The following is a 57398-nucleotide window of genomic DNA, read 5'->3' as shown; positions in this document are numbered from 1 at the left end:
GTGTCGATCGTGTCCGTCGGTGACGAGCTGGTGGACATCGACCGCACCCCGTCGGTGGGGCAGGTGTACGACGTCAACTCCTACGCGCTCGCGGCGGCGGCGCGGGACGCCGGGGCCGAGGTGAGCAGGGTCGGCATCGTGCCGACCGACCCGAAGCGGCTCCGTGAGACCGTCGAGGGCAGGCTGCTGATGTCCGAGGTCGTCGTGGTCGCCGGTGGTGCGGGCGGCTCGATCGGGGACGAGGTGCAGGCCGCGCTGTCCGAGCTCGGCCGCATCGACATGACCCGCGTGGCCATGCATCCCGGGTCCGTGCAGGGCTTCGGCAGGCTGGGCCCGGACTCCGTGCCGACGTTCCTCATCCCCGGCAACCCGATGAGCGCGCTCGTGGTGTTCGAGGTGCTCGTCCGGCCGCTGATCCGGGCGGCGCGGGGCACCCGCAACCCGCACCGCAGGATGGTCGACGCGCGGCTGCTGTCGCCGGTCACGTCCACGGAGGGCCGCCGCGGCTTCCTGCGCGGCCAGCTGCTGCGGGACGAGAGCAACGGGGAGTACCTGGTGCAGCCGCTCGGCACGTCGGGTGCGCACCTGCTGGCCTCGCTCGCCGAGGCGAACTGCCTGATCAACATCGAAGAGGGGCTCACCGAGGTGGCGGCAGGCGAGCAGGTCAAGGTGACGTTCCTGGCCCAGCGCGCGTAGCGGGCGATGTCCACACCCGTCTACGGCACGCCGTACGGCGCCGAGTCCCGGCATCCGGGCTGGCCTGCCAAGCCGGGACCGCTCCTGGTGACGGCCGGTGCGGTGGCGCTGCGGCCGGTGCGGCTGCGGGACGGCGGCGAGTGGAGCCGGATCCGGCTGCGGGACCGCGAGTACCTCGAGAAGTGGGAGCCCACGGCCGCCGGGCCGTGGACCGATCGCAACGCCGGGTGGGCGTGGCCCGCGCAGTGGGCGTCGTTGCGGAGCCTCGCCCGGCGGGGCCAGTGCCTGCCGTTCGCGATCACGGTCGACGGCGCGTTCGCCGGTCAGATCACGATCGGCAACGTGATCCGGGCCTCGCTGCGTTCGGCGTGGGTCGGCTACTGGGTGTCCTCCGAGCTCGCGGGCAAGGGTGTGGCCACGGCGGCGGTGGCGCTGGTCACCGACCACGCGTTCGGCGCGGCCGGCCTGCACCGGCTGGAGGCGACCGTCCGGCCGGAGAACACGGCGAGTCTGCGGGTCCTGGCGAAGGCGGGCTACCGGCAGGAGGGGCTGTTCCGCCGCTACCTCGACGTCGCCGGGGCCTGGCGGGACCACTACTGCTTCGCCATCACCGCCGAGGAGACCGGCGAGGGTCTCGCGGACCGGCTCGTCGCCGCCGGGCGCGCCACACGCCCCTGACCAGCGTCAACCATTTGCGCGGTATTCACCGGATCCGGTGACCACTTTCCCGGCTCCGCCCGGCGTGCCTCCCGTTCTTCTGTTACTCCTGTGACTAGCGTGACGATGGTCAGAGTGGAGAGCGGGAGTGCGGTGGCCACTGCGAGCACTGTGAACACCCCACTTGGTTTCCAGCGGAGCAGGGTCGCGCGGTTCCACTAGGACACGGCAATGGGTCGGGGGAGGTGACGGGAGATGCCAAGCTCGCTGATCATCGTCGCGCTTGCGGCGGCATGGCTTGTCGTTCTCGTGCCCATGATCGCGCGCAAGCGCCAGGAGATCGCGCAGACCAACGACTCCGCGCTGGCGGCGAGAGTCGTGCGGAGCGGGGGACCACACCACGAGTGGCGGAAGGAGTTCGCCATGTCCGGCAGTTCGAACAGTGGCGGCGAAGTGCCCGCCGACGACGAGGACCTGGTCGACGACGACAGCTACGACTACGACGACTACGACGAGGATCTGGACGCCGAGGACGAACCGGCACCCGAGCCCACGCGACCCGTGGCCGACGAGAACTCCGGCCGCGGTGGCCGCCGCTACCGGCCGGGCCGAGGCGGTTTCGACCCCGAGGCCGCGGAGATCGCGGCCAGGGCCAAGTACGCGCACCGCCAGCGTGTGGTGCTCGGGTTGCTGCTGGTCGCGCTGGTCACCGGCGTGCTGGCCGGGTTCCTGTGGCCGATGGTGTGGTGGGCGCACGGCGCCGTCGATTTGCTGCTCGTCGGCTACCTCGCGTACCTGCGCAGGCAGGTCCGCATCGAGGAGGAGATCCGGCAGCGCAGGCTCGCCAGGTACAACGCCTCGGTGCGCCGGGTCCGCGCGTCGGAGCAGGCGCTGGACGACGTCGAGGTGGTCGCGCGCGAGCCCCGCGAGGTCGCCGGTGCCGAGCGCAGGCCGGTGCCCACGTCCCGCATGCGCCGCCAGGCGGTGGTCGTCGACCTGGACGACGAGGACCCCGCGTTCCACGAGCTCGCGGAGCCGGGCCCGCCTCCGTACCGGCGGGCGGCCGGGGAGTAGGACCCCCTTGCTCGGTGGGCATGGCAGCGTTGCTATGCTCATCGAGCACCATCAAGGGGCTGTAGCGCAGTTGGTAGCGCGTCTCGTTCGCATCGAGAAGGTCAGGGGTTCGATTCCCCTCAGCTCCACCGAGCCAGTTGGTTCATACGCCCAGAAGAGTCGTCTCTCTGGGCGTTGTTTTCGTCTCTGGCCCCGCCGGACGCGTCGAGAGCAGAGACGTCGACGGAGGGCACCGGCCTGTCCGAGCGGACGCATCCCTGTGCGGGTTTAGGCCGCGTATCCCGGTGGAAATCCGATCGGCGCGGTCGCCGTGCGCGCGCGGCGCGATGTAGGACGCCTGTTGGGAGACCACATTTCATCATGACCGGATCAACTGCTTCGGCGGCACAGTCGTCGAAACCTCGCCGTGGTGGCGACTTCGGGGAGCTGTCCCGCCGGGTCAGGGGCGCGGGGTTGCTGCGTCGACGATACGGCTATTACGCGGCGCGGATTACGGTCAACGTGGTGCTGCTCGCCGGCGGCGGCTTCGTGTTCGTGCTACTGGGCGACTCGTGGTGGCAGTTGCTCACCGCGGTGCTGCTTGCGGGGGTGTTCACGCAGTTCGCGTTCATCGGGCACGACGCGGGGCATCGGCAGATCTTCGGTTCCCGGCGCGGCAACGACCTCGTCGGATACGCGCACGGTGTGGTCACCGGGATCAGCTACAAGTGGTGGGTCGGCAAGCACAACCTGCATCACGCCAACCCGAACCACGAGGACGAAGACCCCGATATCGAGATTCCCGCGCTCGCGTTCAGCGTTGAGCAGGCCCGGACCAAACGCGGCCTGCTGCGGTGGGTGGTGAAGTACCAGGCGTTCCTGTTCTTCCCGTTGCTGCTGGCCGAAGCGGTGATGCTGCGCATCGCGAGCGTCCAGGCCGTGCTGCGCCGCGAGGTCAAGGCCACCTGGTTGGAAGCAACCCTGCTGGCCGCACACATGGTGGGCTATCTGGGTGTGGTGTTCCTCGTGCTGTCCCCGCTCAAGGCGATTGTGTTCATCGTGGTGCACCAGGGATTGATGGGTGTGTACCTGGGGTGCTCGTTTGCCCCCAACCACAAGGGCATGCCCATTCTGGGCAAGGACGAGCGCCTGGACTACCTGCGCAAGCAGGTGCTCACTTCCCGGAACATCCTCGGCGGCCGATGGGTGGACGGCTTGCTGGGCGGGTTGAACTACCAGATCGAGCACCACTTGTTCCCCAGCATGCCGCGTCCCAATCTGCGCCGCGCCCAGCCGCTCGTGCGGGAGTTCTGCTCGCGACGGGGCATCTCCTACAGCCACTGCGGGCTAGTGGCCTCCTATGCCCAAGTCCTGCGCCACCTGCACGCCGTCGGTGCACCGCTACGCCGTCCCCGCCGCCCGGTACCGGCACCGGGCTGATCCGCGCGTGCACCGCACGGGACCACCGTCTGGTGTCCCCGGGTCCGCCCACGGTTTGGTTGGCACCTGACGTGTGAGGCTTCGGCCTCGCTGGAAGGGTGTCATCGTGCCAAAGCCCTTACCCGCTGGGCGTTCCGTGGCTGACGTGGTCGCCGTGGCGCGGCGTGGCGAGGCTCCGTTGAAGCAGATCGCCGCTCATCGAGATCTCAGCGACCTGTCTGTCCAACTGGCTCAAAGCCGCCGATGTCGAGGATGGCAAGCGCGCTGGTGTGACTCGTGAGCAAATCCGCCGAGCTGCGTGAACCGCGCAAGCGCCAACCGGCTTCTGGAGCAGGAGAACGGGTGCCGCGCAAGCGGCAGCCTATCCGATCGCGGCCCTTACTCCGATCAGGGTGCCCGTCGCGGTGGCGTGCAGGGTGCTGGGACCTCCCGGCAGACTCGCAGGCCTACTACCCGTGGCGTGCTGATCCGGTTTCGCCGCGGGACCGGTTCAATCGCCGCACGGTGTGTCCGTTCATTCCGTGGCCTGGCGACCGGTTGACCCTTCCCGTTCGCTGTGACGCGGCTCCTCAGCGGCATCGGTTGCAGAGTTCCGGCAGGCACCGGGGGCGTGCTGTTCTCGCCCGGTGTCCTCAGGCCGGCGACGGCGACCGCTGCCCGGCCACCGAGCGGGCGGCATCCGTGGGCGGACTTTGCGTGTAGGGGGCGGCCTCGTCGAGATCAGCCGAACGGAGCCGAAAGACTTGCAGGGTCAGCCCGAAGTACTTGCTGGTTTCGCCGACCCAGTGCATACCGTTGCGACGAACAGCGGCGGCGGCGCGGGTGTTGCCCGGCCGGACGACGGCGAACAGTTCGTCGACGTCGTGGCGAAAGGCCCAGCCAGCCAGTGCTTGGGTGGTTTCGCTGGCGTATCCGTGTCCCCAGCTGTCGGGATGGAGCTGCCAGCCGAGTTCGAGATCTTCGTTGCCGGGCGGGAGGGCCAGCAGCGTCGCCCCGCCGATGACCTGGTTGTCGCCGCGGCGCTGAATAGCCCAGCGTCCGGCTGGCGGCATCGCTCGGCTGCTTTCGGCGATCCATTGCTGCAGCAGCAGGCGCATGGCAGCCAGATCAGGCACCTGGTCCATCGCCGGGCTGAGCCAGCGCGCCACTGCGGCGTTGCCGAACACGGCCAGTGCCGCGGGCGCGTCCGAGATATGCCAGCCCCGCAAGACCAGCCGCGGGGTGACGAGGGGAGGCCGGAGTTCGGCCTGGTGGGGCTGCAGGCCGATGAGTGCGTTCACCGGACTCGTCCGCCGTCGACTTCCCATCGCTGGGTGGCGGTGTCCGAGAACTCCGCGCCGGCGACACGACTCGGCGAGAGAAGCATGTCGGTGCTATCGGCGTTGTCGCGCCGCGCGGCCCTCATGAGGGCCTCGTGCGCGGCTGCCTTGGGCATGTCGGGCGGCAAGGTGAGCAGGGTCAGGCGTTGCCGGCCCTGACCGGTCACCGTCACAGCGTGGGGAGGTTGCGAACGAAACCCCTCCAGCCGGACAGCACGGCCCCCGATCACGAGGCGGCGGGGAACGGACGTCCACGTGGTCAGGTGGTAGGTCACCCGTTCGATGGTTCCCGGCCGGGTCGCGAGCACCTCCAGCAGCGCTGGCAGTTCAGCGGCCAGGTCCCGGGACCGGGGCCACCAGGCGCCGTCGACGTGGCCGCTGACCGACCCCGCCGGTTTCAGGCGTAGGCGCGGTGTGTGGTGTGACGGCTCGGCGGCTGCCGGGGGTGTGATGAGTGTGCTCGGGCTCGACATGATGTCGATGCTCCCGTCTCCGGTCGTGAACACGACCGGGGAGTTTCGTCGAGAACGACGCGAGTTCGGTCACTCGCGTACGAGATGCTCCCGACAATCTCCATTCTACACCGATTCCGGCCAGCCCCGACCGCTCGACGTTTGGACCGGAAACGGCAGGGTAGCCCAGGGTAAAGCCGCGAGGGAATGCCTGGGAGGTCCAGCGGTCCCCAGGAATCGGGATTCGTCAGGGCTAGGAATCGACCCCGCGGAGGTCTCGAGGCGGGTCCGCATCTCGGAATCAGTCGGCCGATCATCAATCGAAGGAGCTCACAAGATGACCACTCCGACCACGCAGAACGCGTCCGCGAGCCCGTCGTCGGGCGGCAGCCAGGACTCGACGAGCCGGGACTCGGCCAGCCAGTTGGTCACCGAACAGGGGGCGACCACCATCGCTGACGCGGTCGTGCAGAAGATCGCGGGTCTGGCGGCCAGCGAGATTTCCGGTGTGTATGCACTCGGCGGCGGCACGGCGCGGGCCTTCGGTGCTCTTCGGGAGCGTATCCCGGGAGCTTCGGCCAGTGCCGGGCAAGGTGTGTCGGTGGAGGTCGGGGAGCGGCAGACGGCCGTGGATCTCGAGCTGGTCGTGGAGTACGGCGTCTCGATCGTCGATCTCGCCCGCGCGGCCCGGCGCAACGTGATCGCCGCGATCGAGCGCATGACCGGGCTGGAGGTCGTCGAGGTCAACATCGCCGTCAACGACATGCATCTCCCCGACGAGGAGACCGACACCGAGCGCGAACAGACGACCAGGTTGCAGTGACTTCCGATCTCGATGCCGACCTGATCGCTGCCGCGGTTCGGGCGGTGCCGGAGGTGAGCGGCCTGGACAGCGGACGGTTCGGCGACATCGCGACGTATCTGCCCGGGCGTCGGGTGGTGGGGGTGCGCATCCGGCCGGAGGAGATCGCCATCGGCGTGATCAGCCGGTATCCGGCCAGTGTCGCCGAGGTCGCCTCCGCGGTCCGGGCGGCGATCGGAAGGGGCGACCGTCCCGTGCGGGTGGCCGTCATGGACATGGTGCTGCCGGCAACGGCGCCGGCGGCGCTCGGCCGACTGGCAGTTAAGGAAGAACACTCATGAACTTCACGGTTCTCGGGCTTTTGTCCGGCATCGCTCTGGGTCTTGCGGGCGCGTTCGGCGGTTTCACCGCGTTTCTCATCGTCCTTGTCCTCGGTGCTGTCGGCCTGCTGGCCGGCCTGCTGGCCGACGGCAAGCTCGACCTGTCCCAGCTCACCGGCCGCGGCCGTCGTTGATCATGTCGACCGTGGGCACGCGGGCGGAGGCCGACCGCGACGAGCAGGAGATGAGCGAACGTGGCCGCACTGTCGTCGCGGGTCGCGCGGTCGAGCGATTGGCCGCGTACGCGGTGACCGAGATCGAGAGTGTCGGCGGTTCGGCTCGCCGGCTGCTCGGTGTCACCATCGGCGCCGAGGACCAGGACCGTGCTGCGGGAGTACAGGCCCGGGTGGACGGTGCCACCGCCGATTTGGACGTTCGGCTGTCGATCGCGTATCCGAATCCGGTCGCCGTCACGTGTGAACGGGTCCGGGTTCATCTGATACAGCGGGTTGCCGAACTGGCGGGGCTGACCGTGTCGCGGGTCGACATCACCGTGACCGCCCTGCACGCTCCGGCCACCGGGGGGAGGCTCCAGTGATCCGCCGCCCGCGCCGCAGCCTTCCCGCGATTCTGAGCGCGCTAGCGCTCCTCGCGGCAGCCGTGCTGGTCGCGACCTCTGCGATTCAGATGCTCGCCGGACAGCGGCCGTTCATCAGCTACGACGCGGTGGCGGAAACGCTGAACAGAGCGAGGTGGGACGACTGGGGTGTCGCGGTCGCCGGTGGTGTGGCCGCGGCGCTCGGGCTGGTGTTGCTGCTGTCGGCGGCCCTGCCGGGCTCGGCGACCGTCGTTCCGCTCGACGACGACCGTGATGGTCTCGATTCCGGCGCGTCACGCCGGGGTTTGCGCACCACTCTGCGTGCGGCGGCGGCCGAGGTCGACGGCGTGCGCAGCGCCAGGCTCGCCGTGCGCCGCGACGTCGTGACGGCGACGGTGCGCACTGACCGCGTGCGCGGCGAGGGACTGCGCGACGCGGTGCACGCGGCACTCGAGCGACGCCTCGAGGAGATCTCACTGGCGGCCCGCCCGGCGCTGCAAGTCCGGGTGCGCAGCACGCGGAGCCGAGCATGAGCGCCTCAAACCCGCCGGGTCGGCTCAATCGTGGCGTACTCGCACTGCTCGGGCTGATGCTGGTCGCTGCCGGCGGGCTCACCCTTGCCACCCACTTCGGATGGCGGGGCTTGTTCGACCCGGCCAGCACGATCGTCCCCGGTACGGGGCGGCCCCCGACCTGGGTTCTCTACATCATCACCGTGGTCGCGACCCTGCTCGGACTCCTGTGCCTCCGGTGGCTCGCCGCGCAATTGGTCCGTAGGCCTCGAAGGCGCATCTGGCGCCTGGAAAGTGACCCGGATCGGGGTCGAACCGAGCTCGCCACCACCACCGCGGTCGAGCCTTTCGCCGACGAGATCGAAAAGTACCCCGGGGTGCGGGCCGCCGACGCCTCCCTGACCGGGGCACAAAACGACGCCACCCTCACGGTTGTCATCCACGCCGACCAGCAGGCATCCCTCGCCGCCATCAGACATCGGCTGAGCACCCAGGCGTTGCCCCGGCTGCGTCAGGCGCTCGGTCTGCGGGCACTACCCACCCAGGTCGAGTTCCGCTTCACCGGCAAAACGACGACGACTGTTCGATGACTCCGCGGAAGGGCGCCGAGGCGTCCGCACGAAATCGGTGGAAGTACGTTTCGTCCGCCATGCTGCGCCACCGAACGCGCACTGCGCCCGCCGTCTCCTCCGCTACATCCAACTGTGCCCGCGCCGAGGCCTTCCGCGGCGACCTCGCCGGTCAATGGCTGCCGCCTGGAGTGCCCGGTCAGCAGGTCCCGGCGTCGGCTTGCCGGCACGACGCGGCGGTGACCTTGCCACCGAGGTGGTATGCCTCGGTGATCGGGAGCACCGAGGCATCGGGGTGGTCGGCCAGCCACGGGCGGGCGACGTGCGCACTGGCGAAGAAGTGCACGTGGTCGCAGAAGGCGGTGCGGACCGAGGTGAGGTCGTCCGGGGTGACCAGCGAGACCACCGCGGTGGGCGGGTCGATGCCGGTGACCCTGGTGCCGTCGACGGTGAGGTGGACAGGAGTGCCGGTGGCCTGGCAGGGCGAGGTTACCCGGGCAGGGCATCCGAGCAGTCCGGGATAGACCAGGGTGTCCATGGCGCACCAGGTGTGGAGCACTCGCCCGTCGATCTCGAAGCGGTGCGGGGTCGGCCGCAGGGTGAGTCCCGCGCCGACGATCCGGCCCTGGTCGTCGTATTCGATGTCCGGCGTACCCGCCAGAGCGCGGCTGACCTCCCCGGCCGGGCGGCCGAGGGCGGCGGTCAGATCCCCGATGATGACCGGTGCGCCGCGGGAGAGGAGCCGCAGCAGGGTGAGCCCGCGCCATCCCCCGGCCGTGTCGGTTTCGGGGCGGAACAAGGAGTCCAGTGTGGACGCGATCTGTTCGCGTTCGGTTGTCCTGATGGCGGCCTTTCCGCGGTGTTCTGGTTTCACGCGGCGCAGCAGGAGAGTTTGGTGACGTCGCGGGTGAAGGTCTGCGCGGCGAGTTTGAGGGCTTCGGCCATGGTCAGGTAGGGGCACCACAGCTCGCCCATCTCGTACACGGTCATCTGGTTGTGCAGCGCGTAGACGGCGGTGGCGATCACCTCGCCCGCGCCGTCGGCCAGCACGTGCGCGCCGAGCAGGTGCCCGGTACCGCGTTCGGCGACCAGTTTGACCAGGCCGCGGGTGTCGCGGTTGACCAGGGCGCGCGGAACGTGTTCCAGCGGCAGCACCCGGCATTCGCAGTCGTAGCCCCGTGCCCTGGCCTCGGCGTCGGTGAGCCCGGCCGCGGCGACCTGCGGGCCGGTGAACGTCACCCGTGGCAGGTGGTGGTAGTCCAGCGTGCGGCCGGCCTGGTGGAAGGCGTTGTCGACCACGACCGCGCCGTGCGCGCCGGCGACGTAGACGAACTGCGGGTGCCCGGTCACGTCCCCGGCGGCCCAGATCCGCGGGTTCGCGGTGCGCAGGTGCTCGTCGGTGACGATCCGGCCGCGCTCGCCGGTGGTCACCCCGACCCTGTCCAGCCCGAGCCCGCCGGTCACGGGCCTGCGGCCGGTGGCCATCAGCAGCTCGTTCGCCCGCAGCTCACGGGTGTGCCCGTCCGTGTCGCGCAGCCCGGCGACCACCTGCCCGTGTTCGCGGCGCACTCGGGTGAGGACCGTGCCGGTGTGCACGCCGATCCCCGCCTCGGTGAAGACCTCGGCCAGCGCGCCGGAGATCTCGGGTTCCTCCGCCGGGGCCAGCCGCTCCTCCTTCTCCACGATCTCGGCCCGCGTCCCCAGCCGGGCGAACAACTGCGCCTGTTCCAGCCCGATGTAGTTGCCGCCGACGACCAGCAGCGACTCCGGCAGCGCCGCGAGTTCCATGGCGGTGGTGGAGGTCAGGTGCTCCACCTCGGCCAGTCCGTCCACCGGGGGCGTCCACGGAGCCGATCCGGTCGCGACGAGGTAGTGCTCCGCCTCGATCCGGCGCGCGCCGCCCTCGGCGAGGGCCACCTCCAGGGCCGGGCCGCTGGTGAACCGGGCGTGGCCGGCGATGATCTCCCAGCCGTACTCGGCGGCCAGACCGGTGTACTTGTCCTGCCGCATCCCGGTCACCAGGTCGGCCTTGCCCTCGACCAGCCGGGCCACGGCGACCTCGTCGGCGCTGGCGCGGATGCCGGGAAACCGGTCGGCCGAGAGCGCGACGTGCCGGGCCTCGGCGGCGGCCAGCAGCGCCTTCGACGGCACACAGCCGGTGTTCACGCAGGTGCCGCCGACGGTGCCGCGCTCGATCATCACGACCGAGCGGTCCGCCCGCCGGGCGGCGATCGCCGCGGCGAAGGCGGCGCCCCCGGAGCCGATGATCGCCAGATCGAAAGCCATCCCCTCACCCTTTCCCGCGTGGGGCGTGCTCGGCCACTCGTATTCGCCTACCCGGATGTATTCTCGGCGCGATCGTATCCGCATGGGCGAATACGTGCTGGGTGATGGGGAGGTGGCCCTGATGGACGAGGTGGCGACGGTGGCGAGGTTCTTCCGCGCTCTGGGGGATTCGAGCCGGCTGCGGCTGCTGGAGTTCCTGCTCGACGGCGAGCACAGCGTCAGCGACTGCGTGGGCCAGATCGGGCTGTCCCAGGGTCGCGTGTCGACGCACCTGGCGTGTCTGGCCGACTGCGGCTACATCCAGGCCCGCCGGGAGGGCCGCTGGTGCTACTACCGGGTGGCCGACCCTCGGGTGGCCGAGCTGGTGACGCTGGCCCGCGCGCTGGCCGCCTGCGAGCGCATCGACGCCCCGCGGACCGCGTCGAGACGGAGCTGAGCGGTGCCCTGGTCGCGGCTACGTCCGCGTTCACGACGTGTCAGCCTGCGGCCAGATACTTCGCCAGGAGGGCATCGACGGCATCGTCACCGGTGGGTGGCGTGTGCTGGGTGGGCGCACCGGCCGCGAGCAGGACCTCGACTGTCCCGGGGTAGTCGCCTTCCTCGGCGCGGTTGTTCCGCAGGCCCCACAACGCACAGTCCAACGGCGTGGGACCGTCCTCGTCGAAGGCGCAGTCGTGCAGGTCCGCACCGCGGTCGACCAGCAGCCGCACCGCCCCGGTGCGCCCGTGCATGGCGGCCTGGTCCAGCGGGGTGAAGTCGCTCCAGCCACGTGTGTCGACCGGCATGCCGCTGTCCAGCAGGGCACGCACCACATCGGTGCGCCCGAGTAGCGCGAACTGGCCCAGAATCCAGCCGTAGTCGTCCCGGTCGGGAGCGCCCAGCACGGGCGGCGGCGCCTGCGGCAGCCGCACCGACTCGCCGCGAGCGATGGCCAGCACGGCGGCGTCGACCGGATCGAGTTCGGCGGTCGCGCCACGGGAGGCCAGCAACTCGTACGCGGCGAGATGCCCGCACCGCGCCGCCAGCGCCAGCGGGCGCCGGCCGACGTCCCAGCGATCCCACGGCCGGTTCACATCGGCTCCCGCATCCAGCAGCATCGTGATGATCCGCGGCCCGCGACCACGGGCGATCGCATGGTGCAGGCCGCTGTCGGCGCTCGCGCCGTGGTCGAGGAACCAGCGCAGCCCGCCGGCGTCCTCGAAGTCCAGCTTGTGCGCCACCAGACGCTCGAAGCCGGGCTCGTACAGCAGGTCCAGAAACTCGGTGTCCGGCTGCTCGCAGGCGTGGTAGAAGGCGTCCTCGTCCCTGGTCGCACCCCGCTCGACCAGCAGCCGGACCAGCGCGAGGTCACCGCGCTCGACCGCGGCGAACAACGCGGACATCCTGCCCTCGCCACACCGTTCCGCCGTGTGGCTGTCCGGGTCGGCCCCGGCGTCCAGCAGCAGGCGCGCGCACTCGCGCACGTCCGCCGCCGAGCCGATCGACCGGCGCAGCAACACCAGCAGCGGGGCCAGCCCGTCGACCTCCGTGGTCGCTGCCGCCGGATCGGCGTGCAGCAGCCCGGACAGCGCGGAGGCATCGGCGAGCACGAGTGTCCGTTCGATGCCGACGAGCCTGCCGGCCTGCACATGGCGGACGAGCTTCGGCCAGTCGGCGAAGCCATACTCGCGGGCGATCTCGTGCTGTGCTCGGCTCAACCCGATCGCCCGGTCTCGCTTGCGCTTCTTGGCTCGCTTGCGCAGGTACTCCAGCGACGCGCGCACTGGCAGTTCAGGCACGGCGAACCCCTATCCGCCCGCGTCCGCGTCCTCGGGCCGAGGTCCGTCGATCGATCCGCGAAACCCGTGCCGGTGGGATGGTCCCTATCCCGCGGACCGGACGCGTCCGGCGACGCGCGCCGCGATCCTACCGCGCGCCACCTCGGTGAGGCATCGGCTCGTCAAGCCTCGGCCAATCTCGGGCCGGTGTGCGGTGGCGCCGCGGGCAGGTGCACCGTGACCCGGAGCCCCCCGGCAGCGCGGGGGTCGAGGGCCAGAGTTCCGTCGTGTGCCCGGACGATGCTCTGGACGAGCGCCAGACCGAGGCCGACGCCCGCGTGGTCGGTGCGGACGCGTTCGGTGCCGCGCTGGAACGGCTCGGCGAGCGTGGCGACCAGGTGTGGCGCGAGCTGCTCGCCGGTGTTCTCGACGGTGAGCGCCACCGCCTCGGGGTGGACGGTGGTCGTGACCCACACGGTGCCCCGCTCGGGCAGGTTGTGGACTATCGCGTTGTGCAGGAGGTTCGTGGTCAGCTGCAGCAGCAGCGCAGGTGAGCCGAGGGCGGGGGCCAGGTCGCCGGAGACCTCGATGGTGACACCGCGTTGCTCCGCGAGTGGGAGGAGCGTCTCGGTGGCTTCTTCCGCGATGAGGGACAGGTCGACGTGTTCCCGGGTGAAGGACCGCTGGTCGGCGCGACTGAGCGAGAGCAGCGCCTCGGTGAGGTTCATCGCCCGGGTGTTGACCGTGTGCAGGCGGTCGAGGAGCTTGCCGGTGTCGTGGTCGCGGTCGGTGCGGGCCACCTCGAGCAGGGTGTGCGTGATGGCCAGCGGGGTGCGCAGTTCGTGGGAGGCGTTGGCCGCGAACCGCTGTTGCTCGGCGACGTGCGCTTCCAGCCGGGCGAGCATGGTGTCGAAGGCGTCGGCGAGCTCGCGGAACTCGTCCCTGGGGCCCGGTAGCCGGATCCGGTGGGAGAGTGATCCGCTCGCGGCCCAGCGGGTGGCGTCCGTGATGCGGGTCAGCGGGGCGAGCATGCGCCCGGCCAGAAGCCACCCTCCCACGAGACCGAAAACCAGCAGGCACACCAACGCCGCGCCCGCCTTCGGGACGAAGGCGCGTTGCAGGTCAGACCGGTTGGGAATGAACGGCGCGCCGGGACCCTGATCCCGGGCACGACCGGTGGCGACGAGCACGCCGTCGGGCACGTAACGCAGCAGGAACACCCAGACGACCGCGAGCAGCAGGGCACCGGCGAGCAGGAGGAACCCGGCGTAGCTGAGGGTGAGTTTCAGGCGAACGCTCAACCCGGGCTCCCTATCCACGGTCCCCTCCCGCACGTCCGGTGCCGGGGTTTATCCGGTAGCCGACGCCAGGCACGGTCGCGATGATCCACGGCTCTCCGAGCCGCTTGCGCAGCGCCGAGACCGTGATGCGCACCGCGTTGGTGAAGGGGTCGGCGTTCTCGTCCCACGCGCGCTCCAGGAGTTCCTCGGCGCTGACGACACCGCCCTCGGCGGCGACGAGAACCTCGAGCACGGCGAACTGCTTCCGGGTGAGCGCGACGTAGCGGCCGTCGCGATAGACCTCACGGCGGAACGGATCCAGGCGCAGGCCCGCGATCTCCCGCACGGGCGGTCTGTTGTGGGCACGCCTGCGGTCCAGTGCCCTGAGCCGGAGCACGAGCTCCCGCAGCTCGAACGGTTTCGTGAGGTAGTCGTCGGCGCCGAGTCCGAACCCGGATGCCTTGTCGTCGAGCCGGTCGGCGGCGGTGAGCATGAGGATCGGCATACCGCTGCCCGAGGCCACGATGTGCTCGGCGATCTCGTCCCCGGAGGGACCCGGGATGTCGCGGTCGAGGACGGCGATGTCGTAGGCGTTGACGCTGAGCATCTCCAGCGCCGTGTCACCGTCACCGGCGATGTCGGCCGCGATCGCCTCCAGGCGCAGGCCATCGCGAACGGCTTCCGCCAAGTAGGGTTCGTCTTCGACGATCAACACGCGCATACGCGCCATATGCTACGAGCAGGGGCATATCGCCGGCATATCGAAAACCACATACGTGCCGGCAACATCGCGCCGCCTTCACTCGGGGCATGCCCTACCGCGAACCAGCACGGACAGCGGTCCGCCGTATCCGGCCGACCGTCCTCACCGTCCTCGTCGCGGCCGGCGCGACGCTCACCGGCGTCCTCGTCTACCAGTCGCTGGCGTACTCGTCGTCGTCCCCGGCCGCATCGCCAGATCACATCCGTCACCACCCCCGCGTACCCGGTGCGGCGGACGGTGCCGTGCCCGACGGCGTGACGGTCTTCGACGACGAGTTCCCTGCCGTGGCCCGCCTCGACCCGTACCTGCTCGGCGCCCTGCGCGAAGCGGCGACCGACGCCGCGGCCGACGGGGTCGCGTTCGTCGTCAACAGTGGCTGGCGAACACCCGCCTACCAGGAACAACTGCTCCGGGAGGCGGTCTCGAAGTACGGCTCCGAAGAGGAGGCAGCCCGGTGGGTGGCCACCGCGGAGACGTCCGCTCACGTGTCGGGGGACGCGGTCGACATCGGGCACTCCGCCGCCAGGGCGTGGCTTTCCGAGCACGGCGCCGCGTACGGGCTGTGCCAGATCTACCGCAACGAGCCCTGGCACTACGAGCTGCGCCCCGAGGCCATCGAGGACGGTTGTCCGCCCCGCTACGACGACCCGACGCAGGATCCGCGGATGTGGCGGTGACCAGCGCGCTCGGCATCTCCCGGCCAGGGCGCGCCAGCTTCCCGCCGCCGACCCTGCACACGATCCCTCGAGCGATCGGCGAGAACGTCGCGATCGCGCGCGCACGGACGCGTTCGCGGATCATGGCGGTGGTCAAAGCGGACGGTTACGGGCACGGTGCCGTCACGGTCGCGCGGGCCGCGATCGCCGCCGGAGCGGGGTGGCTCGGCACGACGGACCTGGCCGAGGCCTTGCGACTGCGTGCGGCCGGGATCACCGCACCGATCCTGACCTGGCTGAACCCCTCCGGTGTGGACGCCGAGGCCGCTGCGATCGGCAGGACCGACATCGCGGTCGGATCGGTCGGCGAGCTGGAAGCGCTGCTGGCACAGACCTCGCCCACGGCTCTGCGAGTTCACCTGCACCTGGACACCGGTATGGCCCGCGAAGGCTGCCCGGCACCGGAGTGGGAAGCGCTCCTCACCGGCGCCCGGCGGGGACAGCGGCGGGGAAGGATCCGCGTGGTGGGCCTCATGGGACACCTGCCGCTGGCCGACCTGGCCGATCCCGAGGCGAACGCAGCCGCGGTGGCACGCCTGCGGCACGCCGGTGACGCGGTCGCCGCGGCGGGGTTCGGCATCCCGCTGATCCACCTGGCCGCGACCTCCGCGACGTTGACCGACCCGTCCACCCACTTCGGAATTGTCCGCTTCGGAGCCGGGCTCGTCGGCATCGATCCCTCGGGGGTCACCGACCTGCACGGTGCGGCCCGGTTGACCGCGCCGGTGGTGCACAGCGCCGCCGTCGAGGCGGGGACGCCGGTCGGCTATGGCGGTACCTACGTCACGGACACGGCCACCCACCTCAGCGTGCTGCCTCTCGGGTACGCCGACGGGATCCCGCGAGAGATCGCCCCCGGCGCCTCGGTGGAGATCCACGGACGACGCCATCCGGTGGCCGGGCGGGTGTCGATGGACCAGATCGTGGTCGACACCGGCACCGACCACGTTCCGCGCGGCACGACCGCGACCGTGTTCGGCCCGCGGGACGGGATCACTCCGACCATTCAGGACTGGGCCCGGTGGGCCGGGACCATTCCGCACACCATCGTCACCGGCATCGGGCCACGAGTGGAAAGGACAATCGCGTGACGCGACGTATCTTGGTCATCGGGGGCGGGCAGAACGCCGAGCACGAGGTCTCCGTGGCGACCGCCCGAGCCGTCGCGGGCGCGCTGCGCTCCCGCGGGTTCGAGGTCAGCGACATCGTCATCGGCCGCGACGGGCGGTGGAGACACGGGGCGGAAACGCTCGGGACAAGCGCCGCCGCCTCGCTGGCCGCGGCGTTGCCGCTCCTGGAGCGAACGGACGTGGTCTTCCCCGCGGTCCACGGTCCCCTCGGGGAGGACGGGACACTCGCCGCCCTGTGCGCCCTCGCCCGGAAACCCGTGGTCGGATCCGGCCTGCGCGCCGGCGCGGTCGGCATGGACAAGTGGGTGACCAAGCTCGTCGCCGAAGCCATCGGGATACGCGTCGCCCCGGGACGTCTGGTGCGGGCGGCCGACAGCGCGGGCATCGAGTTCGAGACCGATGTCGTCGTGAAACCGGTCGCCGCCGGGTCCAGTTACGGCGTCACCCTCGCCCGGGACGCCCGCCAACTGGACGAGGCGCTGCGCACGGCGTCGCGCTACGACGATCAGATTCTGCTCGAGCACGTCGTGCACGGCCGGGAGATCGACGTCGCCGTCCTGCGGGAGGCGGACGGCAGCCGCTGGGCGGCACCCCCGCTGGAGATCCACACCAGCGGCCTGTTCGACACGGCCACGAAGTACGACGGAACCGCCCGGTTCACGGTGCCCGCCGACCTCGGCGGTGCCGACCATGCCGCGATCACGCGGGCGGCGCTGGCCATGTTCGACGCCCTCGGCTGCGCCGGGGTCGCCCGCATGGACTTCTTCCTCACCGACGACGGCCCCGTGCTCAACGAGGTCAACACGATGCCCGGAATGACAGCCGAGTCCCAGGTGCCACGGATGTTCGCGGCGGTGGGTGTTCCCTACGAGGAACTCGTCGCCCGGCTGGTCGGCGCCGCGAGGTCACCGACGACAGCCACGGACGACGGTGAGTGACCACGTCACGCCCCCGTGTCCGCGGCCGTGTCAGGGCCGTGACAGCGGGGTGTCAGGCCGGGCGGCGACGGTGGTCGCATGACAAGTTCTGCGATCGCGGTCTCCGGGCTGCGGAAGACGTTCGGGGACAAGACGGTGCTCGACGGCATCGATCTGGATGTCCCCTCGGGCACGGTGTTCTCGCTGCTCGGCCCGAACGGGGCGGGCAAGACGACGACGGTGAACGTGCTGACCACGTTGATGAAGGCCGACGCCGGGACGGTGCGGGTCGCCGGGCACGACGTCGAGAACGAGGCCAGGGCGGTGCGCGCGGCCATCGGGGTCACCGGCCAGTTCGCCGCGGTGGACGAACTGCTGACCGGGCGGGAGAACCTGCAGCTGATGGTGGACCTGAACCGGCGCCCCTCCGGCGACGGCCAGCGGGTCGTCACCGACCTGCTGGAACGGTTCGACCTGATGGAGTCGGCGCAGAAGCCCGCGTCGACCTACTCCGGCGGTATGCGCCGCAAGCTCGACCTGGCGATGACGCTCGTCGGCGACCCGCGGATCATCTTCCTGGACGAGCCGACGACCGGGCTGGACCCGCGCAGCCGCCGCACGATGTGGTCGATCATCCGCGATCTGGTGGCCGACGGCGTGACCATCTTCCTCACCACCCAGTACCTTGAGGAAGCCGACCAGCTCGCCGACCGCATCGCGGTACTCGACCAGGGCCGCCTGGTCGCCCAGGGCACGTCGGACGAACTCAAGCGCCAGGTGCCCGGCACACATGTCCGGCTGCGGTTCACCACCGTCGCCGAACTCGACGCGGCCGCGCGGGTCCTGCCCGACTCCACCCGGGACGAGGAGGCACTGGCCCTGCGGGTGCCGAGCGACGCGGGCACGACCTCACTGCGGGCGCTGCTGGACCGGCTCGACGAGTACTCGATCAGCGCCGAGGAGCTCTCCGTCCACACCCCCGACCTCGATGACGTTTTCCTCGCCCTGACGGGCCACACCACGGAGGTTGCCGCGAAATGAAGTCCCACTCGATGGTGATGTTGCGCCGCAACTTCAAACACATCGCGCGCAACCCGACCACGGTGTTCAACGCGGTCCTGATGCCGGTCGTGATGATGTTCATGTTCGTGTACGTGTTCGGCGACGCGTTCAGCGTCGGCGCCGACTACGTCGACTACGCGACACCGGGGCTGATGCTGCTGGCTGTCGCTTATGGAGTGGGATCCGTGGCGGTCTCGGTGAACTCCGACATGACCAAGGGAATCATCAACCGGTTCAAGGTCATGGACGTCTCTCGCGGCGCGGTGCTGACCGGTCACGTCATCGCCAGTGTGCTGACCAACCTGGTCGCCATCGCGGCGCTCGTCGGGGTGGCCTTCCTGCTGGGCTTCGGCCCTTCAGCGGGTTTCCTCGACTGGCTCGGCGTGCTCGGTGTGGTCGTACTGCTCGGTTTCGCGCTCGGCTGGCTCACCGTCGCGCTGGGACTGGCGGCCAAGTCTCCCGAGACGGCGGGGATCGCCTCCGTGCCGCTGGTCATGCTGCCGTTCTTCAGCAGCGCGATCGTTCCGGCGGAGGCGATGGGTCCCGGTATCCGGGAGTTCGCGGAGTACCAGCCCTTCACACCGATCATCGAGACCCTGCGGGGCTTCCTGGGCGGCGCGCCGGAGGGCATCGACGTGATCGTCGCCGCCGGCTGGTGCGTCGGGATGGCCCTGGCCGGCTATCTGTGGGCGCGCTCCACGTTCAGCAAGCGAGCGTGACCTCGGCCAGCTCCCGCCAGCTCGCCCGCGCACCCTCCCGCGTCGCCTCGGTGAACCGTGTTTCACCGAGGCGACGCCGCGCGGCCTGCTCGATCCGGGCCACATCCGGGTGGGAACGATCGGGCAGGCCGCGCAGGCGGGTGCTCGCCGCGAGCAGCCGGGCGGCCTGCTCGTACTTCCGTGCGCGCAACGCCAGGTCCGCGATCCCGACGAGTACCTGGGCGATGTCGTGCGCGCGGCCCGTCTCGGACGCCGTCCGGAAGGCCGCGAGGCGGTGGTCCCTGGCCTCACCGAAATCCTCGGCGAGATAACCGAGCAGGTCGTGTCCCATCGCCCGGATGTAGGCCCGGTCGGCGTCCTCGCCCATCATCGCCATCGCGATGTCGAGCTGCCGCTGAGCCTGCCCGGCGTCACCGCGCCAGCGTGCGAGTTCCGCCTTCGCCATCGCCAGCTCGGCCAGCGCCTCCGGCCAGGCGACCCGGTCCGCGGCCCGCTGCGCCTGTCCCATGGCGGTCGCGCTGGCGTCCGCGTCCCCCAGCAGCCAGTACAGCTGGGCCTGCCGTGAGCGCATCCGGACGACGTCCTCGACGGCACCCACCTCGGTGACCACCGCGACCGCCTGTTCGTAGTATTCGCACGCACCGGCGAACTCGCCCCGCACGGCGACGCGTTCCGCCAGCTCGGTGAGGGCGAAGGAGGTTCCCCACCGTTCGCCGAGGGCGCGGAACTCGGTGAGCGCGGTCTCGAGATGGGCGTCCGCCTCCCGGCTGCCGTCGCCGAGCATGTTCCGCATCTTGCCGAGCTGCAACCGGGCCAGCGCGCGCACCCAGGGGTCCTCGTCGGCCAGCAGTGGTTCGAAGGCCGCCACGTACTCGTCCTGCCCGTGCAGCAGGCGTTCCAGTGCGGCGGTCAGCCGCACGGCCGGGTGGCTGACCCGCACCCGCCTGCCGAGCTCGTATGCCCTGCGGATCCACTCCTCGGCGCGGAACTGGTCGCGCGACCGCCCTGAGGTCAGGAACCCCGTGACGAAGGCGTACACCACGGCCTGGACCTCCTCGGGCACGTCGCCGGGCATGGCGGCCGCCGCCATGATGAGTTCGTTGCCCTCGGCCTTGTGCCCGCCGAGCCACCAGTACCAGCCGGCGGCCGCGGCGAGCCGCATCGCCCCGTGTGCCTCGCCCGCCGCGAGGGCACCACGCATCGCGGCGGCGATGTTGTCGTGCTCGGCCTGGAGCGTGGCGAGCCATTCCCGCTGCTCGGCGCGGCGCAGGTGCGGCTCCGCGGTTTCGGCCAGCTCGGTGAAGTACGCCAGGTGCGCCCGGCGCGCCAGGTCCGATTCGCCCGCCTCCGCGAGACGCTGCTCGGCGTACTCCTTGATCGTGCCGAGCATCCGGTAACGCGGGGCCCCTTCGCCGTCGGTGACCACCAGCGACTTCTCGGTCAGCGCGGTCAGCAGTTCGAGCACCTGGTCGGCTTCCACGCCTGTGCTCCTCCCGCCCCCCGTGCCCGCGCAGACCCGCTCGGCGGCTTCCAGGCTCGCGCCACCGGAGAACACCGACAGCCTGCGCAGCACCACCCGCTCGGCGTCGGTGAGCAGTTCCCAGCTCCAGTCGATCACCGCGCGCAGCGTCCGGTGCCGCGGCAGGGCGGTCCGGCTTCCGCCGGTCAGCAGCCGGAAGCGGTCGTCGAGCCGGTTGGCGAGCTGGTCGAGGGACATGGTGCGCAACCTCGCCGCGGCGAGCTCGATGGCCAGCGGCATCCCGTCCAGCGCGCGGCAGACGCGGGCCATGGTCGACAACGTGCCGGCGTCGGCCGGGAGGTCCTTGCGCACCGCGCCTGCCCGGTCCCGCAGCAGCTGGACCGCCGCGGAGGCCTCGATCTTGCCGGGGTCGGCGTCCTCCGCGGGCAGGACCAGCGGCGCGACCGGCCACAGCGCCTCCCCGGTGATGCCGAGGGGTTCCCTGCTCGTCGCGAGGATCCGCAGCCGCCGGCACTCTCCGAGCACCCGGTGGGTGAAGGTCGCCGCGGACTCGATCACGTGCTCGCAGTTGTCCAGGACCAGCAGCGCCTCCCGCTCGCGGAGCGCGGCGACGACCCGCTCCGTCGGCTCCGCGTCGGGCGCGTCGGCGAGCAGGGCGTCCCGGAGACCGAGCGCGGCGAGGGCCGCCTGCGCCACGTCGGCCTCGGCGCCGATGGCCGCGAGCTCGACCAGCCAGACCCCGTCCGGCAGGTCGCCGAGCAGCGTGCGCGCGGTCTCCGTGGCCAGCCTGGTCTTGCCCGAGCCGCCCGGCCCGATCAGGGTGGTGAGCCGGTGTTCGGTGACGAGCTCGCGGACCGCGGCGACGTCGGCGTCCTTGCCGACGAAGCTGCTCAGCTCGGCGCGGAGGTTGGTCTTCCGGTCGTCCTCCCGCCGTCCCAGCTCGCCCCGCAGCAGCGCGACGTGCAACGCGGACAGCTCCGGTGCGGGGTCGGCGCCCAGCGTCTCGGCCAGCGCCTCCCTCGTGCGCTCGTACACGAGCAGCGCCTCGGTGTCGCGGCCGGTGGCCACGAGGGCACGCATCAGCGCGGCGACGAGCCGTTCCCGCAACGGGTGGGCGGCCACCACGTCGGTCAGTTCCGCGACCAGGTCCGCACCGTGGCCAAGGGCGATCTCCGCGTCGAACCGATCCTCCAGTGCGGTCAGACGCAGCCGGTCGAGCCGGGTGACCGCCGCGTCGAAGGCCGCGCTGTCCTGCAGACCGACGTCCTGCATGGCCGCGCCGCGCCACAGGCGGAGGGCCTCGCGCAGCAGCCGGACCCGCCGCGGGCCCTCCTCGTCGCGGGCCTGGCCGACGAGGCGTTCGAACCGCACGGCGTCGACGGCGTCGGGTTCCACCCGCAGCCGGTAGCCGTCCGGCTGTCCTTCGACCGAGCCTTCCGGGAGCGCCTTCCGCAGCCGGGAAACCAGCCGTTGCAGCGCGTTCGCCGCGTCGGACGGCGGGTGCTCGCCCCAGATCCAGTCGACGAGCGTCGCCTTCGGGATCGCGCGGTCTGGTTCCAGCGCGAGCGCGACCAGCAGCGCGCGCAACCGGGCGCCCGGCACGTCGGCGAGGCCGCCGTCGTCCCCGCGGACCTCGAACGGTCCCAGCACCCCGATCTGCACCTGGGTGATTTTGCCACGGCGATCATGACGTGGGCCGCGGCAGCGGCGGCGGGAACACCGGCGTGGTCCTTCGCGCCGGCGGTTCGGGCGCTCCGGACCGGCTCAGCTCAGGTGGGGGCCGCGTTCCCATTCCCTGGGTGCCCGCCGGGCGAGTGCTTCGTCCCGCCCGGCGAAGTCCGCCATGTTCAGCACGGCGGTGTTGTGGAAGGCGAGGATCTCCCCGCCCCGGACGAGCTTCGTCTGGACGGCCTCGACCGTACCGGCCCGTGGTCCTTCGGGGACGGACAGCCGTGATCCGGTGTGGGCGAGCAGGAGGTCGTCGGCGATCGGTCGGCTGTCCAGCAGCCAGTACTCCAGCCTGCTGCCGCGGTAGATCGTGTCGAAGATCTTCTGGTGTTCCTCGGCGATGACCGCACGGCCACGCTGAACGCGCCCGAGTGCGTCGACGAAGGTGGCGTCCTCCGCGAAGCTCGCCGCCCATGCGGCACCGTCTCCCGCGTTCCAGGCGCGGGCCATCGCGGCGATGATGTCCTCGACCGGCATGGATCCTCCACTCGCTAGACTCAGAACTTAGAACAACTATCCATTCACTAGAACAATGTACTAGTACGGAGGGTGGATGTCATCGGACCTTCCCGGCCTCGTCCGGCTTCGCGATCAGCGGGAGGCGCTGACGCGCCGCACGATCCTCACCGCGGCGCGGGAACTGTTCGCCCAACGCGGCTACGCGCGCACCCCGGTCCGGCTCATCGCCGAGCACGCCGGGGTCGCGCCCCAGACGATCTACGCGCACTACGGCTCCAAGGCGGGCGTCCTCACTGGGCTGGTCGATCTGCTCGACGACGAGGCGGGTATGCCCGAGCTCGTCGCGGCCGCCGACCGGATGACCGACCCGGCCGAACTGCTCGGGCTGCTGGCCACCGCCAGCCGCCAGGTCAGGCAACGCTGTGGGGACATCGTCGCGATCATGCGCTCGGGCGCCGCCGTCGACCCTGACATCGCCGCCACGCAGGCGGAGGCGCAACGGCGCAACCGGCTCGGCGTGGAGATGGTCGTCTCCCGTGTCCGGGACTCGGGTACCGACGTCGTCGAGCGCGCCGTGGACATCGCCGTCGCCCTGATGAGCCTGGGGGTGCACGACTGCCTCGTCGTCGAAGCCGGATGGTCGTACGACGAGTACGAGAGCTGGCTGAAACGTACCCTGGTCGACACGCTGCTCGACGGCGGGCGGTGAGCCCTGGTCCAGGCGACCGGTGCCTGGTTGTCACCTTCGCGTTCCCGGCGGTGTCTCCATGCCGACAGCAACACCGGACAGGGAGGGCATCATGGCGCCACGCGTTCCGAAGACGGAGATCACCGGGTTCACCGGGAGCATGGTCAAGCGGTTCAGCCGCAAGATGCTGGGCGAGGTGCCGGAACCCCTCGGGGTGCTCTGGCACCACCGCAGGGTCCTCATGGACACGATGCGGCTCGGGGGCAAGGCGAACAAGTGGGACGCCGCCGACAAGAGCCTCAAGTCGTTCGCGCACATGGCCGTCGCGGCTCAGGTCGGCTGCGGCTTCTGCCTCGACCTCGGTTACTTCCAGGCACAGAACGAGAACCTCGACCTGGCCAAGGCGAGCCAGGTGCCGCGCTGGCGGGAGTCGGACGTGTTCACCCCGCTGGAGCGGGACGTGCTGGAGTACGCCGAGGCCATGACGAACACGCCGCCGACCGTCACCGACGAGCTGTCCGCGCGGCTGCTCGACCGGCTCGGCCCGGCGGCGATGGTCGAACTGACCGCGTTCATCGCGCTGTCCAACTTCATGACCAGGAACAACACGGCACTCGGAATCGAGTCGCAGGGCTTCTCGTCGGCGTGTGCGGTGCCGCTGGCCGGGACGGGAGCGGCTACTCCTTGACGCCGACTCCGCCCGCGATGCACTGCTCGACCTGGTTCAGCGGGCGGATCTTGGGGCCGTCCGGCCACCACAGGTCGCACAGCGCGACGCCGGGCTCGATCATCCGCAGGTCCCCGAACAGCGCTTCGATCTGCGCGCGGGTGCGGAACCGGCCGCTGCCCATCGGGCTGTGGATGAACAGCTCCTCCATCCGGCGCGCCAGCGGGCTCAGCTCGGCGGTCTCCGGGTCGAAGAAGTGGCTGAGCACGACCGCCGAGCCGGGTGCGAACGCCTCGATGTAGCGGCGCATGAGGTCGGGAGCGTCGTCGTCGAGGTAGTGGTGCCAGGTCCCGACGTGCAGCAGCGCGACCGGGCGGTCGAAGTCGATGTGCTTGCGCACCCCCTCGTGGCCGAGGACATCCTCGGGTACGAAGATGTCCGCGTCCACGAGGTGGGTGCGCTCGTTCTCCTCGAGCAGCGCCCGCCCGTGGGCGAGGACGACGGGGTCGTTGTCGACGTAGACCACCGTGGCCTCGTCGTTGAGCCGTTGCACGACCTGGTGCGTGTTCTCCGCCGTCGGCAGCCCGGAGCCGCAGTCGATGAACTGGTCGATCCGCAGCTGGTCCACCACGAACCGGGCCGCCCTGATCAGGAACTGGCGGTTCGACCACGCCAGGTCCTTCACCTCGGGTGCCGCTCGCGCCACCTGGGCCAGCACTTCCCGGTCGATCGCGTAGTTGTCCGTGCCGCCCAGCGCGGCGTCGTAGACCCGGGCGATGCTCGCGCGGGTGGTGTCGATCCCCACCGGATCCGAACTGGGCGCTCCTGACGCGCGACGTGTCGACGGCATCGAGTCCCTCACTGTGCGGCTGGTTACAGGCGTCAACGCACAGTAGTACCTCGGGGACCGTGCGCTCCAGGTGGCCTCCTCGGCTGTTCCCGTTCCGCGACCTGCGCCGGTGTCATCGCCGCGGGTCCGGCACGGCCCTGAGGGCGAGGAAGCCGGTCGGCTCCCGGCACAGCCGCTGGTAGTCCTCGCGGTGGAGGTCCGCCGCCTCCGGCCTCGGCCGGGGCTCCAGCAGGCGTTCGAGGAGGAAGCCCGCCGCCCGCAGCTCCTCGCACGTGCGCTCCAGGGGAGCCAGCCAGTACCGGAGCCGCCAGCCCTTGCTCCACACCTCCTCGATGACCCGCACGTCGAAGTAGCTGCCACCGTGCCGCAGCCAGTCGCCGGTCGGGTGCGGACGGGAGAGGACGAGCGCTCCGCCCGGCCGCAGCACCCGCCGCAGCTCCCGCAGCGCCGAGACCCGGTCGTCGACGTACTCCAGCGCGAGCGCGAACACCACCAGATCCACCGAGTCGTCGGGCAGCCAGCCGAGCGGGTCGGCGAGATCGTGTACGCGGAACTCGCCGGAAGGGACGCGCTGCCGGCACAGTTCGACCATGCGCGGGCTGTGGTCGAACCCGGTCACGCGCGCGCCCCGCGCCACCAGCTCCTCGGCGTAGAGCCCCGGACCGCAGGCCGCGTCCAGCACGGTGCGGCCCGCGACGTCCCCGAGCAGGTCCAGGCACGCGGGCCGGTCGTAGTGCGCGTTGAACAGACCGTCCCGCGCGTGTTCCAGGAACTCGTCGGCGAACGCGTCATACTGGGGATCCGGACCCACACCGTCGGCCACGGTCCGAGTCTGCCGTGTTCGCGGGCGGTTCGCCGTAGGCTGGGCTCATGTGCCGCAACATCACCGTGCTCCGTGGCCTCGAACCCCCGGCGACCGCCGAGGAGGTCGAGGCCGCCGCCCGGCAGTATGTCCGCAAGGTCAGCGGGGTGCAGACCCTGTCCGACGCCACGAGGGAGCCGTTCGAGGCCGCCGTCGCCGAGATCACCGCGATCACGGCGCGCCTGCTGGACGAGCTGCCCGCACGGCGTCAGCCACCGGTCACCGTGCCACCGCTGCGCCGTCCCGAGGTCCGCGCCCGGCTGGGCAGGGAGTCCTAGCACCGGCCCTCGGCCTGGATGGTGACGGTCCGCATCCAGGTCAGGCCTCGCGGAGACGGCGTGCGACGTCCTCCGGCAGCACGTCGGTGACGAACGCGTTCATCCCCGACTCCGAGCCGGCGAGGTACTTGAGCTTGTCCGCCGCCCTGCGCACGGAGAACAGCTGCAGGTGCAGGTAGCCGAGGCGGTCCTCGTCCCGCACCGGACCCTGGTGCCAGGCGGCGATGTACGGCAGCGGCGTGGGGTACAGCCGGTCGAACCGCCGCAGCACGTCCAGGTAGAGCGCGGCGAAGTCGTCCCGTTCCGCGTCCGTCAGTTCCGGGATCGTCCGCACCCGCCGCAGCGGGTAGAGGTGCACCTCCACCGGCCAGCGGGCCGCCGCCGGGACGAACGCCACCCAGTGCGCGGTCTCGGCCAGCAGCCGCACGCCCGCGGAACGTTCGGCCCCGATCACGTCGGTGTGCAGGTCGCGGCCGGTCCGCTCGCGGTAGCGATGCGCCACCTCCCACATCCGCCGGGTGCGCGGGGTGACGAACGGGTACGCGTAGATCTGCCCGTGCGGGTGCGTCAGCGTCACGCCGATCTCCGGTCCCCGGTTCTCGAAGCAGAAGACCTGCTCGACACCATCCAGAGCGGACAGTTCCTCGGTGCGGTCCGCCCAGGCGTCCACGACGAGCCTCGCCTGCTCGGCCGACAGGTCGGCGAACCGTGCGTGGTGGTCGCTCGTGAAGCACACGACCTCGCACCTGCCGACACCGGCGCGCACCGGCACGAGCGGATGGCGCAGGTCGCCCTCCGGTTGCCGCGCACCCATCGACAGGCTCGGCAACCGGTTCTCGAAGATCGCGACGGAGTAGCCGGGCGCGGGGATCTCCGTATGCCTTCCGTTCGACGAAGGGCACAGTGGACAGTCCTGTTCGGGTGGTAGATGCGTCCGGTCCTGCCGGTGCGCGGCCATCATCACCCACTCGTCGAGCAGTGGGTCGAGCCGGAGCTGCGACGAGGTGTGCACCGCGGGCAGCTGCCGCGGATCGTGCAGGTCGGGCACGCTCTCGTCGTCCGGGGTGAAGTAGAGCAGCTCGCGGCCGTCGGCCAGCGTCGTCGTCGTCCGTTTCACCGTCACCGTTCCTCGTGCGCAGCGTGGGGCGGAGGTGTCGCATTCAACCATGTTGGAACAAAAACCAACAGACACGCATCCGTGCACGCCAACCAGCACAGTTGCTCCGTTCGGCGGATCAAGTCGCGATCGGTGCGCGAAGCGTTTCGATGGGTTGCGTGCGGATCGCTGCCGGTTGGCCAGTCTCACTGTTCAGACATGGGTGACTTTGGGTGTAAGTGTTGACATAGTCGAACAGGCTGTGTGAAATGCTTCACGCCGGTGTTGCCTCCGTGTGAACCACGGGCCCCTCCGGTGCTGTGCCGCCAGCGAACGCTGGCGCGGTCCCCCCGAGAAGGGTGTTCGACTGTGCTGTCTCTTGCACCACTGACTCGACGACGCGGAAGCGGTGCCCGTCCGGCCGTCCTGACGGCGGCGCTGTCCGCGCTGCTCGCCGCCGCGCTCGCCACCCCGGTGGCCGCCCAGACCTCCGGTGACGGCTGGGAGATGGGCGACCCGAGGCTGGTCACGCCGTGGACGGACGACGTGTCGCAGACCAACGCGTTGCCGGAGTACCCAAGACCCCAGCTGACCAGGAAGGAATGGCGGAACCTCAACGGCGTCTGGGAGTTCGCCGGAGCGTCCGCGGGGGAGGCCCCGCCGTTCGGCGAGACGCTCGCCGAACGCATCCTCGTGCCGTATCCCACGGAGTCCGCCCTGTCCGGGATCCAGCGGCACGAGGACCACATGTGGTACCGCCGCACCGTCGAGGTGCCACCCGACTGGCGAGTCGGCAAGGCCAACCGTCTCGAACTGCATTTCGGTGCCGTCGACTACGCGGCCGTGGTGTACGTCAACGGCCAGGAGGTCGCCAGGCACAAGGGCGGTTACGGTGCCTTCTCGGCCGACGTCACCGATGCGCTCAACCCCTCCGGCCCCCAGGAGATCGTCGTCGGGGTCGAGGACCGCACCGACGCCACCTGGCAGCCGGTCGGCAAGCAGCGTCGCGTGCCGGACCGGGGCATCTTCTACGAAGGTGCCTCCGGTATCTGGCAGACCGTCTGGATGGAACCCGTTCCCACCGGGCACGTCGACAGCCTCGACATGGTGCCCGACATCGACACCTCCACGTTGCGCCTGACCGTGAACACCCAGGGCGACGTCGCGGGGACGAGGGTCGAGGCCACCGTCAGGGACGGCAGGCGGATCGTCAGCCGCACCACGGGGGCTCCGGGGCAGCCGATCGACCTGCCGGTGCCCGGTGCCAAGCTGTGGTCGCCGGACTCGCCCTTCCTCTACGACCTCGACGTGGTGCTCAAGTCGCACCACCGGCCGGTGGACCGCGTCTCGTCCTACTTCGGCATGCGGGAGATCGGTACGGCCGAAGGAGCCGACGGCCGCAAGCGGATCACTCTCAACGGCGAGGTGCTGTTCCTGATGTCCACTCTGGACCAGGGCTACTGGCCGGACGGCATCTACACCGCGCCGACCGACGAGGCGCTGCGGTTCGACCTCGAGCAGCACAAGGAACTCGGCTTCAACACCGTGCGCAAGCACATCAAGACCGAACCGGACCGCTGGTACTACCACGCCGACCGGCTCGGCCTGCTGGTCTGGCAGGACATGCCGTCGATGCGGACCGGCGGCAGGCCGCCGGAGCCCGCCCAGCGGCAGTTCGAGGCCGAGCTGCACGAGCTGGTGGCGGAGAAGAAGAACTGGACCTCGATCATCGGCTGGGTGCCGTTCAACGAGGGCTGGGGCGAATGGTCCCGGGAGGCGACCGGCCGCATCGCCGAGGAGATCAAGGAGCAGGACCCGTCACGGCTGGTCAACGCGCACAGCGGGGTCAACTGCTGTGACTCGCTCGGTGACTCCGGCAAGGGCGACGTGATCGACTGGCACGCCTACCCGGGCCCCGCCGAGCCGATGCCGGACGGCGCCCGCGTGTCCATCGACGGCGAGCACGGCGGCTACGGCCTCGAGGTCGACGGCCACATGTGGTTCGGCGAGGGACACGCCTACCGGATGCTGCCCGACCAGGAGAGCCTCACCGCCGCCTACGTCGACAACCAGCGGCAGGTGCTGTCCGCGGCGAGACGGTGCGCGATCAGCGGCGCCATCTACACCCAGATCACCGACGTCGAGCACGAGGTCAACGGCTTCTTCACCTACGACCGGCAGGTGAAGAAGATGGACTTCGGTCAGGTGCGCGCCGTCAACGAGGCGATCATCCGCAACGCCGACGGCAGTGGCGACGACGGCCCCGCTCCCGACCCCGGCACGCCGGGGCTGGCCGGGGTGCACGCCTACAAGTTCAACGAGGGCTCCGGTACGACCGCGAAGGACGCGGTCGGCGATGCCGACGCCACGCTCACCGGAACCGAGTGGACGCAGGGCGTGCACGAAGGCGGCCTCTCGTTCGCGGGCGCGGGCGAGGCCGACACCGGGCGCGGTCTGGTGGACACGGCGGGCAGTTACACCGTCTCGGCCTGGGCCAGGCTCGACGAGGCAGGCGGCGGGTTCCAGACCGTCGTCAGCCAGGACACCGGCCAGCACAGCGCGTTCTTCCTCCAGTACTCCGGGCAGGACCAGCGCTGGGCGATGAGCTTCGTCGGCCTGCGCGCGCTGTCGCCGACCAAGCCCGAGGTCGGTCGCTGGTATCACCTGACCGGCGTGCGGGACGCACAGGCAGGCACCCTGGAGCTGTTCGTCGACGGGCAGAAGGTCGACACGAAGAGCGCCTGCACGGCGGACGGCTCGGCGGGCGACACCGTGATCGGCCGAGGGCAGTACAACGGTGGCGAGGTCGACCACCTCCGCGGTGACGTGGACGACGTCCGCATCTTCGATCGCGCCCTCTCCGACCAGGAAGTGGCCGAACTCGCCAGGGCAGGCGAGTGACCGGTGGCCGGGGGCGGGGCCGGTTCCCCTCCGCCCCCGGCCACCTTTCCCTGCCCAGCAGCAATGGAGCAGCCATGCGCACATGTCGCCGCGCGGTCACGGTAGCGATGACCCTGGCTCTGCTGGCGGGCCCGGCCGCGGGTACGTCCCCGGCGGCGGAGGCCGCACCGCAGGCGCCGCCCCTCTACCCCGCCGTGGGCGAGGGCACGTCCTTCCTCGACCACAGGTCCGCAGTGGACGGATTCGCCGAGCCGGAGTGGTACGAGGCCAACATTGGCTTCGTCGATCTGCCGGACCAGGAGATCGAGGACACCTACTACTACCGGTGGCGCGTGTTCAAGGAGGCGCTGAAGTACACCGGGCCCGACGACGGCTGGATCGTGTCGGAGTTCCTCGGCCCGGTCGGCTACTCCGCGCCGGGCGGCGCCATCTCCGCTGCCGCAGGCCACCACATCTACGAGGGGCGCTGGCTGCGCGACACCCGCTACCTCGACGACTACCTCGACTACTGGCTACGCGGCAGTGGCTCCGGACCCAAGCCCGCCACGGACGGCCTCAACGAGAACACCACGGACTGGGCGCACCAGTACTCCTTCTGGGCCGCCGACGCCACCGTGGCCAGGGCCGCGGTGGACGGGCGCTGGGACTTCGCGGCCGATCGGCTGCCCGAGCTGCGCCGCCAGTGGGAGCGCTGGTCGCCGCAGTTCAACGCCGAGCTGGGCCTGTACTGGCAGGTTCCCGTGTGGGATGCCATGGAGTACACGGCGAGCTCCTACCAGAGCGACGATCCCTACCACGGCGGCGAGGGTTTCCGGCCCACGCTCAACGCCTACCAGTTCGGCGACGCGCGCGCCCTCGCCCGGCTGCTACGCCAGCGTGGCGAGCCAGGGGACCTCGCGGCGGCACGCCGGTACGAGCGGGCGGCGGAGTCGCTGCGGCGCAACCACGAGCGCCTGCTGTGGGACGAGACCGACGGCTTCTACAAGCACGTGATGCGCGACGGCAATCCGGACCTCGCACCGATCGCCGATCGCGAGCAGATCGGCTTCGTCCCGTGGTACTTCCACATGGCGCCCGCGGACAACGCGGCAGCGTGGGCACAGCTCACCGATCCGCGGGGCTTCGCGGCGCCGTTCGGGCCGACCACAGTCGAGCGGCGCAGCCCATGGTTCATGCACGAGGCGGAGCGGGGCTGCTGCCGCTGGTCCGGGCCGTCCTGGCCGTACGCCACGAGCCAGACGCTCACCGCGCTGGCGAACCTGCTCATCGACTACCCGCGACAGTCCTACGTGAACCGTAGCGACTACTACGGGCTGCTGCGCGGCTACGCGCTGACCCAGCGCAAGAACGGGTGGCCCTACGTCGCCGAGGCACACCACCCCGACGAGGACCGCTGGCTCTACGACAGCCGCGGGCACAGCGAGGACTACAACCACTCGACGTTCAACGACCTGGTGCTGTCCGGACTGGTCGGCATCCGGCCCCAACAGGGCGAGAGCGTGCGCATCGCCCCGCTGGCGCCGAGACGGTGGGATCGCTTCGCCGCCGAGAACGTGCCCTACCACGGCCGCAACCTGACGGTGCTGTGGGACCGCGACGGCAGCGCCTACGGTGCGGGCGCGGGCCTTTCGGTGTGGCTTGACGGCAGGCTCGTGCACCGGCAGCAGCGACTCGGCCCGGTGGAGGTGCCGGTGCCCTCGGTGCCGCGCAAGGATCGCTCCCAGCCGGTGCCGCTCACCGACGACCTCGCCAACGTCGCCGAGACCGGCTTCCCGTCCGCCGAGGCGTCGCACACCTGGCACGCCGACAGGCCCGCCGACGCCATCGACGGGCAGGACTTCCACCTCGACGTGCCCTCGACCCGCTGGACGTCCTACGGTAGCCCGAACGCCTCCGACTGGCTCGCCGTCGACCTCGGGGTGGCCACGCGTGTCTCCGACGTGCGGATCTCCTTCTACGACGACGGAGGCGGCGTGCGCACACCCGACTCCTACGCCCTCGACTACCGGACGCCGGACGGCGCGTGGGCTCCCGTGCCAGGGCAGGAACGCACCCCGGCCCTGCCCGAGCGCGGCAGGCTCAACCGGGTGCTGATCGGTCCACCGGTCACCACGGACGCCCTGCGGGTGCGGCCCGTGCGGGACGACGGCGGCGCGGTCGGCATCACCGCCCTGCAGTCGTGGCGGCCCGAGGACACCCGGCTGACGGCGCGCATCGACACCGGCGGCGAGCCGGCGTTACGCGTGCGGCCCGGCGCGACGACGGAGGTCGTGACGTCGGTGCGCAGCACGCGGCCGGTAACCGTGCGACCGCGCCTGTTCGTGCCACGGGGCTGGTCGGCCGAACCGCTGACCGCCGCGGACGAGCGGGTGGTCCGTCCTGGCAGGTCGTACGAGACGCGATGGCGGGTGCACGTGCCCGCCGGGCTGGCCCCGGGCAGCAGGCTGCCGCTGCGGCTGCTGGCGGAGTCGGTCACCGGGGCCGGCGGCCCACGCAGCACGGGCCACGTGGTGCGGGCGGAGGCCGTGTTCGACCCGGGTGAGTTCACCCGCACCGTGTGGGACGACGACTTCGGCGGCGACTCCCTCGGTGAGTACCGCGTCGACACCGCGTTCGGCGAGCCCGCTCCCGCACTACGGGTCACCGGTGGCGCGCTGATCGCCTCGGCGCAGGCGCAGTCAGCGGCCGTGCTGGCGGCTCCGGCGCGGACGTCCGGAGGTGACCTCGCGGTGCTGCTCGAACCGAGGTCGTTCGGCGGTGCGGAACCGGAGGACAGCATGTTCTTCGGGCGATCCGACGGGCCGGACGATCTCGTCCTGGGCTGGTACAACAACCATTTCGGCACCTCGGGGGTCGACGTCCGAGCGGCGGGCCATGGCTACGGGGACTCCGTGACGGGCGGGTGCTGCGCCTCCGTGCGCTGGTCCGAGGGCGATCGCTTCGCCGCCGTGTTCAGCGACGGGGTGCTCACCACGTGGATCGAGCACGACGGCCGCTGGCAGCGCCTGCGGTCGGCGCCGTTCGGCACCGCCGTTCCGGCGGAGCAGGTGGCCGCGTGGGCTCCGAGCTTCGGCCTGCGCCTGACCGGTGGGGAGGTGGCTCTGGACCGGGTGACCGTGCTGGAGCGGCCCGGCTGAGCTCGTTCGTTGCCGTTTCTTGACCACACGAAATCTTGCGCGAATCTGTTCATTTCTGTTTGATTAGCGTCGCCGGGGGGCCGGTGACCAAAGGAGTTCCCATGAATCGCACGACATTTCCGCGTACCTGGCGTCTTGTCGCGTGCTCCGCGGCGGTCCTCGGCGCGGCTCTCGCCGGCTGCACCAACCCCGGCACCTCCGAGCAGGCCGCCGGCACCGGCGGCAACAGCGGCGACGACGGTCAGGTGGTGAAGGAGAGCACCGGGGAGGGCTGCACTCTCGAGGAGTACGGCGCCGAGAAGATCGACCTGTCGCAGGCCGTCGTCGGCTTCTCCCAGTCCGAACCGGACACGGCCGCCTTCCGGGCCGCCGAGACGAAGTCCATCCGGGAGGCCGCCAAGGAAGCGGGCGTCGAGGAACTGCTCGTCACCAACGCCAACAACGAGCTGCCGAAGCAGATCGCGGACATCCAGAACATGCTCAACCAGGGCGCCGACTTCCTCATCGTGGCGCCGGTCAACTCCGACGGTCTCGACCCGGCGCTGGACGCGGCGAAGCAGCGGGGCGTGCCGGTCCTGACGATCGACCGCAAGGTGACCAACACCCACTGCGAGGACTACCTCGCCTTCCTCGGCTCCGACTTCTACGAGCAGGGCAAGCGTGCGGCCGACGCGATGAACGAGGCCACCGGCGGTCAGGCGAAGGTCGCGATCCTGCTCGGTTCCTCGGGCAACAACGTGACCGAGGACCGCAACTCCGGCTTCAAGGACCAGGTGCAGGCGCAGTACCCGGGACTGGAGATCGTCGCCGAGCAGACGGCGAACTTCGCCCGTGACGAGGGCCAGGCCGTGGCGGAGCAGTTGCTGCAGTCCAATCCGGACATCACCGCCATCTACGCCCACAACGACGAGATGGCACTCGGCGCCGTCACGGCGGTGCAGGCCGCGGGCAAACAGCCAGGCGAGGACATCAAGATCGTCTCGATCGACGGCACCCGCAACGCCGTGCAGGCGATCGTGGACGGCCAGATCAACGCGGTGATCGAGTCCAACCCGCGGTTCGGTCCGCTGGCGTTCGAGACCGCACGGAAGTTCTACGCCGGTGAGCCGATCCCGGAGAACGTGATCATCACCGACGACGAGTACAACCGGGACAACGCCGAGGAGAACCTCGGCGAGGCGTTCTAGGGAACGTGACCGTGCTCGAGACGCGGGGAGTCACCAAGTCGTTCGGCGGCGTGCACGCGCTGCGCGGTGTCGACTTCGCCCTGACCAGAGGCGAGATCCACGCCCTGGTCGGGGAAAACGGCGCCGGGAAGTCCACCCTGATCAAGGTGCTGACCGGTGTCCACCGGCCCGACTCGGGCACGGTCCGCTTCGACGGCGCGGAGGTCGAATTCCATCGGCCAGCGGACGCCCAGCGGGCCGGGATCTCGACGATCTACCAGGAGGTCAACCTCGTCCCGCTGTTGTCGGTGGCACGCAACATCTTCCTCGGCCGCGAGCCGAGAACCCGGCTCGGACTGGTCGACGTGGCGGCGATGAACCGGCGGGCGGCCGAGCTCGTCGGCTCGCTCGGGGTGAACGTCGACGTGACCGCCGACCTCGGGACACTCGGCCTCGGCGTACAGCAGATGGTGGCGCTGGCCAGGGCGGTGTCGGTGGACAGCCGGGTGGTGATCATGGACGAGCCCACCTCGTCGCTGGAGGCGAAGGAGGTCGGCACGCTGTTCGACGTCGCCCGCAACCTCGCCGCCCGCGGCGTCGGGCTGGTGTTCGTCTCGCACCGCCTCGACGAGCTGTGGCGGTTGTGCGACCGCGTGACCGTGCTGCGGGACGGGCAGCGGGTGCACACGGGCACGCTGGCGGAGCTCGACCGGCTCGGCCTGATCGCGCACATGCTGGGGCGGGAGATCTCCGAGGTGGCACGCGGCGGCGCGACCGAGTTCGGCGAGACGCACCTGCGCGAGCAGGAACCGGTGCTCGCCGCGGAAGGGCTCGAGGTGCGCAACCGGCTGCACGGCGTGGGACTCACCGTCCGTCCCGGTGAGGTGCTCGGCCTCGGCGGCCTGCTCGGTTCCGGCCGCAGCGAGACGGTCAAGGCCGTGTACGGGGCGCTGCCGGTGCGGTCCGGCTCGGTCCGGGTCGCCGGGCGGCGGGTACGCCCGAACTCCGTCCCGCACGCGCTACGGGCGGGCGTGGCCCTGTTGTCGGAGGACCGCAAGGCCGAGGGGATCATCCCCGACCTCTCCGTGCGGGACAACATCGCGCTGGCGGTGCTGCCGAAGGTGTCCCGGGGCGGTCTCGTGGCGGAGAAGCGGATCGACGCGCTCGTCGACACCTTCCTGCGCCGGTTGCGGATCAAGGCGGCGAGTCCCGCCCAGAAGGTGCGCGAGCTCTCCGGAGGCAACCAGCAGAAGGTGCTGATCGCGCGGTGGTTGTGCACGGAACCGAAGGTGTTCCTGCTCGACGAGCCCACGCGGGGCATCGACGTGGGCGCCAAGGCCGAGGTGCAGGCCCTGATCGACGAGCTGGCCGAGCAGGGACTCGCCGTGGTGCTCATCTCCAGTGAGATGGACGAGCTGGTCGAGGGAGCCGACCGCATCGTCGTGCTGCACGACGGCACGGTCCGCGACGAGCTGTCCGGGGACCGGAGGACGAGTGCGGCGCTGCTCGAGGCGCTGGCCGGGGTGGCGGAGACCAACGAGGAGGGCGGCGATGACTGAACGGCTGGCCACCCGCACCCCGCCGGAGGCGCCGGACCGGACGCGGTCGCGGCGCATCGACGTGGACTGGGTGCGGCGCAACGGCGTCTACGTGGCACTCGTCCTGCTGCTGGCGGTCAACGTACTGATCACGGACAACTTCGTCAGCGAAGGCACGCTGCGGCTGCAGCTCATCCAGGTGGTGCCGGTGCTGATCGTCGCGCTCGGGATGGCACTCGTGATCGGCACCGAGGGGATCGACCTCTCGGTGGGGGCCGTCATGGCGATCGCCGCCGCGCTGATCCCGCTCTACATCGGCTACGGCACGCTGGTCGCGGTCCTGGTCGCCGTGCTGGCGGGCGGGATCAGCGGTGCGCTCGCGGGGACGCTGGTCGGGCGGGTCGGCGTGCAGCCGATCATCGCGACCCTCGGCATCATGGTCGCGGGCCGCGGGCTCGCGAACCTCTTCGGCGGGGAGATCAAGAGCATCCGCGACCCGGGGATCGTGGAGCTCGGCACGGGCAGCCTGCTCGGCATCCCGTACGTGGTGCTGATCGCGGCCGCGGTGGCCGCGTCGGCCTGGTTCCTGGTCAGCCGGTCGACCTACGGGCGCAGGCTGGTGGCGATCGGGGGCAACCAGCGCGCCGCCGAGCTCGCCGGGCTCCCGGTGCGCCGCGTCCTGCTCGTCACGTACGTCCTCTGTGGACTCCTGGCTGCCCTGGCCGGTGTGCTGCTCGCCGCCCGCTCGCAGGCCAGTGATCCCACCAAGCTGGGGTTGCTGATGGAGCTGTCGGCGATCACCGCGGTCGTGCTCGGCGGCACGCCGCTGTCCGGCGGCCAGGTGCGCATCGCGGGAACCATCGCGGGTGCGCTCCTGCTGCAGCTGGTCACGGCGACGCTGATCTTCCACGACATCCCCGACTCGACCGCGCAGATCGCGCAGGCGGTGATCGTCGTGGCCGCGGTGTACGTGCAACTCGGCCGGAAGAAGGCGAAACGATGACGGCGACGGTGGAGGCACCTGGGCAGGACCGGACCCGCGGCCGGGCCCGGATCGCGCGGGTGGCGCAGCGGCAGGGTGCGCTCGTGATCCTCGCGGTGGTGGTGGTCGCCGCGACGTTCACCTTCGACTCCTTCGGCACGGCGGGCAACCTGGAGAACATCGCACTGCAGGCCTCGTTCCTCGCCGTGGTCGCGCTCGGCATGACGTTCGTGATCATGTCCGGCGGGATCGACCTGTCCGTCGGCTCGGTGTTCGCGCTCGGCGGCGTGCTCGCCGCGTGGGGAGCTGGCCACGGCACGTGGGCCGCGGTGCTGCTGCCCGTTGTCGTCTGCGGCGCGATCGGGCTGGTCCAGGGACTCGTGATCGCTCGTGGGGGCCTGCCCCCATTCATCGTCACACTGGCGGGTCTGCTCTTCGCGCGCGGCCTGTTGCTGCTCATCAGCGACGAGGGCGCCACGACGTACAAGGTGCCGCCCTCCTCGGCGTTCCGCGAGCTGGCGCAGGGCTCGTTCCTCGGCATCGGCTATCCGGTGTGGATCGTCGCCGTGGCGTTCTCCGTGGGTGGTCTGGTGCTGCACCGGTCCTCGTACGGGTCGACGGTACTGGCCATCGGCGGGCAGGAGGACGCGGCCGACCTGATGGGGTTGCCGGTACTGCGCACCAAGGTCGTGACCTACACGGTGTCGGGCGTGCTGGCCGGGTTCGGCGGCCTGCTCATGGCTTCGTACACGTCATCCGGGGTCACCGTCCTCGGTGTCGGCACGGAGCTCGAGGTGATCGCGGCGGTGGTCCTCGGTGGCACGCTGCTGACCGGCGGGGCGGGCACCGTGCTCGGTTCGCTCGTCGGGGTGTTGCTGCTCCAGGTGATCCGCAACGTGATCAACCAGATCGGTTCGCTGAACTCGAACTGGCAGGCCGTGATCAGCGGCACGATCCTGCTCGTCGTGGTGACGCTGCAGCGCTGGCTGGCGACCGTGCAGCGGGAGTGACCCGGTCAGCGCAGGCGGCGGGCGCCCGGGGACGGGGTCGCCACGAATCCGGTGGGTTCGGCGAAGCCGTGCGCGGCGAACTCCCGCCGGACGGCGGCCAGCACCGGGTCCGTCCGCTCGGCGGGCACGAGCGCGATCACGCAGCCGCCGAACCCGCCGCCGGTCATGCGGGCGCCGAAGGCACCCGCCGCCAGTGCGGCCTCGACGGCGGTGTCCAGTTCCGGAACCGTCACCGCGTAGTCGTCGCGCAGTGACGCGTGCGATGCGGTGAGCAGCGGGCCCACGCCGGTCACGTCGCCCGCTCGCAGCCGCCGGACCACGTCGAGCACGCGCTCGTTCTCGGTGACCACGTGCCGTACGCGCCGCCGCTGCGTCTCGTCGTCCAGTGCGGACAACGTCTCCGGCAGCGTGCCGGCCGGGACGTCCCGCAGCGCCGCGAGCCCCAGCGCCGCGGCCGCCTTCTCGCAGGTCTGCCTCCGGTCGGCGTACTCGCCGTCCACGAGCCGGTGCGGCGCGCGCGTGTCGATCACCAGCAGCGCGTGCCCGCTCGCCGCGAGGTCGAACGGGACGTGCTCGGTGGTCAGCGACCGGGTGTCGAGGAAAAGCAGGTGTCCCTCGCGGCTGGCCATCGACGCCATCTGGTCCATGATCCCGCAGGGCATCCCGACGAAGTCGTTCTCCGCGCGCTGCGCCGCCCTGGCGAGCGCGTTCGGTCCGAGCCGGAGCCCGAACAGGTCGGACAGCGCGGCCGCCACGGCACATTCGAGCGCCGCGGACGACGACAGTCCCGCTCCCGCGGGGACGTCCCCGTCGACGGCGAGATCGGCCCCGCCCAGGTCGAAGCCGGCCGAGTGCAGGCTCCACACCACGCCGGCCACGTACGCGGCCCACCCCGTGACGGTGCCCGGCCCGGCGTCGAGGCCGAAGGTCACCGGATCGCCGGGTTCCTGCCGCGACACGACGCGCACGTCCGAGCCGGGGCGGCGGGCCGCCGCCGCGGTCACGCCCTGCGGCAGCGCCATCGGCAGCACGAAGCCGTCGTTGTAGTCCGTGTGCTCACCGATCACGTTGACGCGGCCGGGAGCAGCCCAGACACCGTCCGGCGCACCGCCGAACGCGGCGGTGAAGTCTTCGGCGATCATGCGCCCGACGTGCCCGGCTCGCTCCGGGAGGTGGTCGTCGCCGCCTCGACCACGACCAGCTCGCCGACCCGTTCCCGCAGCGCGGCGCGGTACTCCTCGGCCAGCCCCGAGTCGGTGATCAGCACGTCGGCGGCGTCGAGCGAGGCGATGGTGCTGATGCCGAGCACGCCGTACTTGGTGTGGTCGGCGAGTACGACGAACCGCCGGGACGCCTCGACGAAAGCCCGGTCCGTCTCCGCTTCCACCAGGTTCGGCGTGGTGAAGCCGTTGCGCAGGTCCATGCCGTGCACGCCCATGAACATGACGTCGAGGTTCACCGAGCGGATCGCGGACACCGCGAACGGTCCGACCAGTGCCTCCGACGGCGTGCGGATGCCTCCGGTGAGCACCACGGTCTGGTCCGACCTCGGCTCCCGGGAGAACAGGTCGGCCACCTGCACGGAATTGGTCACGACGGTGATGTCGGGGACGTCCCGCAGCAGCCGCGCGAAGGTCCACGTCGTGGTCCCGCCCGAAAGGCCGACGGCCATGCCCGGCTCCACCATGCGCAGCGCCTCGGCGGCGATGGCCTGCTTCTCCGCGTTCTGCCGGTTGGACTTCGCCGCGAACCCCGGTTCCTCGGTGCTGCGGCCGCCCGGCAGCACCGCACCGCCGTGCACCTTCCGCAGCTGTCCCTCCTGCGCGAGCACCTCGAGGTCGCGGCGGATCGTCATGTCGGAGACGCCGAGGCGTTCGACCAGCGCGCTCACCCGCACAGCCCCGGTTCGCCGGACCTCTTCCAATATCCGTGACCGCCGTTGGCTGGCCAGCATCAGGTGCTCTCCTCCTTCCGGGCGCGCGCACCGGATCGCGCGGTATCGGGCAAGGATCGCACATTATCGCAAGTAAATCGAGGATCCTTGCCTGTGGAAATGTTGAGGTCTGAGGTAGCCGTCCGGGGCGACCCTGCTGGCCCCTCCGCCGTCCGGCCTACTCCCTTCGGCGGCATGCCCACCGAATGGCCGCTTGTGGCGGGCTGTCGGAACTCGTTTGATCGGTAGGAGTCGCGAGAGCCGACTCGCGCAATGTGCGTGGTAATCGAACAGGATCCAACACGCGGTTCGCGGGGATCAGGGAGGATTCCGATGAGCCGAGACCGACGGTCCCGCCTGAGCGGCGTGCTTGCCGCACTGCTCGCGCTGTCGCTCGCCGGGACGCTGCTCCCGGCGGTCGCCACCGCCGCCGGAGAGAGCACCTGGACGGTGCGAGCGCCCGCGGGGGCGAGCGTCAGCGCGGTCGTGGCCCTGGACGAGGCCACGGGAACGCTGACGCTGGCGGCCAGGCGAGCAGGCCGGGACGTCCTCGCGCCCGGAGCACTCGGGCTGACCACCACGGAGTCCGACTTGACCAGGAGCCTCCGGCCCGCCGGGGCACCGGAAACCCGGGTGGTGCACGAGCGCTACCCGATGACCACCGGCAAGCGGCTCACCCGCTCGGCACTGATGACCGAGACCCGGCTGCCCTTCACCGGCGCCGACGGCACACGGCTCGACGTCGTCGTCCGGGCCGCGCGGGACGGTGTCGCCTACCGGTACGTGCTCCCCGGCCACGCCGCCGCCGGTGCCACCGTCACCGGCGAGGCGTCGGAGTTCGTGCTGCCCGGCGACGCGACCGCCTGGCTGCAGCCGTACAACCCGCAGCACGAGCGGCAGCGCGTGGAGACCACGGCGGCCGCGGCGGCGAGCGGCGAGTACGGCAATCCGTCCCTGTTCCGTGTCGGCGACGGATTCGCGCTGCTCACGGAGGCCGATGTGGACGGCGGCTACTCGGGCGCCCGCCTGGTGCACGAGCAGGGCAGCCCCGCCTACCGCGTCCGGCTCGCCGATGCCGAGGTCGACCTGGCGGGCACCGGGGAGACGCCCTGGCGCACCGCGATCCTCGGCGACCTGGAGACCGTCACCGAGTCCACCCTTGTCGACGACCTCGCCGACCCGTCCCGCATCGCCGATCCGTCATGGGTGCGGCCGGGGAAGGTGGCGTGGTCGTGGCTGAGCGAGCACTCGAGCCCGCGCAGCTTCGCCCGGCAGCGCGACTACGTCGACTTCGCCGCCCGCAACGGCTGGCCGTACGTGCTCGTCGACGAGGGCTGGAGCGCGGAGTGGGTCCCCGAGCTGACCCGCTACGCGCGGGCGAAGGGTGTGGACGTCCTGCTCTGGTTCCACTGGACCGCGCTCGACACCGAGGCCGAGCGGGACGACGTGCTGCCGCGCCTGGTGCGCTGGGGCGTCAAGGGGATCAAGGTCGACTTCATGGAGTCCGACTCGCAGGAACGATACCGGTGGTACGACACCATCCTCGCCGCGACGGCCGAGCACCGGCTGATGATCAACTTCCACGGTTCGACGATCCCGCACGGTCTCGCCAGGACGTGGCCGCACGTGCTGACCATGGAGGCGGTGCACGGGCAGGAACAGCTGCCGAGGCCGGACGGCAACCCCGTGCATCCGTTCACCCGCAACATCGTCGGCTCGATGGACTTCACCCCGGTCGCGCTGTCGGTGGGCCCGCGCACGTCCTCGGTCGCGCACGAGGCGGCGCTGGCCGTGGCCTACGAGTCGGGCTGGCAGCACTTCGCCGACAAGCCGGAGGCCTACGACCGCTACCCCGGCGTCCTGCGGTTCCTGAACCAGGTGCCGACCGTCTGGGACGAGACGCACCTCGTCGGCGGGTATCCCGGTGACGAGGCGATCCTGGCCCGCCGCAGCGGTGACCGCTGGTTCGTCGGCGCACTCGCCGCGGGCGAGCCGCGGACACTGCGCGCGTCACTGGACTTCCTCGGCGGCGGCCGCTGGCTCGTCGACCTCGTGCGCGACGGCGAGCGACCCACCGAGGACGACGTCCGGCGCGAACGGTCGGTGGTGGCCGCGGGGGACGTGCTCGCGGTCGACGTGCCCCGCCACGGTGGGTTCGCCGCGATCCTCTGCCGGGCACACCCGGGGAGGCGGTCGTGCGACGAGCCGGTCCGGCTCGCGCCGGAGACGTCGCTGACCGTCTCACCCACCGAAGCGGGCGACACGCCGCGCGGCACGTCCTTTCAGGTCACCGCCGAGTTCACGATGCGATCCGACCGCACCGCGCGGCATGTCGAGCTGCGTCCCCGGCCGCCGGAAGGCTGGACGGTCGACGGCTCCGCGGTGACCGCGCCGCACCTCGGGCAGGGTGAGACGCTCTCCGGCAGGTGGACGGTCACTGTCGGACCCGGCGCGCGGGCGGGCGGCACGGAGCTGCCGGTCGTCGCCGAGTTCCGCGATCCCGCGCTCGGCGCGGGGCACCCCGGGATGCACGTGGCCCGCGCGGTCCGTGCGTTCGTCCCGCCACCCGCGCCGTCGGGCGAGGTGTACGTGAGCGACCTGCCGTTCCAGCGGGAGACCAACGGCTGGGGTCCCGTTGAGCGGGACACGTCCAACGGCGAGCTCGACGGCGGTGACGGCAACCCGATCACGATCGCGGGCACCACCTACGCCAAGGGCATCGGCGTGCACGCGCCGTCCGAAGTGGACGTCTACCTCGGACGCCAGTGCGAGACGTTCACGGCGCTGGCCGGGCTCGACGACGAGACCTCGGCGCCTGGCTCGGTGACGTTCGAGGTGCTCGGCGACGGCGAACCGCGGTACGCCAGCGGGGTCGTCCGCGGCGGCGAGGTGCCGGTCGCGGTCTCGGTCGACGTGAGCGGCGTGCGCATGCTCACCCTGCGCGTCACCGACGCCGGCGACGGGAAGAACTTCGACCACGCCGACTGGGCGCGGGCGCTCGTGCGTTGCGGGTAGCGGTGCCCTACCGGTCGATGCCGATGGCCCCGCGCACGGAGCCGAGCACCCGGCTCGCCCGTGCGCGGGCCCGTTCGGCGCCCTCGGCCAGTGCCGTGTCGAGCTCGCTGCCCGGCCGCATCAGTTCCTCGTAGCGCTCCCGCAGCGGCGCCAGCTCGGTGTTGAGCACCTCGAACAGCACGTTCTTCAGCTCGCCCCAGCCCATGCCGCCCGCCTCGAGGCGTTTGCGCGTGTCGGCGACCACGTCGGCGGCCGACTCGGGCGCGAACTGTTCCAGGATCTGGAAGACCGCGGAGCTGTCCGGGTCCTTCGGCTCCTCGACCGGGGTGCTGTCGGTGGGGATACGGCGAACGAGCTTCTTCAGCTTGTTCTCCGGCAGGAACAACGGAATCGTGTTGTCGTAGGACTTGCTCATCTTGCGGCCGTCCAGCCCGGGCAGCGTGTGGCCGGTGCCCGTGTCCGGGACGATCGCCTGTGGGATCTTGAACGAGTACGCGTCGCCGTACAGGTGGTTGAAGCTGCCCGCGATGTCGGCGGCGTACTCGACGTGCTGCACCTGGTCCTTGCCGACCGGGACGACGTCGGTCTCCATGATCAGGATGTCGACGGCCATCAGGATCGGGTAGTTGTACAGGCCCATGTTCACGCCTGCGTCGGGGTCCTCGCCCGCCTCGATGTTGCGGTCGCGCGCGGCCTTGTAGGCGTGCGCCCGGTTCATCAGGCCCTTGCCGGTGACGCAGGACAGCACCCAGGTGAGCTCGAAGACCTCCGGCACGTCCGACTGGAGGTAGAACGTGGTGCGCTTCGGGTCCAGCCCCACGGCCATCCAGGTCGCCGCCACCGAGCGCGAGTAGTGCCGGAGCAGCTCCGGGTCGCGCACCGTGGTGAGGGCGTGGTAGTCGGCGATGAAGTACAGCGAGTCGTACTGCTCGGCGAGCTTCAGCGCCGGCCGGATCGCGCCGATCAGGTTGCCCAGGTGCGGCTCACCGGTCGGCTTGATGCCGGTCAAGGAGACCTTGGTTACGGGCTGTGACATACCCGCCATCCTACTGGTCACGTCCGCGCAGCCCGTGTCCGCGGGTTGCGCACCCGTGTCCGCGATCCACGTCGCCGGCACGCGCATGGATGGCGGACACGCGTACAGGGACAGCGGACACGCGTACAGGGATGGCGGACACGCGTGGCTAGGGTGCGGTCATGAGCGGGCACATGACACCGGAGGAGTTCCGCGCGTACGGCAAGCGGGTGGTCGACTGGGTCGCGGACTATCTCGCGTCGGTCGAGTCGCGCCCGGTGCGGTCCCCGGCCGGGCCCGGCGACGTCCGGTCCGCGCTGCCCGCCCACCCGCCGGAGGAGGGCGAGCCGTACGACGCGGTGCTCGCCGACCTCGAGCGGATCGTGCTGCCGGGGATCACGCACTGGCAGCACCCGAGCTTCTTCGCCTACTTCCCGGCCAACGCCAGCGGCCCCGCGATCCTCGGTGACCTGCTCTCCTCCGGGCTGGGCGTGCAGGGCATGGTGTGGGCGACCAGCCCGGCGTGCACGGAGCTGGAGACCGTCGTCGTCGACTGGCTCGCCGAACTCCTCGGCCTGCCGGGTCACTTCCGCACCGACGCGGCGGGCGGCGGCGTCATCCAGGACTCCGCGTCCAGCGCGAGCCTCGTCGCGCTGCTCGCGGCCCGGCACCGGGCGGGCGGCGGGCCCGGCAGGCACGCGATCTACGTGTCGTCGCAGACCCACTCGTCGCTGGAGCGGGCGGGCCGGATCGCGGGCCTCGGCACCGGCCGGGTCCGCTCCGTCGACGTCGACCCGCGCACGCTCGCGATGGATCCCGGCCACCTGGATTCGCTGATCCGCGAGGACGCCGCGGCCGGCCTCGTGCCCACGCTGGTGTGCGCGACGGTCGGCACCACCTCCACCACCGCGATCGACCCGGTGCCGCGGATCGGGGCGGTGTGCCGGGAGCACGGGGTCTGGCTGCACGTCGACGCCGCGTACGCCGGGGTGGCCGCGGTGTGCCCGGAGCGGCGCTGGATCAACGACGGCGTCGCGGAGTTCGCCGACTCCTACGTGACCAACCCGCACAAGTGGTTGCTGACCAACTTCGACTGCTCGGTGCTGTGGTTCGCCGACCGCGTGCCCCTGGTCGAGACCCTGTCCACGCTGCCGGAGTACCTGCGCAACGCGGCCACCCTCTCGGGGGAGGTCATCGACTACCGCGACTGGCAGATCCCGCTGGGACGCCGGTTCCGCGCGCTCAAGCTGTGGTCGGTGATCCGCTGGTACGGCGCCGAGGGCCTGCGTGAGCACGTCCGCCTCGGCATCGCGCTCGCCGACGAGTTCGCCGCACTGGTGCGTGCCGACGAGCGGTTCGAGGTGCTCGACCACCACCCGTTCGGCCTGGTGTGTTTCCGTCCACTGTGGAACGGTCTGGGTGCGGAGGAGGCCGACGAGGCCACGCTGGCGCTGCTGGACCGGCTCAACGACTCCGGCGAGCTCTACCTGAGCCACACCAGGGTGCACGGCCGGGTGATGCTGCGGCTGGCCATCGGCGCGCCCGCCACCGAGCGGCGGCACGTCCGCGCCGCCTGGGACCGCATCCGCGCCGAGCTCGACCGGCGGTGAACGCAGTGAAGGTGGCCTTCACTGCCCGCGGGCCGGGGGCAGGTAGGCCTGCAGGGTGATGTCGAGGGTGTCGTCGATGCGGTCGGGCGACAGCTCGCCGCACAGCCACAGCTCCGCGAGCCCGTGCACGGCGGCCCACAGCGACGCGGTGAGCAGCGCGCCGTCGGCGTCGGCCCGCCAGCCCCCGGCCTGCGCCCGCGCGACCAGCTCGCCGAACTGCTCGCGCACCGCGCCGGTGCCACGCGACAGTTCGGGCTGCCTGGGGTCGACGAGGTCGCGCCGGAACATCAGCTCGAACATCGCCGGGTTCTCCAGTGCGAACTCCACGTACGCGCGGCACGCCGCCAGCAGGCGCTCCCTCGGCCCGACCCCGGGCAGGTCCTCGCCGCGCGCCCGCAGTTCCGCGAACCCGGTGCTCGCCACGGCGGACAGCAGCTCGGTGCGGCCGGCGAAGTGACGCAGCGGCGCACCGTGCGACACGCCCGCCGCGCGGGCGATCCGGCGCAGGGTCACCGCCTCCACGCCCTCGTCGGCGAGCAGCGCCGTCGCGCTCGCGATCAGGCGCTGCCGGGGATCGTCTGCCATGGGCGCCGCTCGTCGTCGAGAACCGGCAGGAGATCGGGCCGTTTCGGCACGTAGCCGTCCCCCGACGAGCGCCCGGTCAGGTAGTTGGTGAACCGGGTCCTCGCCACCGGAAGCACCCAGCCCCACACCCAGCGCGCGTGCGCCAGCAGGCCGGGTTCGTCCGGCTCGCCCGGCAACGGGGCCAGCCAGCTCTCCTCGCACGGCACGTCGAGCCTGCGCAGCATGTGCGCGGCCACCCTGCGGTGGCCGTGTTCACCGAGGTGCAGCCGGTCGGGCCCGAAGTACCGCAGGTCCTGCGCCGCCTCGTCGGGCCACAGGTCGACGAGCACGGCGCCGTAGGTGTCGGCTGCCTCGCGGATGGCGTCGTTGAGCGCCTCGATGCGGTCGCGCATCCGGCGGGCGACCGGCATCCGGCTGGAGACGTCGCTCAGGGTGAACACCACGACGGTCGGGGCGGCGTCGCTGAGCAGCCGCACCGCCGCGCGGACGCGGGTCGCCACCACGTCGGAGTTGCACGCCCTGGTCATCAGGTCGTTGCCGCCGCCGAACAGCGCCACGAGATCCGGCTTGAGGTCGATGGCCGTCGGGATCTGCTCGACGATGATCTGGTCGAGCCGCCTGCCGCGCACCCCGAGGTTGGCGTAGCGCAGGCCCGGCTCGTCGTGCGCGAGCCTGCCCGCCACCAGGTCCGCCCAGCCGCGGTACTGCTGCCTGCCCGGATACGGGTCGTCCAGCCCCTCGGTGCAGCTGTCGCCCAGCGCGACGAAGCGTTCGTATCTCATTCAACTCTCCGACGTCCACCGTTAACCTGCCGGACATTGTTCCCGAAGGCGGTAGACGGTGTCTACATCCGCCGCGCCGCGTGCCTGGTCACCAGTCGTGAGTGGGGAACGTGGTGAGAACCACGTTCCCCACTCACGAGAGGTTCGGCGGGCTTGGGCGTCCGGTTCGCGCTCAGGCTTCGAGCTGGGCCCGGTGTGTCTCGACGAGCGCGCGGCGCGGGTCCCGCCCCGGCAGGACGGTGCACAGCGCGTCCACGACCTCCAGGTCGTCGGCGCCGCAGGAGGTGTCCCAGAACTCCCACAGCGCCTCCGGGTCCCGGTGCTCCAGCGCCACCCTGCGGACCAGCGCCGTGATCGACTCGCGCTCGTCGTGGATCGCGGGCGCCTCCGACCTCGGCAGCAGCGGGCCCTCGAACGCCCGCGCCGCGGCCAGCGCCGCGCCCTCGCGCAGGGCCGAGCGGACGCGGAGGAAGTCGGCTTCGATGTCGGCGGCGAGCCGGTACGGCCGGGTCCGGAACACCGAGGGGCCGAGCTGGTTGCGCAGCCGGTGCAGCTCCGCGCGGACGGTGACCGGGTTGCCCGCTTCGCCGTAGAGCTGCAACGCGAGGCGCTCGGCGGAAAGGCCCTCGGGGTGCAGCGCGAGCAACGTGAGGATCTCGGCGTGCCGCAGGGTGATCGGGATGTCCCTGCCGTCCACGGTGGCCATCGGCTCGCCGTCACCGAGGAACTCCAGCGTCAGCCTCGGCACGGGCACCTGCCGGGGACGGCCGCGGTCCAGCCGCAGCAGGTAGCCCTCCGGCAGCGGTTCGACGGTACCGATCCGGCCGTCCGGCAGCGCCACCGCGCCACCCGGCCGCCGGACGTCCACGGTGGCCGGGAGCGCCCCGCACGCCTCGCTGGCGAGCACCCGGCCGGTGGCCGAAAGCAGCGCGCCCGGTTCGCCGCGCAGCGCCTCCAGATGCGGCATGTTCGCGCGCCGCAGCCGCTCGTCGCGGGCCGCCAGCTCGGTACGCAGGTGCCCCTCGGCCAGGTCGGCGGTGGCGGAGACGAGCGCCAGCATCGCGGGGTGGACCGTACGCAGGGGCCCGCTCACGTCGATGGCGCCGAGCAGCGCGCCCGTCTCGGGGTCCCGCAGCGGCGCGGCGGCACAGGTCCACGCGTGGTAGGTCCGCACGAGGTGCTCGGCCGAGTAGATCTGCACGGGCTTCCCGGTGGCGAGCGTGGTGCCCATCGCGTTGGTGCCGATGGCGTCCTCCGACCAGCGCGTGCCCTCGGCCAGGTGCACGCGGTCGGCACGGCGGCAGACATCCGTGGCGCCCTCCCGCCACAGGATGTATCCCTCCGCGTCGGTGACGATCATGATGTGCTCGGCGTCGTCCGCGATGCTCACCAGCGTGCGCCGCAGGATGGGCAGCACCGGGGCCAGCGGATGGCTCTCGCGCAGCTCGGCGAGCTCGGCGCCGCCGTAGACCACGGGCGGCGGGTTGCTGTCCGGGTCGACGCTGGCGGCCAGCGAGCGGTTCCACGACTCGGACACCACCGACCGCGGCGATCGGGGCGCGGGTGCGCCGGAGAGCACGGCCTCGTGGACGTGCTTCAGCAGCCGCGCGTACGACTCGGGGTCGCGCAGCAACTCCTGCGCAGGCTGCTCTGCCACGACTCGAAAGGCTAGTGAGCCCGCTCACGTCGCTGCAACGTACGTGCAACGTCGGTTTCTCTACGTTCGCCGCCACGAAATCCCAGGCAACGAGGCTGGACCGACTGGAGCGACGATGACGACATACGCGGCACCGAACACCGAGGGCAGCGTGGTGAGCTACGCCTCGCGCTACGACCACTTCATCGGCGGGGAGTACGTGCCGCCCGCGAAGGGGCAGTACTTCGAGAACCCGACGCCGGTCACCGGTCAGGTGTTCACCGAGATCGCGCGGGGCACCGCGGACGACGTCGAGCGGGCGCTCGACGCCGCCGAGGGCGCCGCACCCGCCTGGGGCCGGACGTCGGCCGACGAGCGGGCGGGCATCCTGCTGAGGATCGCCGACCGGATGGAGGCCAACCTCGAGCGCCTCGCGGTGGCGGAGAGCTGGGAGAACGGCAAGCCGGTCCGGGAGACGCTGGCCGCCGACATCCCGCTGGCCATCGACCACTTCCGCTACTTCGCGGGCGCGCTGCGCGCCCAGGAGGGCGGCATCTCGCAGATCGACGAGCACACGGTCGCCTACCACTTCCCCGAGCCGCTCGGCGTGGTCGGGCAGATCATCCCCTGGAACTTCCCGCTGCTCATGGCCACGTGGAAGCTCGCGCCCGCGCTGGCGGCGGGCAACGCGGTGGTGCTCAAGCCCGCCGAGCAGACGCCCGCCTCGATCCACCTGCTGCTGTCCATGATCGGCGACCTGCTGCCCGCGGGCGTGCTGAACGTGGTGAACGGGTTCGGCGTCGAGGCGGGCAAGCCGCTGGCGTCCAGCCCGCGGGTGCGGAAGGTGGCGTTCACCGGCGAGACCACCACCGGCAGGCTCATCCTGCAGTACGCGAGCGAGAACATCATCCCGGTGACCGTCGAGCTGGGAGGCAAGAGCCCGAACATCTTCTTCGCCGACGTCGCGGCCGCGAACGACGCGTTCTACGACAAGACTCTGGAGGGCTTCGCGCTGTTCGCGCTGAACCAGGGCGAGGTGTGCACCTGCCCGTCGCGGGCGCTGGTGCAGGAGGACATCTACGACCGGTTCGTCGGGGACGCGGTGGAGCGGACCAGGCGGATCAAGCAGGGGCACCCGCTGGACACCGAGACGCAGATCGGTGCGCAGGCGTCCAACGACCAGCTGGAGAAGATCCTCTCCTACATCGACATCGGCAAGCAGGAGGGCGCGCGGGTGCTCACCGGCGGCAACCGCGTCGACCTCGGCGGCGAGCTCTCCGGCGGCTACTACGTGGAGCCGACGATCTTCGAGGGCCACAACAAGATGCGGATCTTCCAGGAGGAGATCTTCGGCCCGGTGGTGTCCGTGACGCGGTTCGCCGACTACGACGACGCGATGAAGATCGCCAACGACACCCTGTACGGCCTCGGCGCGGGTGTCTGGTCGCGCGACGGCAACGTCGCCTACCGCGCGGGCCGGGACATCCAGGCGGGCCGGGTGTGGGTGAACAACTACCACGCCTACCCCGCGCACGCGGCGTTCGGCGGGTACAAGGCGTCGGGCATCGGCCGCGAGACGCACAAGATGATGCTCGACCACTACCAGCAGACGAAGAACCTCCTGGTCAGCTACTCCGACCAGGCGCTGGGCTTCTTCTGATGACTCCGGGTCGGGTCGCGCTCACGGAGGCCGCCGCGGAGCTGCTGCGGCGGCTCTCCGCCGAGCACGGGCCGGTGATGTTCCACCAGTCGGGCGGCTGCTGCGACGGCAGCGCGCCGATGTGCTACCCGGCGGGGGAGTTCCGCGTCGGTGCGAGCGACGTGCACCTCGGCGACCTGCCGGTCGAGGGGGCCGGGGACGTGCCGGTGTGGATGTCGGGCCCGCAGTTCGAGTACTGGCGGCACACCCACCTGACGATCGACGTCGTGCCCGGCCGGGGCAGCGGGTTCTCGCTGGAGGCACCGGAAGGGGTGCGCTTCCTGATCCGGTCCCGGCTGCTCACCGACGACGAGCTGGCCGAGCTGGACGGGACTCGTGAGTGAGGAGCGTGGTTAGAACAACGTTCCTCACTCACGAGCCCCACGCGGTCGGCTACTTCCAGTCCACCAGGGGCGAGCGGTAGAAGTCGACGCCGCGCAGCTCCCAGCGCGGGCCCTGCTCGGCGAGCCGTTCCCGGAACGACGCCCAGTCGTGCGTCGACCACGGCGACCAGCCGAGCTCCGCGATCGCGGGCAGCCGGGGGAACGCCATGTACTCGATGTCGTCGAGGTCGCGCAGGGTCTCCGACCACAGCGGGGCCTCGACGCCGAGTACCGAGTCCTCGCCGACGCCGTCGACGTGGTTGCCCGGGTTCCAGTCGTAGGCGTCGTCGATCTCGGTGTAGCCGGCCCACGACAGCCCGAGCGGCGTGCTCTCGTCGTACTTCATGTCGAGGTACGCCTTGTTGGCAGGGGACATGAGGATCTTGTGCCCGCGTGCGGCGGCCTCGGCGAGCTCGGCGTTCGTGTTGGTCGTGCCCCAGTACTGCGGCACGGCCGACGTGGGAGGCGAGACCTTGGCGATCTCGTTCCAGCCGAAGGGCCGCTTGCCGTACTTGTAGACCATCGGCAGCACGCGGTCCATGAACTTCTGGTAGTCCTCGTCCGTGGTCGCGTGCGCCTCGTCGCCACCGATGTGCAGGTACGGTCCCGGCGTCATCGCGGCGACCTCGCGGATCACGTCCTCCACGAAGGTGTACGTCAGCTCCTTGTCGATGCACAGCGAGCTGTAGCCGACCTCGATGTCGGTGCGCGGCGGCGGTGCCACGCCGTCGCAGTTGAGCTCGGCGTAGGTGGACAGCGCCGAGTTCGTGTGTCCCGGCATGTCGATCTCCGGAACGATCGTGATGAACCGCGACTGCGCGTAGGAGACCAGGTCGGCGTACTCGGCCTTGGTGAGGTAGCCACCACCCACGCCGTCCACGCCGGTGCCGGGCCCGCCGCCCACCGTGGTCAGCCGGGGCCAGCTGTCGATCTGGATGCGCCAGCCCTGGTCGTCGGTGAGGTGCAGGTGCAGGTGGTTGACCTTGTACTGGGCGAGCTCGTCGATGTAGGCCTTGACCTCGTCGGGCGTGTGGAAGTGCCGGGCGAGGTCGAGCATCGCGCCCCGGTAGGGGAACCGCGGGTAGTCGACGATCCGGCCGCCAGGCACGGTCCACGACCGCCGCTGGGTCCGGTCGGCCTCGATCTCGGCGGGGAGCAGCTGGCGCAGCGTCTGCGTGCCCGCGAACAGGCCGGCCGCCGTGTTGGCGCGGATGGTCACGCGGTGGCGGGCGACGTCGAGCTGGTACCCCTCGTCGCCGATCCGCGGGTCGGCCTTGCCGAGCAGCAGCGAGATCTCCCGCGGCACCGGGCGGTGCCAGGACACGACGGGCAGGTGGTAGCCGGTCGCCGGGCGCAGGGTCTCGGCGAGATACGTGCCGACCTGCCTGGCCTCGGCCGAGCCCGGCTGGGTACGGATGACGGTGAACGGGGTGAGCCGGTAGTCGGCCCTCGGGTCGGGCTCGGCCTCGACGGGGGCGGGAATCACGTCGGTGAGCTGCCGTTCCGGCTGGTGTCCGGTGGGGCCGGCCTGCTCGCCCGGTTCGGCTGCCGCCGCGAACCCGGGTAAGCACAGCGCGGCGGCGGTCACCACCGCGGCGAGCGATCTGCGTTGACGCACGAAGCACCTCCTGTAGGGGAGAGGGCAGTGCGTAAAGGTATAGACCAATATCGCGGGCCTGGACATCCGCCGTTCGGACTAGTGCCGGAGTTCGTGCGTCAGTCCGGGGCGGGCGCCTTCTCCCGTCGCTTCGCGAGCATCCTCCGCGTGCGCCTCGGCAGCAACTCCTCGTCGGCCACGTCCTCCCGCAACGCCCGGACCAGGCAGTACATCGTCAGGAAAGCGACCAGGAAGAACGGAAGGCCCAGGACGGTGATGACCTCCTCCAGCGCCTGCAGCGCCTCCTGGCCGGTCGCGGCGATCAGCGTCGCCGCGACCACGCCTTCCAGCACGGCCCAGAACACCCGCTGCCGGGTGGGCGGGTTGAGCGCGTTGCCGGAGGTGAGCATGTCGACCACCAGCGAGGCCGAGTCGGAGGAGGTGGTGAAGAAGATGACGACGATGAGCACCGACATCGCCATGACGAACTCGGTGGCGGGGAAGTTCTCCAGGAAGGAGAACAGCGCACTGGCCGTATCGCCCTCCTGCACCACGGGGCCGACGAGCGAGCCGGGGTCGTGCCACTCGATGTTGATCGCGGAGAGCCCGAAGACGCTGAACCACACCACCGAGAACGCGACCGGGGCGCCGAGCACCCCGAGCACGAACTCGCGGATCGACCGGCCCTTCGAGATGCGGGCGACGAAGATGCCGACGAACGGCGCCCACGTGATCGTCCACGCCCAGTAGAACACGGTCCAGTTGCCCTGCCAGCCCCAGCCTTCCGCGGGCAGGGTGTCGTTCCAGAACGACAGGGGAATGAGCGCGGAGAGGTAGGTGCCCGCGCTCTCGATCACCCCGCGGAGCAGGAACACCGTCGAGCCGGCGAGCAGGATGAACACCAGCAGGCCCACGGCCATCCAGATGTTGATGTTGGACAGCCACTTGATGCCCTTGTCCAGGCCCAGCACCACCGAGATGGTGGCGATCGTCGTGACGATGGCGATGATGGCGATCTGGGTGGGCTTGCCGATCTCGATGCCGAACAGGCCGTTGAGCCCGCTGTTGATCTGCAGGGTGCCGAGCCCGATGGACACCGCGACGCCGAACAGTGTGCCGATCACGGCGGTCACGTCGATGACCTTGCCGATCGGGCCGTTGATCCGCTCACCGAGGATCGGGTGGAAGATCGAACTGACGCGGAACGGCAGCCCCCTCCGGTAGGCGAAGTAGGCGAACGCCAGCGCGGGCAGGGTGAAGATCGCCCAGGTGTGGAAGCCGAAGTGGTACAGGGTGAACCCGATCGCCTGGTTCGCCGCGTCCTCGCTCAGCGGCACCGCGTCGCCGGCCTGGACCGGTATCTCCCGCAGTCCCTCGGCGAACGCCTCCGCGCTGCCCGCCGACTCGCTGAGCGAGGCGACCTGCTCGTCCACCCCGCTCAGGGGCGGGTTGGCGAAGTGGTTGATCGGCTCGGCGACGCCCCAGAACATCAGGATCGTGCCGATGCCCGCGGCGAACAGCATGCCGAACCACGTGACGTTGCCGTACTCCGGACGCGCGTCCTTGCCGCCGAGACGCACGTGGCCGAACCGGCTCAGCGCGATCCACAGCAGGAACACCAGGAAGGACGTGACCCCGAGGATGTAGAACCACCCGAGGTTGGTCTTGATCGCGTCGGAGGCCGCGCCGAAGGCCGCGTCGACGGCGTCGGTGAACACGACGGAGCACACGACGAAGACGAACACCAGCGCCGCTGACGTGAAGAAGATCGCCGGGTTCGTCTTCAGCCCCAGCGCGCGCTGCAGTCTCTCCAGCATGGCCCTCCCCGTCCCTTGTGGACGGGAAAACTATCCGTGAGCGACCAACACTGTCAACGATCTCCAGGTGGGAAATCGCCAGGACGCAGGACCTCGCGCAGCGCGTCGAGCACCGCCGGGTCCTCGATGGTCGACGGCACCGGCTCCTCCCTGCCGTCGGCGATCCCCCGCATCGTCTTGCGCAGGATCTTGCCGGACCGTGTCTTCGGCAGCGCGTCCACAACCGACACGTCCCGGAACGCCGCCACCGGGCCGATGTCCCGGCGCACCGCCGCGACCAGCTCGTCGCGGAGCTGGTCCTCCGGGATGTCCACACCGGACTTCAGGACCACGAACCCCCGTGGCAGCTGACCCTTGAGCTGATCGCGCACCCCGATCACCGCGCACTCGGCCACGGCGGGATGCGCGGCGAGCACGGCCTCCATCGAGCCGGTCGACAGCCGGTGCCCGGCCACGTTGATCACGTCGTCGGTGCGGCCCATGACGAACAGGTAGCCGTCGGCGTCGCGGTAGCCGGAGTCGCCGGTCAGGTAGTGGCCCTCGTACCGCGAGAGATACGCCTCGACGTACCGCTCGTCGTCACCCCACAGGGTGGGCAGCGCGCCGGGCGGCAGCGGCAGCCGGATCGCGATGGCGCCCTCCTGGCCCGCGGGCAGCTCCTCGCCCGACTGGTCGAGGATGCGCACGTCCCAGCCCGGCACCGGGACGGTGGCGGACCCCGGTTTCACCGGCAGCTGCTCGATCCCCCTCGGGTTGGCCGCGATCGGCCAGCCCGTCTCGGTCTGCCACCAGTGGTCGATCACCGGCACGCCCAGCTTCTCGTGCGCCCAGTGGTAGGTCTCCGGGTCCAGCCGTTCGCCCGCCAGGAACAGCGTGCCGAACTTCGCCAGGTCGTACCTGGCGATCTCGGCGCCGTCCGGGTCGACCTTCTTGATCGCCCGCAGCGCGGTCGGCGCGGTGAACAGCGCCTTGGCGCCGTGCTCGGCGATCACCCGCCAGAACGCCCCCGCGTCCGGCGTGCCCACCGGCTTGCCCTCGTACAGGATCGACGTCGCGCCGACCAGCAGCGGCCCGTACACGATGTAGGAGTGGCCGACCACCCAGCCGACGTCGGACGCCGTCCACCAGATGTCGCCGGGACGCACGTCGTAGACCGCGCCCATCGACCACGCCAGCGCGACCGCGTGCCCGCCGTTGTCGCGGACGACACCCTTCGGCCTGCCCGTGGTGCCCGAGGTGTAGAGGATGTAGAGGGGATCGGTCGCCGCCACCGGAACCGGCTCGGCCGGCGACGCGCCCGCCATCAGCTCGGCCCAGTCGACGTCCCGCTCGCCGAGTTCGGCCCTGGCCGCCTCCCGCTGCAGCACCACGACGCGGTCCGGCTGGTGCCCGGTGGTTTCCAGCGCGGCCTCGATGATCGGCTTGTACTCGACGGTCCTGGCCGGTTCGATGCCGCACGAGGCGGCGACGATCACCTTCGGCTTCGCGTCCTCGATGCGGGCCGCCAGCTCCTTCGGGGCGAACCCGCCGAACACCACCGAGTGCACGGCGCCGATCCGGGCGCAGGCGAGCATGGCGACGACGGCCTCGGGGACCATCGGCATATAGACGATGACGCGGTCGCCGTGGGTGACGCCGAGGGAACGCAGCGCACCCGCGAACCGGGCCACCTCGTCGCGCAGCTCGGTGTAGGTGTAGGTCCGCCGGGAACCGGTCACCGGCGAGTCCCAGATGAGCGCGGCCTGCCCGCCCCTGCCCCGCTCGACGTGCCGGTCGAGGGCGTTGTAGGCGGTGTTCAGCTCCCCGTCGGGGAACCAGCGGTAGAGCGGTGCGCGGGAGGAGTCGAGGGCGCGGGTGGGTTCGCGGCTCCAGTCGACGGCCTCCGCCGCGGCCAGCCAGAACCCCTCCGGATCCTCCAGGCTGCGCCGGTAGGTGTCGGAATACACGCCCATTGCTTCCTCCTCGCCATCGAGCGGAACCGTGCTTCCCGCAGGTTACGGTCTCGTGAGCCAACCGGAACAGCACCACGCGCGTCCTGCGGATACCGAGCCGACATACTGTGAGGCGGACGGTGCAGGGGGACACGGGTTGTTAAGGAGCGAGGGTGGAATCGATCGCGAGCGCGCTGCTGTCGCTGGCGCATGCCCTGTTCGCGCCGGGGTTCTGCCCCGGGGACTGGGCGTGGGCGACGAGCGCGGCCGGATCGATCATCGCGCTGTTCCCAGTCGCCGCCGCCGTGGTGGTGGCGATCATGCGGAAGTTCACCGGCAACCGCTACCACGGCCCCCCGCTCATCGTCATCGGCGCCATCGGGTTCCTGCTCGTCTTCCTGCTGCCGTGGCTGTACGCGAACGGCATCTCGTCGGTGTTCCGCGCGGTGTTCGACGGGCGCGCGGGCGGGCTCTCCCAGAGCGCGGTGAGCGAGCTGGGTGTGCAGTACTGCTTCGTCGGCACGCAGGCCGAGTACCTCGGCGGCGGCCAGAACGTCTACGAGACGCTGTTCTACCCCTCGGGTGACGTGTTCGCGTACGGCTACTACCTCGGCGGGCTGATCGGCCTTCCGGTGCTCGCGCTGCTCGGCACCGTGCTGCTCATGCGCACCGCGCTGCGCCGGGGCCCGAAGTGGCCGGGCAGGCTGCTGTGGATCCCGTTCGTCGCCTTCGTCCTGCTCTCCGCCGGGGTGGAGGCCAACACGGCGGTGCACCTGTGGCTGGGTTACCTGCCGGTCACCGTGCTCGGCATCATCCCGGTGGCCCTGGTCGGGCCGCCGAGCTGGTCGACCATCCAGAACTCCGACCGGCCGCCGCAGCGGGAGCAGCCGCCGCCCCTCCCGCAGGCCGAGGAGCGCAAACCGCCGCCGTACGTGCCGCCGGAGCAGGAACAGAAGCCGCCGCCACCGCCGCAACCACCGCCTCGGCAGTACCCGCCGACCGCCGTCGCGCCGTCGCCGGAGCCGCCGCAGGAGCTCGCCGCCGCGCCCGGCCCGGTGCCCGTTCCGCCCGGTTCCGCGGGTGCGGGCAGCAGCCGGTTCCGGCGGGTCCGCAGGCTGGGGCACGGCGGTTTCGGCACGGTGTGGGAGGCCGTCGACACCCAGCTCGGCCGCACGGTCGCGCTGAAGATCGCGCACGCGCCCGACCGGGACACCGAGCAGCGGATGCAGCGGGAGGGCAGGGCGCTCGCCGCGCTGAGCCACCCCCACTGCGTGCGGGTTTACGACCTCGTGGAGGAGCCCGACGGGCTGGCGCTGGTGATGGAGTACCTGCACGGCCAGTCGCTCGCCACAGCGGTCGACACCGGTGGCACGCTCGACGACGTCGCCGCGGGCAGGCTGTGGGCGACCATGGCGAGCGCGCTGTCGGCCGCACACGACAAGGGTGTGCTGCATCGCGACGTCAAGCCGTCGAACGTGATAGTCGACCCGGCAGGCATGCCGCAC

Annotated in this window: 51 protein-coding genes and 1 tRNA gene (2 of these 52 only partly in view); 31 read left to right on the top strand and 21 right to left on the bottom strand. The window is 71.0% G+C overall.

Annotated elements, in window-relative coordinates; translation table 11 throughout:
* From glp to B0I33_RS04040, 5 genes are all read left to right on the top strand, one after another.
* Positions 1–696 carry the 3' portion of a molybdotransferase-like divisome protein Glp gene (glp, locus tag B0I33_RS04060; protein WP_106177168.1) on the top strand. Its footprint begins 588 nt before the window's first position, so only the last 696 of its 1284 coding nucleotides appear in the window; its start codon lies beyond the left edge, outside the window; its stop codon occupies positions 694–696.
* Positions 697–702: 6 nt separating this feature from the next.
* Positions 703–1374, top strand: coding sequence for a GNAT family N-acetyltransferase (locus tag B0I33_RS04055; protein WP_106177167.1), 672 nt, complete (start codon positions 703–705; stop codon positions 1372–1374).
* Positions 1375–1608: 234 nt separating this feature from the next.
* The gene (gene sepX / locus B0I33_RS04050; protein ID WP_106177166.1) at positions 1609–2427 is read left to right on the top strand and encodes a divisome protein SepX/GlpR; all 819 of its coding nucleotides are present in this window, start codon (positions 1609–1611) and stop codon (positions 2425–2427) included.
* Between the two features lie 55 nt (positions 2428–2482).
* Positions 2483–2555: transfer RNA gene (locus B0I33_RS04045), tRNA-Ala, on the top strand.
* Positions 2556–2787: 232 nt separating this feature from the next.
* Positions 2788–3846: a fatty acid desaturase family protein gene (locus B0I33_RS04040; protein ID WP_106177165.1), complete on the top strand. Its 1059-nt coding sequence runs from the start codon at positions 2788–2790 to the stop codon at positions 3844–3846.
* A gap of 632 nt (positions 3847–4478) precedes the next feature.
* Here B0I33_RS04040 and B0I33_RS04035 read toward each other — a convergent pair.
* Positions 4479–5126 carry a GNAT family N-acetyltransferase gene (locus B0I33_RS04035; RefSeq protein WP_245900435.1) on the bottom strand — a complete coding sequence of 216 codons (648 nt, stop codon included), beginning with the start codon at positions 5124–5126 and terminating at the stop codon, positions 4479–4481.
* Positions 5123–5671, bottom strand: coding sequence for a DUF5994 family protein (locus tag B0I33_RS04030; RefSeq protein ID WP_245900434.1), 549 nt, complete (start codon positions 5669–5671; stop codon positions 5123–5125). The genes B0I33_RS04035 and B0I33_RS04030 overlap by 4 nt, the downstream gene beginning before the upstream one ends.
* Before the next feature lie 283 nt (positions 5672–5954).
* On the opposite strand from B0I33_RS04030, the gene B0I33_RS04025 reads away from it, so the two are divergent.
* The 6 genes from B0I33_RS04025 to B0I33_RS04005 are packed head-to-tail and all read left to right on the top strand — an operon-like array spanning position 5955 to position 8439.
* Positions 5955–6440 (top strand): Asp23/Gls24 family envelope stress response protein, encoded by a 486-nt coding sequence (locus B0I33_RS04025; protein ID WP_106177163.1) that lies wholly within the window; start codon positions 5955–5957, stop codon positions 6438–6440.
* On the top strand, positions 6437–6760 hold the full coding sequence (locus B0I33_RS04020; RefSeq protein ID WP_106177162.1) for a hypothetical protein: 324 nt from the start codon (positions 6437–6439) through the stop codon (positions 6758–6760). The genes B0I33_RS04025 and B0I33_RS04020 overlap by 4 nt, the downstream gene beginning before the upstream one ends.
* A complete protein-coding gene (locus tag B0I33_RS29840; RefSeq protein ID WP_181193167.1) occupies positions 6757–6933 on the top strand; it encodes a hypothetical protein in 177 nt (58 codons plus the stop codon). The genes B0I33_RS04020 and B0I33_RS29840 overlap by 4 nt, the downstream gene beginning before the upstream one ends.
* A 2-nt stretch (positions 6934–6935) precedes the next feature.
* The gene (locus B0I33_RS04015; RefSeq protein ID WP_106177161.1) at positions 6936–7337 is read left to right on the top strand and encodes an Asp23/Gls24 family envelope stress response protein; all 402 of its coding nucleotides are present in this window, start codon (positions 6936–6938) and stop codon (positions 7335–7337) included.
* On the top strand, positions 7334–7870 hold the full coding sequence (locus tag B0I33_RS04010; protein WP_106177160.1) for a DUF6286 domain-containing protein: 537 nt from the start codon (positions 7334–7336) through the stop codon (positions 7868–7870). The genes B0I33_RS04015 and B0I33_RS04010 overlap by 4 nt, the downstream gene beginning before the upstream one ends.
* On the top strand, positions 7867–8439 hold the full coding sequence (locus B0I33_RS04005; RefSeq protein ID WP_106177159.1) for an alkaline shock response membrane anchor protein AmaP: 573 nt from the start codon (positions 7867–7869) through the stop codon (positions 8437–8439). Before B0I33_RS04010 ends, B0I33_RS04005 begins: the two co-directional genes overlap by 4 nt.
* 178 nt (positions 8440–8617) lie before the next feature.
* Here B0I33_RS04005 and merB read toward each other — a convergent pair whose 3' ends face one another.
* Both merB and merA read right to left on the bottom strand, forming a co-directional pair.
* Complete coding sequence (merB, locus tag B0I33_RS04000; RefSeq protein WP_245900433.1) at positions 8618–9217, bottom strand: organomercurial lyase MerB; 600 nt, start codon at positions 9215–9217, stop codon at positions 8618–8620.
* Positions 9218–9288: 71 nt separating this feature from the next.
* Positions 9289–10704, bottom strand: coding sequence for a mercury(II) reductase (gene merA / locus B0I33_RS03995; RefSeq protein WP_106177158.1), 1416 nt, complete (start codon positions 10702–10704; stop codon positions 9289–9291).
* An 82-nt stretch (positions 10705–10786) separates the two neighbouring features.
* Between merA and B0I33_RS03990 the strand changes: the two genes are divergently transcribed.
* Positions 10787–11140: an ArsR/SmtB family transcription factor gene (locus B0I33_RS03990; protein ID WP_106177157.1), complete on the top strand. Its 354-nt coding sequence runs from the start codon at positions 10787–10789 to the stop codon at positions 11138–11140.
* A gap of 40 nt (positions 11141–11180) precedes the next feature.
* Here the strand turns inward: B0I33_RS03990 and B0I33_RS03985 are convergent, their stop codons facing one another.
* The 3 genes from B0I33_RS03985 to B0I33_RS03975 all read right to left on the bottom strand — a co-directional run bounded on the left by B0I33_RS03985 (position 11181) and on the right by B0I33_RS03975 (position 14462).
* On the bottom strand, positions 11181–12482 hold the full coding sequence (locus B0I33_RS03985) for an ankyrin repeat domain-containing protein (protein WP_245900432.1): 1302 nt from the start codon (positions 12480–12482) through the stop codon (positions 11181–11183).
* 161 nt (positions 12483–12643) lie between these two features.
* The gene (locus tag B0I33_RS03980; protein WP_281259338.1) at positions 12644–13762 is read right to left on the bottom strand and encodes a sensor histidine kinase; all 1119 of its coding nucleotides are present in this window, start codon (positions 13760–13762) and stop codon (positions 12644–12646) included.
* 10 nt (positions 13763–13772) lie between these two features.
* The gene (locus B0I33_RS03975; protein WP_106177156.1) at positions 13773–14462 is read right to left on the bottom strand and encodes a response regulator transcription factor; all 690 of its coding nucleotides are present in this window, start codon (positions 14460–14462) and stop codon (positions 13773–13775) included.
* Between the two features lie 89 nt (positions 14463–14551).
* Here B0I33_RS03975 and B0I33_RS03970 point away from each other — a divergent pair, with 89 nt between their 5' ends.
* From B0I33_RS03970 to B0I33_RS03950, 5 genes are all read left to right on the top strand, one after another.
* A complete protein-coding gene (locus B0I33_RS03970) occupies positions 14552–15181 on the top strand; it encodes a M15 family metallopeptidase (RefSeq protein ID WP_181193166.1) in 630 nt (209 codons plus the stop codon).
* Positions 15172–16311 (top strand): alanine racemase, encoded by a 1140-nt coding sequence (alr, locus tag B0I33_RS03965; RefSeq protein ID WP_219927127.1) that lies wholly within the window; start codon positions 15172–15174, stop codon positions 16309–16311. The genes B0I33_RS03970 and alr overlap by 10 nt, the downstream gene beginning before the upstream one ends.
* Positions 16308–17288 (top strand): D-alanine--D-alanine ligase family protein, encoded by a 981-nt coding sequence (locus tag B0I33_RS03960; RefSeq protein WP_106177155.1) that lies wholly within the window; start codon positions 16308–16310, stop codon positions 17286–17288. Before alr ends, B0I33_RS03960 begins: the two co-directional genes overlap by 4 nt.
* 78 nt (positions 17289–17366) lie before the next feature.
* Positions 17367–18308: an ATP-binding cassette domain-containing protein gene (locus B0I33_RS03955; protein WP_106177154.1), complete on the top strand. Its 942-nt coding sequence runs from the start codon at positions 17367–17369 to the stop codon at positions 18306–18308.
* Entirely contained in the window at positions 18305–19048 is a 744-nt protein-coding gene (locus B0I33_RS03950; protein ID WP_106177153.1) for an ABC transporter permease, read from the top strand. The genes B0I33_RS03955 and B0I33_RS03950 overlap by 4 nt, the downstream gene beginning before the upstream one ends.
* Here the strand turns inward: B0I33_RS03950 and B0I33_RS03945 are convergent.
* Together B0I33_RS03945 and B0I33_RS03940 are read right to left on the bottom strand one after the other, a co-directional pair.
* Positions 19032–22190, bottom strand: a complete 3159-nt coding sequence (locus B0I33_RS03945) for an ATP-binding protein (RefSeq protein WP_106177152.1) — start codon at positions 22188–22190, stop codon at positions 19032–19034. The two genes, B0I33_RS03950 and B0I33_RS03945, sit on opposite strands and share 17 nt — an antisense overlap.
* A gap of 102 nt (positions 22191–22292) precedes the next feature.
* Entirely contained in the window at positions 22293–22733 is a 441-nt protein-coding gene (locus tag B0I33_RS03940; protein ID WP_106177151.1) for an SgcJ/EcaC family oxidoreductase, read from the bottom strand.
* Between the two features lie 76 nt (positions 22734–22809).
* Between B0I33_RS03940 and B0I33_RS03935 the strand changes: the two genes are divergently transcribed.
* Together B0I33_RS03935 and B0I33_RS03930 are read left to right on the top strand one after the other, a co-directional pair.
* Positions 22810–23424, top strand: a complete 615-nt coding sequence (locus tag B0I33_RS03935) for a TetR/AcrR family transcriptional regulator (protein WP_106177150.1) — start codon at positions 22810–22812, stop codon at positions 23422–23424.
* A 91-nt stretch (positions 23425–23515) separates the two neighbouring features.
* Positions 23516–24091: a carboxymuconolactone decarboxylase family protein gene (locus B0I33_RS03930; protein ID WP_106177149.1), complete on the top strand. Its 576-nt coding sequence runs from the start codon at positions 23516–23518 to the stop codon at positions 24089–24091.
* Here B0I33_RS03930 and B0I33_RS03925 read toward each other — a convergent pair.
* Together B0I33_RS03925 and B0I33_RS03920 are read right to left on the bottom strand one after the other, a co-directional pair.
* A complete protein-coding gene (locus B0I33_RS03925) occupies positions 24081–24875 on the bottom strand; it encodes an SAM-dependent methyltransferase (protein WP_245900431.1) in 795 nt (264 codons plus the stop codon). The genes B0I33_RS03930 and B0I33_RS03925 overlap by 11 nt on opposite strands.
* A gap of 157 nt (positions 24876–25032) precedes the next feature.
* The gene (locus tag B0I33_RS03920; protein ID WP_106177148.1) at positions 25033–25743 is read right to left on the bottom strand and encodes a class I SAM-dependent methyltransferase; all 711 of its coding nucleotides are present in this window, start codon (positions 25741–25743) and stop codon (positions 25033–25035) included.
* 47 nt (positions 25744–25790) lie between these two features.
* On the opposite strand from B0I33_RS03920, the gene B0I33_RS03915 reads away from it, so the two are divergent.
* Complete coding sequence (locus tag B0I33_RS03915; RefSeq protein ID WP_106177147.1) at positions 25791–26060, top strand: DUF2277 domain-containing protein; 270 nt, start codon at positions 25791–25793, stop codon at positions 26058–26060.
* 40 nt (positions 26061–26100) lie between these two features.
* On the opposite strand, the gene galT is transcribed toward B0I33_RS03915, so the two are convergent.
* Complete coding sequence (gene galT, locus B0I33_RS03910; protein WP_106177646.1) at positions 26101–27177, bottom strand: galactose-1-phosphate uridylyltransferase; 1077 nt, start codon at positions 27175–27177, stop codon at positions 26101–26103.
* A 348-nt stretch (positions 27178–27525) separates the two neighbouring features.
* Between galT and B0I33_RS03905 the strand changes: the two genes are divergently transcribed.
* From B0I33_RS03905 to B0I33_RS03880, 6 genes are all read left to right on the top strand, one after another.
* Positions 27526–30057, top strand: coding sequence for a LamG-like jellyroll fold domain-containing protein (locus B0I33_RS03905; protein WP_106177146.1), 2532 nt, complete (start codon positions 27526–27528; stop codon positions 30055–30057).
* A gap of 107 nt (positions 30058–30164) precedes the next feature.
* Positions 30165–33194, top strand: a complete 3030-nt coding sequence (locus B0I33_RS03900) for an MGH1-like glycoside hydrolase domain-containing protein (RefSeq protein WP_245900430.1) — start codon at positions 30165–30167, stop codon at positions 33192–33194.
* A gap of 101 nt (positions 33195–33295) precedes the next feature.
* Positions 33296–34381 carry an ABC transporter substrate-binding protein gene (locus B0I33_RS03895; protein WP_106177144.1) on the top strand — a complete coding sequence of 362 codons (1086 nt, stop codon included), beginning with the start codon at positions 33296–33298 and terminating at the stop codon, positions 34379–34381.
* Positions 34382–34392: 11 nt separating this feature from the next.
* On the top strand, positions 34393–35919 hold the full coding sequence (locus B0I33_RS03890; RefSeq protein ID WP_106177645.1) for a sugar ABC transporter ATP-binding protein: 1527 nt from the start codon (positions 34393–34395) through the stop codon (positions 35917–35919).
* Positions 35912–36901: an ABC transporter permease gene (locus tag B0I33_RS03885; protein ID WP_106177143.1), complete on the top strand. Its 990-nt coding sequence runs from the start codon at positions 35912–35914 to the stop codon at positions 36899–36901. Before B0I33_RS03890 ends, B0I33_RS03885 begins: the two co-directional genes overlap by 8 nt.
* Positions 36898–37890, top strand: a complete 993-nt coding sequence (locus tag B0I33_RS03880) for an ABC transporter permease (RefSeq protein WP_106177142.1) — start codon at positions 36898–36900, stop codon at positions 37888–37890. The genes B0I33_RS03885 and B0I33_RS03880 overlap by 4 nt, the downstream gene beginning before the upstream one ends.
* A gap of 5 nt (positions 37891–37895) precedes the next feature.
* Here B0I33_RS03880 and galK read toward each other — a convergent pair whose 3' ends face one another.
* Together galK and B0I33_RS03870 are read right to left on the bottom strand one after the other, a co-directional pair.
* The gene (galK, locus tag B0I33_RS03875) at positions 37896–39032 is read right to left on the bottom strand and encodes a galactokinase (RefSeq protein ID WP_106177141.1); all 1137 of its coding nucleotides are present in this window, start codon (positions 39030–39032) and stop codon (positions 37896–37898) included.
* Positions 39029–39844, bottom strand: coding sequence for a DeoR/GlpR family DNA-binding transcription regulator (locus tag B0I33_RS03870; protein ID WP_106177140.1), 816 nt, complete (start codon positions 39842–39844; stop codon positions 39029–39031). Before B0I33_RS03870 ends, galK begins: the two co-directional genes overlap by 4 nt.
* Positions 39845–40156: 312 nt before the next feature.
* Here B0I33_RS03870 and B0I33_RS03865 point away from each other — a divergent pair, with 312 nt between their 5' ends.
* Entirely contained in the window at positions 40157–42838 is a 2682-nt protein-coding gene (locus B0I33_RS03865) for an NPCBM/NEW2 domain-containing protein (RefSeq protein ID WP_106177139.1), read from the top strand.
* A 7-nt stretch (positions 42839–42845) separates the two neighbouring features.
* Here the strand turns inward: B0I33_RS03865 and B0I33_RS03860 are convergent, their stop codons facing one another.
* Positions 42846–43874: a tryptophan--tRNA ligase gene (locus B0I33_RS03860; protein ID WP_106177138.1), complete on the bottom strand. Its 1029-nt coding sequence runs from the start codon at positions 43872–43874 to the stop codon at positions 42846–42848.
* Positions 43875–44047: 173 nt separating this feature from the next.
* Between B0I33_RS03860 and B0I33_RS03855 the strand changes: the two genes are divergently transcribed.
* Entirely contained in the window at positions 44048–45463 is a 1416-nt protein-coding gene (locus B0I33_RS03855) for an aminotransferase class V-fold PLP-dependent enzyme (RefSeq protein WP_106177644.1), read from the top strand.
* 18 nt (positions 45464–45481) lie between these two features.
* Here the strand turns inward: B0I33_RS03855 and B0I33_RS03850 are convergent, their stop codons facing one another.
* The 3 genes from B0I33_RS03850 to B0I33_RS03840 form a co-directional block, all read right to left on the bottom strand.
* The gene (locus B0I33_RS03850) at positions 45482–46048 is read right to left on the bottom strand and encodes a TetR/AcrR family transcriptional regulator (RefSeq protein ID WP_106177137.1); all 567 of its coding nucleotides are present in this window, start codon (positions 46046–46048) and stop codon (positions 45482–45484) included.
* Complete coding sequence (locus B0I33_RS03845; RefSeq protein WP_106177136.1) at positions 46021–46830, bottom strand: SGNH/GDSL hydrolase family protein; 810 nt, start codon at positions 46828–46830, stop codon at positions 46021–46023. The genes B0I33_RS03850 and B0I33_RS03845 overlap by 28 nt, the downstream gene beginning before the upstream one ends.
* 172 nt (positions 46831–47002) lie before the next feature.
* Positions 47003–48487 (bottom strand): helix-turn-helix domain-containing protein, encoded by a 1485-nt coding sequence (locus tag B0I33_RS03840; protein ID WP_106177135.1) that lies wholly within the window; start codon positions 48485–48487, stop codon positions 47003–47005.
* Positions 48488–48602: 115 nt separating this feature from the next.
* On the opposite strand from B0I33_RS03840, the gene exaC reads away from it, so the two are divergent.
* Together exaC and B0I33_RS03830 are read left to right on the top strand one after the other, a co-directional pair.
* Positions 48603–50126 (top strand): acetaldehyde dehydrogenase ExaC, encoded by a 1524-nt coding sequence (gene exaC, locus B0I33_RS03835; protein ID WP_106177134.1) that lies wholly within the window; start codon positions 48603–48605, stop codon positions 50124–50126.
* Complete coding sequence (locus B0I33_RS03830) at positions 50126–50509, top strand: DUF779 domain-containing protein (RefSeq protein ID WP_106177133.1); 384 nt, start codon at positions 50126–50128, stop codon at positions 50507–50509. Before exaC ends, B0I33_RS03830 begins: the two co-directional genes overlap by 1 nt.
* Positions 50510–50558: 49 nt before the next feature.
* Here the strand turns inward: B0I33_RS03830 and B0I33_RS03825 are convergent, their stop codons facing one another.
* The 3 genes from B0I33_RS03825 to B0I33_RS03815 all read right to left on the bottom strand — a co-directional run bounded on the left by B0I33_RS03825 (position 50559) and on the right by B0I33_RS03815 (position 55914).
* Positions 50559–52166, bottom strand: coding sequence for a beta-N-acetylhexosaminidase (locus tag B0I33_RS03825; RefSeq protein WP_245900429.1), 1608 nt, complete (start codon positions 52164–52166; stop codon positions 50559–50561).
* Between the two features lie 98 nt (positions 52167–52264).
* Positions 52265–53962: a BCCT family transporter gene (locus tag B0I33_RS03820; RefSeq protein ID WP_106177131.1), complete on the bottom strand. Its 1698-nt coding sequence runs from the start codon at positions 53960–53962 to the stop codon at positions 52265–52267.
* 53 nt (positions 53963–54015) lie between these two features.
* Positions 54016–55914, bottom strand: a complete 1899-nt coding sequence (locus tag B0I33_RS03815) for a propionyl-CoA synthetase (RefSeq protein ID WP_106177130.1) — start codon at positions 55912–55914, stop codon at positions 54016–54018.
* 152 nt (positions 55915–56066) lie between these two features.
* Between B0I33_RS03815 and B0I33_RS03810 the strand changes: the two genes are divergently transcribed.
* Positions 56067–57398, top strand: the 5' portion of a protein-coding gene (locus tag B0I33_RS03810) for a serine/threonine-protein kinase (RefSeq protein WP_106177129.1). Its footprint extends 414 nt past the window's final position; 1332 of the gene's 1746 nt are visible here — the first part of the coding sequence; its start codon is at positions 56067–56069; its stop codon lies off the right edge, out of view.

The organism is Prauserella shujinwangii (genome assembly GCF_003001955.1).
Classification (GTDB): domain Bacteria; phylum Actinomycetota; class Actinomycetes; order Mycobacteriales; family Pseudonocardiaceae; genus Qaidamihabitans; species Qaidamihabitans shujinwangii.
This window is presented reverse-complemented; position numbering and strand designations above follow the sequence as displayed.

Coding starts and splice junctions, on each gene's coding strand:
- exaC (WP_106177134.1), top strand. CDS start 48,603: ATGACGACATACGCGGCACCGAACACCGAGGGCAGCGTGGTGAGCTAC.
- B0I33_RS03850 (WP_106177137.1), bottom strand. CDS start 46,048: ATGGCAGACGATCCCCGGCAGCGCCTGATCGCGAGCGCGACGGCGCTG.
- B0I33_RS03970 (WP_181193166.1), top strand. CDS start 14,552: ATGCCCTACCGCGAACCAGCACGGACAGCGGTCCGCCGTATCCGGCCG.
- B0I33_RS03870 (WP_106177140.1), bottom strand. CDS start 39,844: ATGCTGGCCAGCCAACGGCGGTCACGGATATTGGAAGAGGTCCGGCGA.
- merA (WP_106177158.1), bottom strand. CDS start 10,704: ATGGCTTTCGATCTGGCGATCATCGGCTCCGGGGGCGCCGCCTTCGCC.
- B0I33_RS03935 (WP_106177150.1), top strand. CDS start 22,810: ATGTCATCGGACCTTCCCGGCCTCGTCCGGCTTCGCGATCAGCGGGAG.
- B0I33_RS03855 (WP_106177644.1), top strand. CDS start 44,048: ATGACACCGGAGGAGTTCCGCGCGTACGGCAAGCGGGTGGTCGACTGG.
- B0I33_RS03820 (WP_106177131.1), bottom strand. CDS start 53,962: ATGCTGGAGAGACTGCAGCGCGCGCTGGGGCTGAAGACGAACCCGGCG.
- galK (WP_106177141.1), bottom strand. CDS start 39,032: ATGATCGCCGAAGACTTCACCGCCGCGTTCGGCGGTGCGCCGGACGGT.
- B0I33_RS04005 (WP_106177159.1), top strand. CDS start 7,867: ATGAGCGCCTCAAACCCGCCGGGTCGGCTCAATCGTGGCGTACTCGCA.
- B0I33_RS04040 (WP_106177165.1), top strand. CDS start 2,788: ATGACCGGATCAACTGCTTCGGCGGCACAGTCGTCGAAACCTCGCCGT.
- B0I33_RS03815 (WP_106177130.1), bottom strand. CDS start 55,914: ATGGGCGTGTATTCCGACACCTACCGGCGCAGCCTGGAGGATCCGGAG.
- B0I33_RS04025 (WP_106177163.1), top strand. CDS start 5,955: ATGACCACTCCGACCACGCAGAACGCGTCCGCGAGCCCGTCGTCGGGC.
- sepX (WP_106177166.1), top strand. CDS start 1,609: ATGCCAAGCTCGCTGATCATCGTCGCGCTTGCGGCGGCATGGCTTGTC.
- B0I33_RS03930 (WP_106177149.1), top strand. CDS start 23,516: ATGGCGCCACGCGTTCCGAAGACGGAGATCACCGGGTTCACCGGGAGC.
- B0I33_RS03975 (WP_106177156.1), bottom strand. CDS start 14,462: ATGCGCGTGTTGATCGTCGAAGACGAACCCTACTTGGCGGAAGCCGTT.
- B0I33_RS03900 (WP_245900430.1), top strand. CDS start 30,165: ATGACCCTGGCTCTGCTGGCGGGCCCGGCCGCGGGTACGTCCCCGGCG.
- B0I33_RS03990 (WP_106177157.1), top strand. CDS start 10,787: ATGGGCGAATACGTGCTGGGTGATGGGGAGGTGGCCCTGATGGACGAG.
- B0I33_RS03940 (WP_106177151.1), bottom strand. CDS start 22,733: ATGCCGGTCGAGGACATCATCGCCGCGATGGCCCGCGCCTGGAACGCG.
- B0I33_RS03865 (WP_106177139.1), top strand. CDS start 40,157: ATGAGCCGAGACCGACGGTCCCGCCTGAGCGGCGTGCTTGCCGCACTG.
- B0I33_RS03950 (WP_106177153.1), top strand. CDS start 18,305: ATGAAGTCCCACTCGATGGTGATGTTGCGCCGCAACTTCAAACACATC.
- B0I33_RS04015 (WP_106177161.1), top strand. CDS start 6,936: ATGTCGACCGTGGGCACGCGGGCGGAGGCCGACCGCGACGAGCAGGAG.
- B0I33_RS29840 (WP_181193167.1), top strand. CDS start 6,757: ATGAACTTCACGGTTCTCGGGCTTTTGTCCGGCATCGCTCTGGGTCTT.
- B0I33_RS03915 (WP_106177147.1), top strand. CDS start 25,791: ATGTGCCGCAACATCACCGTGCTCCGTGGCCTCGAACCCCCGGCGACC.
- B0I33_RS03845 (WP_106177136.1), bottom strand. CDS start 46,830: ATGAGATACGAACGCTTCGTCGCGCTGGGCGACAGCTGCACCGAGGGG.
- B0I33_RS03830 (WP_106177133.1), top strand. CDS start 50,126: ATGACTCCGGGTCGGGTCGCGCTCACGGAGGCCGCCGCGGAGCTGCTG.
- B0I33_RS03880 (WP_106177142.1), top strand. CDS start 36,898: ATGACGGCGACGGTGGAGGCACCTGGGCAGGACCGGACCCGCGGCCGG.
- B0I33_RS03955 (WP_106177154.1), top strand. CDS start 17,367: ATGACAAGTTCTGCGATCGCGGTCTCCGGGCTGCGGAAGACGTTCGGG.
- B0I33_RS03895 (WP_106177144.1), top strand. CDS start 33,296: ATGAATCGCACGACATTTCCGCGTACCTGGCGTCTTGTCGCGTGCTCC.
- B0I33_RS03885 (WP_106177143.1), top strand. CDS start 35,912: ATGACTGAACGGCTGGCCACCCGCACCCCGCCGGAGGCGCCGGACCGG.
- B0I33_RS04055 (WP_106177167.1), top strand. CDS start 703: ATGTCCACACCCGTCTACGGCACGCCGTACGGCGCCGAGTCCCGGCAT.
- B0I33_RS03860 (WP_106177138.1), bottom strand. CDS start 43,874: ATGTCACAGCCCGTAACCAAGGTCTCCTTGACCGGCATCAAGCCGACC.